Source organism: Methylobacterium amylolyticum, assembly GCF_030700245.1.
Lineage (GTDB): Bacteria > Pseudomonadota > Alphaproteobacteria > Rhizobiales > Beijerinckiaceae > Methylobacterium.
Window position 1 is genome coordinate 1 of sequence record NZ_JAUYZI010000048.1, and the last position, 45,533, is coordinate 45,533.

Here is a 45,533-nt window from a genome sequence, read left to right on the forward strand (position 1 = left end):
ATGGGGTCCGGGCGCGGCTCATTTGGTGCCGCGCCGGGCGCGTACGCCCCTGCCTCCATGCCCGCACCCGAGCCGTCCCGCACCGGACGCGCCGCCCGGGGCGGCGACGACCGAAGTCGCCGACGCGGGCACCGCCCCGCCGCCCGAACCGCCCCGGTCGGTCACCGGGGGGCTCCCTGGGCGGGGCGAAGTCCGGAAGGACCCCGCCCCGCCGGGCAGCGGATGGCTCATCAGAACCACGCATCAGGACAAAAGTCAATGTTTTTGTTTTTTTTCTTCTGAATCCCGGCCATGGAGGGGGACCGGCGCCCTGGGTCGCCCGATCCCGCCATTGACGGTCCCGCCCCCGATGCGGGAGATCCCCGTCACCGTTCGGGGGAGAACGCCCGGTGTCCGACGACCGTCACCCGCCCGCCCGCTTCAACGCGGCCCGGTACTGCCTCGCCGACAACGCGCGGCTGCGCCCCGACAAGACCGCGCTGATCCTGGTCGGCGACGGCACCGTCTCCCGCCTCACCTTCGCGGAGGTCGACCGGGCGGTGCGCGGCATCGCGGCGGGGCTGCTCGGCCTGGGGCTGAAGCCCGGCGACCGGGTGATGATCCGCATGGGCAACGACGCGGACTACGCCCTGCTCCATTTCGGCGCGATGGCCGCGGGCCTCGTCGCCCTGCCCTCCTCGCCGCAACTCACCGAGCCCGAGGCCGCCTTCCTGATGGAGAATTCCGGGGCGGCCGCGGTGGCGATCGGCGGCGGCTGCACCGTGAGCCCGGCGGCGCTCGGCGGACGGCTGCGGCTCGACGCGGACGGAATCGCCGCGCTGAAGGCCGGTCCGCCCCTGCCCGGCTACGCCGACACCGCCGCCGACGACCCGGCGATGCTGATCTACACCTCCGGCACCACCAGCCGGCCGAAGGGCGTGCTGCACGGCCACCGCGCGGCCTACGGGCGGCGGCCGATGGTCGACCACTGGGTCGGGCTGACCGAGACCGACGTGATGCTCCACGCGGGCACGATGAACTGGACCTACACGCTCGGCGTCGGCCTGAGCGACCCGTGGTCGGTCGGGGCCACCACGGTGCTCTACAACGGCCCGCGCGACCCGTCCGTCTGGCCGCGGCTGATGGCCGAGTACGGGGCCACCCTGTTCGCCGCGGTGCCGACCCTCTACCGGCAGATCCTCAAGTACGGCGACCTGCCGGCCCACGATCTCTCCCGCCTGCGCCACGGCTGCACGGCGGGCGAGCCGCTGCCGGTGGACCTCCTCGACGCCTGGACCGCGGCGACGGGCAAGCCGCTCTACGAGGCGCTGGGGATGAGCGAGATCTCCACCTACATCTCCAGCGGCCCGACGATCCCCGTGCGCCCCGGCTCGCCGGGCAAGCCGCAGCCGGGCCGGCGCGTGGCGATCCTGCCGGTCGAGGGCGCGCCGGTGCCGCTGCCGGCCGGCGAGAGCGGGCTGCTCGCCGTCCACCGCTCCGAGCCGGGGCTGATGCTCGGCTACTGGCACCGCCCCGAGGAGGAGGCCGAGGTCTTCCGCGGCGACTGGTTCGTCGGCGGCGACCTCGCCCGCCTCGACGCCGACGGCTACCTCTGGTTCGAGGGCCGCAACAACGACCTGATGAAGGCGATGGGCTACCGGGTCGCGCCGAACGAGGTCGAGGTGGTGCTGGCCACCCACCCCAGCGTGGCCGAGGTCGGGGTGGCCGAGCTGCCGGTGCGGGCCGACGTGTCGGTGATCTGCGGTTTCGTGGTGCTCCAGCCCGGGGCCGCGCCGGACGCCGACGCCCTGCTCGCGTGGTGCGCCGAGCGGCTGGCCGCCTACAAGCGCCCCCGCGAGATCCGCTTCCTCGACGCCCTGCCGCGCACCGCCAACGGCAAGGTCCAGCGCAAGCGGCTCGCGGCCGCCGCGGGCTAAGCGGGCGACGCCCCCGCCACGCGCCGCCTCTCCCCTTTGCGGTCCACCGGGTTCCCGCATCGTGGCCGGGCGCGCCTCTCCCCTCTGCGGGAGAGGATGGCGCCCGAAGGGTGTCGGGTGAGGGGAGCGCCGGTGCAGGATCGGGCCGTGCCCTGCGTGACGGTCGCGCCTCTGCCTGAAGCCGGGCTCCCCTCTCCCGACCCGGCCTCACGCGAAGGGCGCCTTCTTGGCCACCCTCCCCCGCAGAGGGGGGAGGGAGACGCGGCGGTTCGGTCTGCCGTCCGCACCCCTCACGGCCGCAGCGGCGCCAGCGCCTTGGCGGTCTTCGCGGCGCGCACGAGCTGCACGAACTCGCCGCGGTAGCCGTAGGGATCCTCGCCCTTGGCCGCCGCGGCGATGCGGGCCACGTCGTCGAGGTTGAACCCACCGAGGTATTTGCCGCCGCGCAGGATCTCGGCGAAGCCGGCCACCGCGACCGCGAACCGGGCCTCCTGCGGGGCTTCCGCGAAGGCCGCCGCCTCCCCGGCCCGGCCGATCGGCGCCTCGATCAGCCGGCTCCCGGCCTCGTCCGGCAGCTTGTAGCGCACCGCCACGTGGCCGTACTCGGCCGCGTCCCCGGTGCCGGTCCCGGCGGCTTTGGGCTCCGCCTTGCCGTAGCGCAGCCGGCCGAGCACGCTCGGGCCCCCCGTCGGCACGATCTCGTAGAGCGCGGTGACGCTCTGGCCGGAGCCGACCTCGCCCGCGTCCACCGCGTCGTTGGAAAAGTCCTCGCGGGCGAGCGCCCGGGTCTCGTAGCCGATCAGCCGGTACTCGGCGACCGCGGCCGGGTTGAACTCGACCTGGATCTTCACGTCCTTTGCGATCGGGATCAGCGTCGCGGTCGCCTCCTCGACGAGCACCTTGCGGGCCTCGCCGAGCGTGTCGATGTAGGCCGCCGCGCCGTTGCCGTTCTGGGCGAGCGCCTGCATCAGCGCGTCGTTGTAGTTGCCCATGCCGAAGCCGAGCACGGACAGGAAGATCCCCTTGCCGCGCTCGCGCGACACGAAGTCCGTCAGCGCCTCGCGGCCGGCGATGCCGACGTTGAAGTCGCCGTCGGTGGCCAGCACCACGCGGTTGACGCCGTTCGGGTCGAGGCTGCGCTCGGCCAGCGCGTAGGCCTGCCGCAGCCCCTCCCCGCCCGCCGTGCCGCCCCCGGCCTCCAGCCCGTCGATCACGCCGAGGATCCGGCGCGCCTGGTCGGCCGGCGTCGGCTCCAGCGCGATGCCGGCCTGCCCGGCATAGGTGACGATCGCCACCCGGTCGCGCCGGTCGAGCCGGGTCAGCAGCATCGCGAGCGCCTGCTTGACCAGCGGCAGCCGGTTCGGGGACCCCATCGAGCCCGACGTGTCGATCAGGAACACGAGGTTGGCCGCCGGGCGCTCGGCCGGCCGCAGCGCGTAGCCCTGGACGCCGATCCGCACGATCTTGCGGCCCGCCGCCCAGGGGCTCGGCAGGACGGCCGCGTCGATCCGGAACGGCGCCTCGGCGTCGGCCGGGCCCGGATAGGCGTAGGGGAAGTAGTTGATCATCTCCTCGGGCCGCACCGCGTCCTTCGGCGGCAGGACGTTGCGGGCGAGCGCGGCGCGGACGAAGCCGTAGGAGGCGGTGTCCACGTCGATCGAGACGGTCGAGACCGGCTGCTCGGCGACCGCGTGGAAGCCGGACTGGGCCGCGGCGGCGAACCGGTCGCCGCCCGCGGGCTCGGACGCGCTCGGCGCCTCGGCCGCCCGCCTCGCCGGCGCGTCGCCGCCGAAGCCGAGCCCGACCATCGGCGCAGCCCGCGGCGCGGGCGCGGGCGGGGGCGGCACGGCGAGGAGCGCGGCGCGGCTCTCCTGCTGGCCGAGCGAGCGCGCGCGGGCGGGCGCGGCGGCCGCCGCCTCCGCGGACCGCGCGCGCTCGGCCGTCTCCCGGGCCGTCTCCCGGGCCGTCTCCCGGGCCGTCGCGGCCGCGGCCCCGGGCCGGGCCTCGTCCTTCGGCGGCTCGGTCTTCAGCGGCTCGGGCTTGCGCGGCTCGGCCTGCACGATCCGCGGGGCCGGCGTGGGAAGCTCGGCCGCCGGCGGCTCGGACGGCCGGGCGGGGAGCGGGGCCGGCGCCGCGGGCCCGGCGGGCTCGTCCTTCGGGGTCGGGGCGGTGCCGGGCGGGGGGGGCGCGTCGCTCCGGGGACCGGATTCCGGGGCGGGTTCGCGGGCGGCTTCCCAGGCGATCGGAGCGGCGATCAGCGCGACGGCGATCGTCGCGACGGCGAGGCGGGTTCGGGCCATGAAGCGGGTCTCCGGGACGGCGTTGCGCCTCCTCGGACGCGCCGGCTCCGGATTTCCTTGGTGCGACGGGTGGCGCGACGGGCCGTGGCGGCCCTGCGCGGCGTCGAACCGCGCGAGCGCCACCCCGAGCGCGGCCTCCCGGGCGGCGGGGTCCGGGGCCGGCGCGGGCGGCAGGGTCTCGGTCTCAGGCGCCATCGCGGGCCTCGTGCGTCTTCAGGATGCGGCGCGCTTCGTGCAGGCGCCAGGAGACGGTGGATTCGGCGAGCCCGAGGGCGGCGGCGGCCTCCGCGTGGGTCAGGCCCTCGCCGCCGACGAGCACCACCGTCTCGCGCAAGGGGGCGTCGAGCCGGGCGAGCGCCCCGGCGAGCCACGCCCGCCGGTGGAGGTCGCGCCCGTCCGGCCCCGGCGCGAGCCCGACCAGCACGGCGAGCCCGTCCTTCAGGCGTCCCAGGGTGGCGCGGCGGCGGTGGTGATCGCGGCAGGCGTTGATCACGATGCCGGTGAGCCACGTCGCCACCGTCGCCTCGCCGCGGTAGCCGGCGATGCGGGTGACGAGGGCGCAGCACACCTCCTGCGCGATGTCCTCGGCGTCGTGGCGCGAGCCGGTCATCCGCCACGCGACGCGGTGCATCCGGTCGTAGTGGCGGCGCAGCAGCGCCTCGAACGCCGCGCGCTCGCCCGCGGCCGCGCGGCGGGCGAGGTCCGCGTCGCGCTCGGCCTCGGGGGGCGGGCGCGGCGCTTCACGCGGCGGCATGTCCTGGGACGCGGCGAGCAGCATCCTCTGTCCCGGCTCCGGTCACCCCGGGCTCGTCCCGGCGGCGTCGATCCTGTGACGCGCCGGGACGCCGGATCCTTGGACCCGCCGCGATCTTTTTTTCTAACAGGTTCGCGTCGGCACGCCACACGGGACACGACGCGGCGAGCCGAGGGGCGTTTCGGACCCTCGACCTCATCCTGAGGTGCCCGCGAGAGCGGGCCTCGAAGGAGACCTCCAGGGATCGCGCGGCCGGCTGGAGGACTCCTTCGAGGCCCCTTGCCAAGGCAAGGGGCACCTCAGGATGAGGGGGTTGGTAGGATCGGCCGGCGTAAACTCCAATCTGTCGTGGACTGTCGGCACGCCAACGCTTCACCCGCTCAGATCCTTGAAGGATCGCAGGTTCTCGACGCCGAACCGGCGACCGCTTCGGCGAAACCTGCTCGGGCGCGGCGTCAGGCCGCCCAGATCTCCTCGTCGCTCGGCACCGGCCGTGCGATCACGTCGCCGATGCGCGAGACGTTCATCAGGTGCTTGTAGTCGAGGTTCTCGGAGATCGAGTTGCCGCCCCAGGAGCCGCAGCCCAGCGTCGTGGTCGGCGCGAAGCCGTTGGTCAGCGAGCCGCCGGCGGTGAGCGCCGAGGACTGGTTCACCACGAGCCGGCTCACCGGCAGGGCGAGGCCCATCATCCGGATATGCGCCGGATCGCCGGAATGCAGCGCCGCCGAGTGGCCCGCGCCTTCCACCAGCAGGTTCGCCTTGGCCAACTCCACCGCCTCCTCGAAGCTGCGGTAGGGCAGGATCGCCACCACCGGGCAGAGCTTCTCCTTGGCCAGGATGTCGTCGTCGCCGGCCCCGTCGGCGGGCACGAGGATGATCCGCGCACCCTCCGGCACCCGCAGCCCGGCCTTGGCGCCGATCTCCTGGGCGGAGCGCCCGACCACGTCCTTGTTCAGGTGCCCGTCCACGAACACCACCGCGCGGACCCGGTCGACCTCGGCCGGATCGTCGGTGAAGAACACCCGGCCGGTGTCGCGGAAGGCCGCCACCGTGTCGGCGTAGTGCTCCTCGGGGGCGAGCACGAACTGCTCGTGCGAGCAGATGATGCCGTTGTCGAACGACGCGCCCGCGACGATCTTCTCGGCCGCCTCGCGCAGGTCGACGCCGCGGTCGATCACCACCGGCACGTTGCCCGCGCCGACGCCGTAGGACGGCTTGCCCGAGGAATAGGCCGACTTGACCATGGCGCCGCCGCCGGTGGCGACCACCACGTCGACCGCCTTCATCAGCGTCTGCGTCGTCTGCACCGAGCCGCGCCGCACCGCCTGGACGAGATGGTCGGGGCCGCCGTGCTCGCGCACGATGCGCTGGTACTCCTTGGTGAGGTGCCACGTGGCGTCGTCGGCCTTGGGGTGGGGCGCGAAGATGATGGCGTTGCCGGCCTTCAGCGCGAACATCGCGTTGCACATCGGCGTGACGATCGGGTTGGTGACCGGGCAGACCGCGCCGACCACGCCCATCGGCTTGGCGACCAGGGTGAGGCCGTTCTCCGGATCCTCGCCGATGATGCCGCGGGACTTCTTGCCCTTGAGGTTGTGCCAGATGACCCGCGACTTGCCCTTCGCCTTGGCGACCTTGTCCTCGTAGACGCCGAGGGCGGTCTCCTTGTGCGCCATGCCGGCCAGCGCCTCGGCGTTGTCGTAGACGTACTTGGCGAAGTCGCGCACGATCGCATCGACCCGCTCCTGCGGGAAGGTCTCGAACACGGCCTGCGCCTCCCGCGCCCGGGCGACGAGGCGCTGGACCTGATCGGGCGAGGTCGTCGTGGTCTCGGCCACCTCGCCGCCCAGGGCGGCCTCGAGGGTGGGGCTGGGCATGAACTGTCCTCCGCTGCCGCCGCGCGGACGGGGCCGTCCGGCGGGGCTGCGAACGTAGGACGGCGCGCGGCCGATGAGACGGCGCGGAACGCCGGTTCGGCGAGGGTCGGTCGAACCTGTAACCGTGCGCCCCGCGATCCGGCCGGGATCAGAGCAGCGTGCCGCGCAGGATCAGCAGCGCCACGGAAAAGTAGATGACGAGCCCGGTGACATCGACCAGCGTCGCCACGAACGGCGCCGAGGCGGTGGCCGGGTCGAAGCCGATCCGCTGGAGCAGGAACGGCAGCATCGAGCCGGCGAGCGAGCCGAAGGTGACGATGCCGACGAGCGCCGCGCCGACGGTGGCGGCCACCAGCGGCCAGTGCGGGCCGTAATCGTACAGGCCGAGCTTCTGCCACGCCACGATCCGCACCACCGCGATCACCCCGAGGATCGCGCCGAGCACGATGCCGGTGGGCAGCTCGCGCAGGGCCACCCGCCACCAGTCGCGCAGGCGGATCTGGTGGAGCGCCAGCGCCCGGATCAGCAGCGAGGTCGCCTGGGAGCCGGAATTGCCGCCCGAGCTCATGATCAGCGGGATGAACAGGGTCAGGACGATCGCCTTCTCCAACTCGCCCTCGAAGCCCTGCATGGCGGAGGCGGTCAGCATCTCCGACAGGAACAGGGCGCACAGCCAGCCGGCGCGCTTGCGGATCATCGTCAGGAAGCCGATGTCCATGTAGGGCTCGGGCAGGGCCTCCATGCCGCCGAAGCGCTGCACGTCCTGGGTCTGCTTCTCGACCATCGCGTCGATCATGTCGTCGACGGTGACGATGCCGATCAGGTGGCCGACCGCGTCGACCACCGGCAGGGCCAGCAGGTCGTATTTCGAGATCAGGCGCGCCGCCTCCTCGCGGCTGGCGGTGGGCGAGACGGCGAGCGGCGCCCGCCCGGCGGCCACCGACAGCACGTTGGCCCCGGGCTCGCCCGCGATCAGCCGGCGCAGCGTCACCGCCTTGGTCAGCGCCCGGGTGCGCGGGTCGAGCACGAAGATCGCGTAGATCGTCTCCCGGGTCTTCTCCACCCGGCGGACGTGGTCGAGCGTCTGACCCACGGTCCACGTGCCCGGCACGGTGACGAACTCGGTGGTCATCAGCGAGCCGACCGTCTCCTCGCCGTAGGCCGACAGCCGGTCGACCGCGCCGCGGGTCTCGGCGTCGAGCCGGGCGCGCAGGTCGGAGCGGCCGGGCTCCTCGATCTCGCGGAACACGTCGGTGACCCGGTCGGCGGACATCCCCGAGAGGAAGCCCGCCACCCGGTCGCGCGGCAGCATCTCGATGATCTCGGACGCGCATTCGAGCTCGGGCTGGTCGAGCACCTCGATCGCCCGCTCCATCGGCAGCCCGAGCAGGATCGCGGCGGCGACCTCCGGGGCCTCCTCGTTCAGGGCCTCGACGATGTCGGGGGCGCGCTCGTCGGAGAGCCGGGCCGCCAGGGCGGCGGGCTCGACGCGGACGTCGTGGGGGGCGATGTCGTTCATCACGCGCCTCGCGGGTGGAGGCGGCGCGCCGCGGGAATCAGGAGCCGCGGCCGGCCGCCGCGTCCCCCGGGCCCTTCAGCGGCTCAGGCGGGACGGCGCGCGGCCGGACACGGCAGGCACGATCGGTCGGGCACGTCGCTTCGCGTCTCGATGCTGAGAGGGACCGGCGACGCCCGGTGGGACGCCGCCGCGCGGCCGCCTCTGCTCCCGGGAACCGGTTCCGTCAAGCCGTAACCCGCCCGGTCCTTTCGAGGCGCCGGGGACGCGCCCGGACTGTGACCCGCGGGCCGCGCCTCTCCGCAAGGGCTGCCGGATTCACGTATCGCGGCCCCGCGCCCCCCTCTCCCCTCTGCGGGAGAGGGGGGCCCCCGCAGGGGGTCGGGTGAGGGAAGCGACGGTGCCGGAGGTGGCGCGCAGCGGCCACTGCGGTGATCGATCCTGAAGCCGGGCTCCCCTCTCCCGACCCGGCCTCACGGCCGGGCCACCCTCCCCCGCAGAGGGGGGAGGGAGAGGCGCGCGGGCTCGACACGATGTGTGAATAGAGCATCGTCCCGAAAGGTGGTCACCGGCTTTCGGAAAAAATTATGCATGATCAATGGGATAGCGCATCGTCCGGGATCCGATATCCAGGACGATGCGCTAGCGTAGCCCGCGAGGGGGTAGGAATCGCGTGACGATCTGGCGATCCGTCCCGGAGACGACGAAATCCCTCCGATGAACGACGCCCGAGGCGCCTGCGCGGACCGACCCTATGGGAAATATAAGTGTTGTGTCCGCTTGTATCGTGCCCCAGGTATCGGCTATATGATGCGCATCACAACTGAGGAGGATGTCATGGCCTGGACCGCTCCCGTCGTCTCCGAGATCTGCGTCGGCATGGAAGTCACGAGCTACGAGTCGGCCGAGATCGACACCTTCAACTGAGTTTCGTCGGCTCCCGCCGGAGCCGCGCGGGGATCGCCCCCGCATCACCCCCCTGAAACCCGAACCCTGAGGATCACCGTCATGGCCTGGACCGCCCCCGTCGTCTCCGAGATCTGCGTCGGCATGGAAGTCACCAGCTACGAGTCGGCCGAGATCGACACCTTCAACTGAGCCCACGGCTCGGTCGAACGTTTGCGGCGCCGCTTCCCGGAAGCGGCGCCGTTTTCGTATGTCCAGACCCGATCGTGACCTCTCGGCCCGGCCGGCGGCGGCGGGCGGCCCCTTGACGCGGCGGTGCGAATCGGCCCGATAGCGCCCACTGCGGCGCCCCCGGGGCCCGCACCCGCTCCAAGCCAGAGAGACGATGCAGCCGGTCCCGAACGCACCCAGAGCTGCCGCCTCGTCCGAGATCGCGATCCCGCCCTGCCCGATCACCGGCGCCCCGGCGATCCGCTGCATCGAGCGCCTGGACACCACCTTCCTCACCGCCCTGTGGCGCTACTCGGGCCACGTCGATGTCGGCCCGCTGCTGATGCCGGTGGGCACGATCCGCCTGTGGGAATCGCCGACCGGGCTGGCCTTCTTCCACCCGCCGGTCGACGGCGACGAGGCGTTCTACCGGGCGTTCTACAAGCGGATCGACGCGCACGGGAAGCTCGCCGGGCCGGAGACGGTGCGCCTGGAGTTCCAGCAGGCGGCGAAGCACGTGCCGCCGGGGGGGCGGGTGCTCGACGTCGGCTGCGGCCACGGCGGCTTCCGCAACTACCTGCCGGCCGGCGCCACCTACACGGGGCTCGACCCGAACTTCGCCGCCGAGGATCCGACCGGAGCGATCCTGAACGAGACGCTGGAGGCGCACGGCCGGCGCGTCGGGCCGGTCTACGACGTGGCCTGCGTCTTCCAGGTGCTGGAGCACGTCTCCGACCCGCTCGGCTTCGCCAAGGCGCTCGCGGCTTGCGTCAAGCCGGGCGGCATGGTGCTGATCGGGGTGCCGTTCTGGCCCTCGCCGATCACCACCCTGCCGAACTTCGTGCTCAACGCGCCGCCGCACCACCTGACGTGGTGGACCGACAACGCGCTGCGCACGCTCGCCCGCGAGATCGGCTGCACGGCCGAGGCGGTGCACGAGATCGGCATGGACCAGCACGATTCGGTGATCTACTGGATGGTGAAGGCCTCGGCGGTGCGCACGCGCGGCCGCTACTTCCGGTTCAACTGGGGCTGGATCGCCTCGCTCGCCCTCGCCTACGCGGTCGGCTCGCGCCTCGACCGCTGGCTGAAGCTGCCGAAGAAGACACCCGCCAACGCCCTGCTGCTCGCCGCCCGCAAGGCCGCCTGAGGCCCCTCACCCGATGAACAGCCCGGCGATGGCCGCGCTCGTCAGGTTCGACAGGGTGCCGGCCAGGATCGCCCGCAGCCCGTAGCGCGCCACCTCGGCGCGGCGCTCGGGCACGAGGCTCGAGAAGCTCGCGAGCTGGATGGCGATCGAGGCGAAGTTGGCGAAGCCGCACAGGGCGAAGCAGACGATCGCCTGGGAGCGCGGGTCGAGGGTCCCGGCCTTCAAGGTCGGCGACAGGCCGGCGTAGGCCAGGAACTCGTTGAAGGCGAGCTTCTGGCCGATGGCGCCGCCGACCAGCCCCGCCTGCTCCCAGGGCACGCCGAGCAGCCACGCCAGGGGGCTGAGCGCCCAGCCCAGCACCCCCTGGATCGACGCGCCCGGATACCCGACGAGCGAGCCTAGAAATCCAAAAAAACCGTCGGCCAGCGCGATCAGGCCGACGAAGGCGATCAGCATCGCGCCGACCGCGACGGCGACCGCGAGGCCCTTCTGGGTGCCGTCGGCGGCGGCCTCGATGAGGTTGGCGGCGCGCGTCTCGCCGAACGTGACCCGGGTCGAGACGATCCGCGTCGGCTCGGTCGAGGGCACCAGCATCTTGGCGTAGAGCAGGCCGCCGGGGATCGCCATCACGGAGGCGGCGAGCAGGTAGGTCATCGGCACGCCGAGCGCCGCGTAGCCCGCCAGGATCGAGCCGGCGGTGGAGGCGGCCCCGCTCGACATCACCGCGAACAGCTCCGCCCCGGTCAGCAGGGCGAGGAAGGGCCGCAGGGCGACCGCGATCTCGCTCTGGCCGATGGCGATGGTGATCACCGCCGAGAACGACTCGATCGGCGAGGTGCCGACCACCCGCCGCAGCGCCCAGCCGAGGCCGCGGGCGAGCGCCTGCATGACCCCGAGGTGGTAGAGCACCGCGATCAGGGCCGAGACGTAGAGGATCTGCGGCAGCACCCGCAGGGCCAGGATGAAGCCCGAGCCGCCGAACAGCTCGAACATCTTCGGCTCGACGAGGCCCCCGAACAGGAAGGCAGTGCCGCGGTCGCCGTAGGCCAGCACCGCCACCACCGCGTCGGCCGCCGCCGCCAGCGCCGCCCGCCCCGCGGGCACGAACAGCACCAGCGCCCCGAGCCCGACCTGCAACGCCAGCGCGGTGAGCACCACCCGGGGGCGGATCGCCCGCCGGTTCGTCGAGAACAGGACGGCGACCGCGAGCAGGAGGAGCACGCTGAGGCCGGCGTGGAGGAGGCGGTCGGTCATGCGGTGTCCGGTCTTCATCACTGCGTTATCGCCACCCGCGCCGTCATCGCGAGCCGCAGGCGAAGCGACCCAGGGCAGCGCGAGGCCGGCGGACGTGGCGCGCCTGGGTTGCTTCGCTGCCGCTCGCAAAGACGGAGAGCGCCTCCGCGAGCCCTTAAACCGGATACGGCCGATCGAAGCGGGCGCGCTCGCGCATGGAAGCCCCGGGCCACGACCTGTGGCGTCGATGCCGCGCCCGGCGGGCTTTGCAGCCGCGCTTGCGCCGCCTATGCCGTCCGCGGGCGCTCGTCACCCGGGGAGGATCGCTTGGACCGGACTTCGCCTCGGAGACGTCACCGATGAGCCGCACGTTCCGGTTCCAGGGCGCGGTCGGGCTGGTGACGGGCGCGGGCGGCGGCATCGGCGCGGCGCTGGCGCTCGAACTCGCCCGGCGCGGCTGCGCGCTGATGCTGGTCGACCGCGACGCGGACGGGCTCGCCCGGACGGCGCGGGCCGCGGCGCAGGCCGGGGCCGCCGTCGAGACGGCGGTGATCGACCTCGTCGATGCCGCGGCGATCCGGGCGCTGCCGGAGGCGGTGGCGGCGCGGTTCGGCGGGCTCGACCTCCTCGTCAACAACGCGGGCGTCGCGCTGGGCGGGCGGTTCGCCGACACCCATCTCGACGATTTCGAGTGGCTGATGGACGTGAACCTGCGCGCCGTCGTGCGGCTGTGCCACGCCTTTCTGCCGATGCTGACCGCCCGGCCCGCGGCGCAGATCGTCAACGTCTCCAGCGTGTTCGGGCTGATCGGCGTGCCCGAGCAGGTCGCCTACTGCACCAGCAAGTTCGCGGTGCGCGGCTTCTCCGAGGCGCTGCGGCACGAGTATGCCGGCACGGGCCTCGGCGTCAGCGTCGTGCATCCCGGGGGCGTGGCCACCGCCATCGCCCGCAACGCCCGCAACCCGCGGCTGCCGGACGATCCGGTGGCGGCGGAGGCGGCGCGGCTCGCGATCGAGGCCGGGCGGGTCGCGTTCGAGAAGTTCCTGACGCTCGCCCCGGAGCGGGCGGCCGCCGAGATCGCCCGCGGGATCGAGCGGCGGGCGCCGCGGATCCTGATCGGGCGCGACGCGCGCAACATCGCCCTGATCCAGCGGCTGATGCCGGCGGGCTACTGGGGCCTGATCGCCCGCCTGTCGGCCGGGAGAACCTGAATGGCGAGCCTGCGCGCGTATCTCGGCGCCTGGATGGTCCGGCGCAAGGTGAAGGCCCCGCTGGCGCGGGCGCCGGACGTGGCGTCCGTCCGGCGCATCCTCGAAGGCCCGACCTTTCCGGATCCGAAGGGCGTGACCTTCGAGGCGGGCCGCCTCGGCGGCGTGGCGGGCGAGTGGGTGCGGCCCGCCGCCGGCCCGGGTCTGCGGATGCTCTACGTGCACGGCGGCGGCTTCGTCGCCTGCTCGCCGCGCACCCACCGGCCGGTGACGGGGGCGCTCGCCCGGCGCGGCTTCACGGTGTTCGCGCCCGATTACCGCCTCGCCCCCGAGCACCCGTTCCCGGCCGGCCTCGACGACGTGGTCGCCGCCTGGACGGCGCTGGCCGCCGAGGGCCCGGCCTGCCTCGCGGGCGAATCGGCCGGCGGCAACCTCGCGCTGGCGCTGCTGCTCGCCGCCCGCGACCGCGGCCTGCCGCTGCCCTGGGCCGCCTGCCTGTTCTCGCCGGTGACCGACCTCCTCGCCGAGGGCGGCTCGCGGACCGCGAACGCGGCCTGGGACGCGATGTTCACGGACAGGTCGATCGCGGGGATCGCGCCGCTCTACGCGGGCGAGGCCGACCCGGCGACGCCGTACATCTCGCCGGTCAACGGCGACCCGGCCGGCCTGCCGCCGCTGCTGTTCCACGTCGGCGCCCGGGAGGTGCTGCGCGACGACGCGGCGCGGATGGCCGACAAGGCCCGCGCCGCGGGAGTCACGGCGGAGCTGACCGTGTTCCCGGTGGTGGCGCACGCGTGGCAGTTCGCCGACGGCTTCTTGCCGGAGGCACGGGCCTCCCTCGACGCGGCGGCGGCCTTCCTCGCCCGCCACGCGCCGGACGGAGGGCGCGCCTCGTGAGCGGCGCGGACCCGGAAGAAATCCTGGCGGTGCTGATCGTCGGGGCGGGCTTCTCCGGCATCGCCATGGCGATCCGCTGCCGGCAGGCCGGGATCGGGCCGATCCGCGTCATCGAGAAGGGCGCGGGCATCGGCGGCACGTGGCGGGAGAACACCTATCCCGGGGCGGCCTGCGACGTGCCCTCGCACCTCTACTCCCTGTCCTTCGCCCCGAAGACCGACTGGACGCGGCTCTACGCCGGCCAGCCCGAGATCGAGGCCTACCTGCGCGAGACCGCCGAGCGGCACGGCCTGACGCCGCTGATCGGCCTGGAGACGACCCTGCTGGGCGCCGCCTGGGACGAGGCGGCCGGCCTGTGGCGAGCGCAGACCGACCGCGGGACGATCCGGGCCCGGGCGATCGTCTCCGGCACCGGCGGCCTGCACCACCCGGCCTACCCGGACATCCCCGGGCGGGAGAGCTTCGCGGGCCCGAGCTTCCACACGGCGGCCTGGGACCACGGGGCGGACCTCGACGGCAAGCGCGTCGGCGTGATCGGCACCGGGGCGAGCGCCGTGCAGATCGTGCCGGAACTGGCCGCGCGGGCCGGCCACCTCACCCTGTTCCAGCGCACCCCGCCCTGGATCATGCCCAAGAACGACCGCCCGATCCCCGCGGCGGCCAGGGCGCGCTACCGCCGCCTGCCGGTGCTGCGCCGGCTGGAGCGGGCGCGGCTGTTCTGGCTGCACGAGCTGCGTGCCCTGTTCGGCTTCACCAAGGTCTCGAAGCTGACCGACCAGGCCGAGGCGATCGCCCGGCGCCACCTGAAGAAGGCGGTGCCCGACCCGGCGCTGCGGGCGAAGCTGACGCCGCGCTACCGGCTCGGCTGCAAGCGGGTGCTCATCTCGGACGCGTACTACCCGGCGTTGCAGCGCCCGAACGTGACGGTCGAGACCGGGACGATCGCCCGGATCACGCGCGCGGGCGTCGCGACGGCGGACGGGACCGTGCACGCCCTCGACGCGCTGGTCTACGCCACCGGCTTCGACGTGACCGGGGGCTTCCGGCGGGTCGAGATCGTCGGCCGCGGCGGCCTGCGGCTCACGGAGGCCTGGGCGGACGGGATGCAGGCCTACCAGGGGATCACGGTCGCGGGCTTCCCGAACTACTTCATGCTGGTCGGGCCCAACACCGGCCTCGGCCACAACTCGATCACCGCGATGATCGAGATCCAGGTGCGCCACGTGCTCGACTGCCTGCGGGCGCTGGAGCGGGGCGCGCGGACGATCGAGGTGCGGCCCGAGGCGCAGGCCCGGTTCGTGGCCGGCGTGCGCGGGCGGCTCGACGACAGCATCTGGGTCGCGGGCGGCTGCCGGAGCTGGTATCTCGACGCGCAAGGCCGCAACACCACCCTGTGGCCGGACTCGGTGCTCGCCTACCGCCGCAGCGCCCGCCGGGCGCGGCTCGCCGACTACCGGCTGGGGTAAGCGGTCAGGCGGCGCGCGGCGCGCTGGCCGGGAGCGCGGCCAGGATCGCATCGGCCGGCATCGGCCGGCCGAGGTGGTAGCCCTGGAGGAACGGGCAGCCCAGCGCCTGGAGCGCGGCGAGATCCTCGGCGGTCTCCACCCCTTCGGCCACCACCTCCAGCCCGAGCGACCGGCCGAGTCCCAGCACCGCCTGCACCATGCCGCGCTTGTCGTCGGAGCCGCCGAGGCCGGTGACGAGGGCGCGGTCGATCTTGATCCGGCTGGTGCGGAACTGGCGCAGGGACGAGAGCGAGGAGTAGCCCGCCCCGAAATCGTCCAGCGCCACCCGCACCCCCGCGCCGGACAGGGCCGCGAGCCGGTCCCCGACCGCGGCGATGTCGAGGGCGGTCTCCTCGGTGATCTCGATCTCGAAGGCGGCGGCCGGCAGGCCGAGCGCCCGCAGCCGGTCGAGGACGATCTCGTCCACCGGCACCTGCGCCATCTCGCGCGGCGAGACGTTCATCGCCACCCGCACCGCGCCGTGGCCGCGGGCGCGCAGGTCCAGCATCATCGCGCAGGACCGCTCCAGGACGAGCCGCAGCAGCGATTCGGCGAGCCCCATCGTCGCGGCGGCGGCGACGATCTCGTTCGGCGGCACCCAGCCGTGGCGCGGGTGGTGCCAGCGCACCAGCGCCTCCAGGCCCGCCAGCGTCCGCCCGTCGGGGCCGCGGATCGGCTGGAACCAGACCTCCGGCGCCCCCTCGGCCAGCGCCTGCGACAGGTCGCGCTCGCTGTCCCGCCGCATGTCGAGGCGCCCGCGCAGGTCCTCGTCGAACAGGTGGAAGCGGTTCCGCCCGGCGGCCTTGGCGGCGTAGAGCGCCTCGTCGGCGCGGCTGAGCCGCTCGGTCAGGCTCGCCTCCGCGCCCTCCTGGACGCCGATGCTGACGCCGAGGCGGCCCGCGCCGAAGCTCTCGAACGGCCGGGCGATGGCGGCGATCAGCGCCGCGGCGAGATCCGCGGGCGGCGGGCCGGCGGCGGGGTCGTACAGCACCGCGAACTCGTCGCCGCCGAGCCGGGCGACGAGGCAGAGCGCGGGGACGGCCTCGCGCAGGCGCCGGGCCACCTCCGCCAGCACCCGGTCGCCCGCGCCGTGGCCGTAGAGGTCGTTGACCGCCTTGAAGCCGTCGAGGTCGAGCAGCATCAGGCAGGCCGCCCCCGGCCGCGCCTGCGCCCGGTACAGGAACCCGGCCCGGTTCAGCAGCCCGGTCAGGCCGTCATGGGCGGCGCGGTGGGCCATGGCCTCGGCGAGTGCGCTCGCCGAAGCGCGGGCCGCCTCCCGGGAGCGGGCCAGCGCCGTCGCCTCGTTCTTCAGGCGGCTCGCCTCGCGGAACGCCGCCTCGCTCTCGAAGGCGGCGCGGGCGAGCGCGGCGAGGTAGAGCAGCACGGTCGCGGCGAGGCACAGGCGGTCGAAGCCCCCGGCCAGCGCGAGGCAGCCGACCGCCGACAGCAGCGGCGGGGCGATGAAGGCCAGCGGGATCCGGGCGAAGGCGGTGCCGTGCGTGACCGCGCCCGCGGTGATGCCGCAGGTCACGGTGAGGTAGAACAGGGTCTGCGGGGCGGTGTAGCCCGCGCACAGGATCGGCAGGCAGGCCCAGACGAGGCCCGAGAGCAGGGCGGCGAGCCAGGACAGGCGCAGGTGACGGTCGACCGCCGCGGCGGCCGCCGCGGCGGTCTCGGGCGGCGCCCCCACGGCCAGGGCGAGCCCCGGGCAGGGGGCGCGGCACAGGGCGGCGCGCAGGACGTTGGCGGAGAGCGAGGCCGCGAACCACGCCGCCCCGGCCCGGCCGAGGCCGGAATGGGCCGCGACCGCGAGTCCGGTCAGGCCGAGCAGGGCGTTGACCGGCAGGGCGATGAGCACGCTGCGGCGCACCGCCGCGAGCTGGTCGCGCCGGGTCAGCCGCGCGAGCTCGGGCCCGTCGATCTCGGCGGAACCCGCACCGTCCTGATGTGTCATCGCCGCGCCATCCGCCACAGCGCGAACCTGCAAGAGGAATGGCAAACAGAAGGTTTCGCGCGGGCCCCCCGAGTCCGGAAATGACCCCAAGTCCGGAAACGACCCCAAGTCCGGAAATGACCCCGGGCCCGGAAATGCCCCCGACGTGCCGTAGGCCTCCACCGTAGCCCCGCCGGACATCCGATGCCGCTGACCCGCGACCTCCTCGACGTGACCACGATCTACCACGAGCCGGCGGTGGACGCGTTCCCGCGCGGCCGCGAGATCCTGGAGCGCTTCCCCGACGCGGCGCGGATCCCGGTGCCCTCGCACTGGAACATCCCGGAGCTGCACGGCAACGCCGGCTCCGTGGAGGAGTGGGTGCGCATCAAGCGCTCGACCCTGGTGCTCGGCGTGAAGAAGGGCCTGAGCATGCGCCCGAACGGCCGCAGCGCCCACTTCATCGCGCCCTCGACCTCGAACGGCTGCGCGATGGCCTGCGCCTACTGCTACGTGCCGCGGCGCAAGGGCTTCTCCAACCCGATCTCGCTGTTCGTGAACGTCGAGCAGGCCTGCGCGGCGATCGCCCGCCACGCCGGCCGGCAGGGCCCGCTGCCCGAGCCCGACACGATCGACCCGGAGCGCTGGATCTACGACATCGGCGAGAACGGCGACCTCTCGGTCGACGCCGCCGTCTACGGCGGCGTGCGCGACTACGTCGAGCTGTTCCGCGGCCTGCCGAACGCCAAGGCGTCCTTCGCGACCAAGGCGGTCAACCGCGACCTGCTCGACTACGACCCGCAGGGGAAGACCCGCATCCGCTTCTCGCTGATGCCCGCGACGATCGCCCGGGTGGTCGACGTGCGCACCGCGCCGATCTCCGAGCGGATCGCGGCGATCGACGACTTCGTGGCCGCCGGCTACGAGGTCCACGCCAACTTCTCCCCCGTGATCCTCTACGAGGGCTGGGAGGCCGACTGGCGGGACCTGTTCGCGCAGATCGACGGCACGCTGTCGGACGCCGCCAAGCGCCAGCTCAAGTGCGAGGTGATCATGCTGACCCACAACGCGGACCTGCACGCGGTCAACCTCGGCTGGCACCCGAAGGCGGAGGACCTGCTCTGGCGGCCCGACATCCAGGAGGCCAAGGTCTCGCAGGGCGGGGGCGCCAACCTGCGCTACCGCACCGGCTGGAAGGGGAAATGGCTCGCCCGCTTCAAGGCGCTGCTCGCCGAAGCCCTGCCCTACTGCACCGTGCGCTACGCGTTCTGAACCCGCCCGCCCATCCTCGCGTTGGCGCCGCGCGCCACGGGCGCGACGCGGAGGGGGCGATGGCGGGACACGAGGAGTTCTTGCGCGAGGCGGTGCGGATCGCCGAGGCGAACGTCGCCGAGGGCGGCTCGCCCTACGGGGCGGTGATCACCCGGGACGGGGCGGTGGTGGCGCGGGCGGCCAACACCGTCCACCGGACGGAGGATCCGAGCGACCACGCCGAGATGGTCGCCCTGCGCGCCGCGAGCCGGACGCTGGGCCGCGACCTGTCCGGCTGCGTGATGTACGCGAGCGGGCGCCCCTGCCCGATGTGCCACGCGGCGATGCGGCTCGCGGGCTTCCGCGAGGGCTACTTCGCCTATTCCGCCGAGGAGGCGGAGGCGCACGGGGCCGGCAGCGCCGGGATCTACGCGGAGCTGTGCCGCCCGCTGGACGACCAGCCGATGCGCCTCGTCCACCTGCGGCCCGAGGGGTCCTCGCCCTACCCGGCCTGGGAGGCTCGCCGGGCGTCCTGACCGGCCCTACCTGCCCGGGCCAGACATGGGTGTACACGCGGGGATGTACACGCAGGGATTGGGGAACGCACCATGCAGGACGGACGGGGCGGGGCGAGCCGGCGGCAGGTGATGGGCGGGGCGCTCGGCCTCGCGGCGGCGGCGACGGGCGGGACCGCCGCCGCGCAGGGCGCGCCGACGGCGCCGCCGCCCGCGCGCGCCGCCGACGCGCCGATCCTGAAGACCATCCCGCGCACCGGCGAGAGCGTGCCGGCGATCGGACTCGGCACCTACCAGACCTTCGACCTGCTGCCGGGGATGCCCCGCGACCACCTTCAGGAGGTGGTCCGGCAGGCGTGGGAAGGGGGCGCCCGGGTGTTCGACACCTCGCCGCTCTACGGGGCGAGCGAGGTCAACGTCGGGGCGTTCAAGGCGGCGCTCGGCCTCGACCGGGGCATGTTCATCACCAACAAGATCTGGTCGACGGGCGAGTTCCTGGGCGACGACAGCCACGCGCGCCGGAGCATGGAGCAGTCGCAACTGCGCCTGTGGCGGGAGAAGATCGACGCCTTCCAGTGCCACAGCCTCGTCAACGTCGACGTGGTCGTGCCGCTGCTCAAGGCGTGGAAGAAGGAGGGCCGGATCCGCTACGTCGGCGCGACCCACCACGAGCCCGCCTATTTCGGCATCCTCGCCGACTGGGTCGAGAAGGGCGACCTCGACCTCGTGCAGGTCCACTACTCGATCCTGGAGCGGCGGGCCGAGGAGCGGGTGCTGCCCGCGGCGCAGGCCAAGGGCACGGCGGTGCTCGTCAACATGCCGCTGGAGAAGGCGCGGCTGATGAAGCTCGTCGAGGGCCAGCCCCTGCCGGACTTCGCGGCCGAGTTCGGGGCGCGCTCCTGGGCCCAGTTCTTCCTGAAATGGGTGATCGCCCACCCGGCGATCACCTGCGCGATCCCGGCCACCGCAAACCCGGCCCACGCAGCGGACAACATGGGGGCCCTCTACGGGCCGCTGCCGGATGCCGGCATGCGGGAGCGCATGCGCCGCCACGTCGAGGGGCTGCCCGGCTTCGCCGACCTGCCGAAGGTGCCGTGGTACCCCGGCAAGAGCTATCCCGGCCTGATCGCCCGGGCGCGCAACGAGCTGAAGGCCCGGGGCTGAGCCGGGACCCGGGCCCGGGACGCGCCGCGTCAGTGCGTCCAGGGCGCCGTGCGGTTGAACTTGAAATTGTCCGAGTAGGACAGGCCCTTGCGCGGGACCGCCTTGGCCGGCTCCTCGACCCGGTAGGCGATGCCCTCGCGCTGGGCGTAGGCCACCGCCTCCTCGCGGGTGTCGAATTCCAGGCGCACCTGCTGGAGCATGTCGGACGAGCCGACCCAGCCCATCAGCGGATCGGTCTCGCGCGGGCTCGTCTGATCGAATTCCAGCAGCCACATCTTGGTGCGGGCGGTTCCCGACTGCGACGCGTCCTTGGCGGGGCGGAAGATGCGGGCGCTCGGCATCGCGGTCCGTAAGGCTCCTGTCGGGTGGGCCGGTGGTCGATCGGATCGTCAAAAATGGTCGGGGCGATAGGATTCGAACCTACGACCCCCTGGTCCCAAACCAGGTGCGCTACCAGACTGCGCCACACCCCGACTGCCCTCGCGGGCTCCAATTCCCTAGCCGCGTCGTCGTTCCCCCGCAAGGCGACGGGTCGTAGCACGCGCCATTCGGGTTCCGCCGTCCCCGGCGGTCCGGGCCCGACCGAGGCACCGCGCGGAGCGGGTTCGGCGGGACAGGGTCCGGGCGCCGCCGGGATCCGCGAGCTCGAAATCCCCTGGCTCAGGGATCCCTGGGGATGCGAATCGGGCCCGTGCGGGCGGGAGGGACGGCGAGGTAGGCCGGGTTGTTCTCCCCCGGCACGCCGCGGACGCCGCCCGTGCCGGGAGCGTCGCCATTGTCCAGGGGAATGATCTCGGGCGGGCTCCCGGTCGCCTGGGAGGACCGGCTGCCGCCCGCGCCCACCGGTGCCGACGGAACCGGTGCAAAGGGCGAGGTCTGCGCCGCGACGGGCGTAGCGGCGATCAGGCCGCATGCGGCGAGGGCGACGGGTCTCATGCAGCCTCCGGGCGCGGGGAGCGTGTCACGGCCCGACTCAACGGCGGAGACCGCTGCCGGGTTCGCACGGCGGCCGGCGCTTGACCCGCCCCCGCCCCCGACCCACCTCGGCCCGGACACGCACGCAGCGCCCCGAGGCCCCGATGATCGATCTGCACTACTGGCCGACGCCGAACGGCCACAAGGTCACGATGTTCCTGGAAGAGGCCGGCCTGCCCTACGCGATCAAGCCGGTGAACATCGGCAAGGGCGATCAGTTCGACCCCGCCTTCCTCAAGATCGCCCCGAACAACCGCATGCCGGCGATCGTCGACCACGACCCGTCCGGCGGCGGCACGATCTCGGTGTTCGAGTCCGGCGCAATCCTGCTCTACCTCGCCGAGAAGACGGGGCGATTCCTGCCTCAGGAGCTGTGCGGCCGGGTCGAGACCCTGCAATGGCTGTTCTGGCAGATGGGCGGGCTCGGGCCGATGCTCGGGCAGAACCACCACTTCTCGCAATACGCGCCGGAGAAGATCCCCTACGCGATCGACCGCTACGTCAACGAGACCAACCGGCTCTACGGCGTCCTCGACCGGCGGCTCGCCGACCGGGCGTTCGTGGCGGGGCCGGACTACACCATCGCCGACATGGCCGCCTATCCGTGGATCGTGCCGTGGGAGAAGCAGGGCCAGGATCTCGACGCGCACCCGAACCTCAAGCGCTGGTTCGAGGCCATCGCCGAGCGGCCGGCCACGCAGGCCGCCTACGCCCGGGCGCCGGAGGTCAACCCCGACTTCGGCAAGACCATGAGCGAGGATGCCAAGAAGGTGATGTTCGGCCAGAACGCGGCCAACACCCGGCGCTGACGTGGGCGCACCGCCTCCCGCTCCCGCGTCCGCTCCCGCATCCCTGCCCCTGCGGATCATCCACCGGGGCTGGAACACGTTCGGCATCGCCACCCTGACGCAGCCGGACGGCAGCACCGTGCCCCGCGCCCTGGAGGACCACGGCGAGGCGGCCGTGGTGCTGCCCTACGATCCGGAGCGCCGGGTGGCGCTGCTGGTGCGGCAGGCCCGGGTCGGGCCCGCCTTCTGGGGCGAGCCGGCCGAACTCGACGAGGCCCCGGCCGGGGGGCTCGACGGCGACGCTCCCGAGGCGACGGCGCTCCGCGAGGCGCTGGAGGAGGCGGGGCTCCACCTCACCCGGCTGGAGCGCGTGGCGCACGCCTACAGCATGCCGAGCATCTCCTCCGAGCGGCTGTGGCTCTACCTCGCCCCCTACGCGGCGGCCGACCGCGCGGCGGCGGGCGGCGGCCTGCACCACGAGGGCGAGCAGGTCGAAGCGTTCGAGGTGCCGCTCGCCGACCTCGCGGCGGCGGCCCGCGACGGCACCCTGCGCGATCTCAAGACCCTCGTGCTGGTGCAGGCGCTGATGCTCCGGCGGCCCGCGCTGTTCGCCCCGTGATCGCCCCGGACGCGCCCGCGGGGGACGTGCTGGCGGCGATGCTCGCCTTCGCCGAGGAGGCGGGGCGGATCGCCCTCGACCTGCGCGCGGGCGGGCTCGCGGTGGCGCACAAGGGGCCGGACCTCGGGCAGGCGCTCACCGAGGCGGATCTGGCGATCAGCCGCCTGCTGCACGCCCGCTTCGGCCCCGACCTGATCGAGGAGGAGACGGCCGGGAGCCTGAGCCGGGCAGGGGCGGCGGCCCTGCTCGCCCGCGACGCCTGGACCTTCGTCGCCGACCCGATCGACGGCACCAAGTCCTACGCGGGCGGCCTGCCCGGCTGGGGCACGATGCTCGCCGCCTGCCGGAGCGGCCGGGCGGTCGCGAGCGTGATGAGCCTGCCGGGCTGGCACGAGAACCGCACCGCCCTCCCCCGGCGGCAGGGCGCCGAGGAATCGTCCGGCCTGCTGCTCGCCGCCCGCGACGGCCGCGCGTTCTGGGCGCCGACCCGGGGCGGGCGGCGGACCCGCGCCCTCGAACCGCTGCCCGTCCCGGAAGGCGGCACCGGGCATGTCGGCTGGCTCGCGGTGGCGGCGCAGCGCTACACGCTGGACTACACGCGGGGGCTGTTCCCCTGGGGCGAGGGCGGCGCCATCGCCGACGCGGCGCTGCTCGCCACCGGCCGGCTCGACGCGACGCTGAGCAACCACAAGCTCTGGGACGCCGCCCCCGTGCTGCCGGTGCTGGCGGCGCTGGGTTTTTCCCTGTTCCGCTGGCCGGATCTGGGACCGCCCCCGGCGGCGCTGATCGACCTGTTCGACGCAGAGTTCTCGGCGCACGACGCCCTGTGGCTCGTGTGCCGGGACCGGGCGCAGGCGGCGGCGCTGGCGGGGGCGATCCGGAGGGTGCCGGCCCGCGACCGGTGATACGATTTTCGGCTGAAGCGTTCTGGTTGCTCCCGTCCGTCTTTGCGAGCGGAGCGAAGCAACCCAGCGGCGCTACCTCCGGAGAACGCGCGCTGCCCTGGGTCGCTTCGCTGCGCTCGCGAAGACGGCGCGGGCTCGAACGACCGAGCGTTCGCCCGGAAATCGTATGACGCGTCCTACGCCGTCGACGCCGACGATGATTGCAATGCCTCTCCGACGACCATAGGCGACCGGCGCCGCTCCTGCATGCGAAAAGGGGCGGCGCGCCGTTCCCGACGCGCCGCCCCCAGTCTCGAAAAAAATCAGTTCAGCGTCGCGTGCGCGGGTCGGCGCTCGGCCCCCACGGTGACGTCGCCGATCATCAGGCCCATCGGGCCGAGACGGACCGGAACCGCCTCCCCGTCGTGGATCCGGCCCGAGAGCAGCAATTCGGCCATCGGATCCTGGACGTTCTTCTGGATCACCCGCTTCAGCGGCCGCGCCCCGTAGGCCGGGTCGTAGCCCTTGTCGGCGAGCCACGCGCGCGCCTCCTCGTCCACGTCGAGGGCGATCTTGCGCTCGTCGAGGAGCTTCTGGAGCCGCCCGAGCTGGATGTCGACGATCGCGCCCATCTCCTCCCGCTTGAGGCGGTGGAACAGGATGATCTCGTCGACCCGGTTCAGGAACTCCGGCCGGAAGTGGCCCCGCACCACGCCCATCACCTCGTCGCGCACCGCCTCGCTGTCCTGGCCCGCGGGCTGGTTCACGAGGTACTCGGCTCCGAGGTTCGAGGTCATGATCAGGAGCGTGTTGCGGAAGTCGACCGTCCGGCCCTGCCCGTCCGTCAGGCGCCCGTCGTCGAGCACCTGGAGGAGGACGTTGAACACGTCCGGATGCGCCTTCTCGACCTCGTCGAACAGCACGACCTGGTAGGGCCGCCGCCGCACGGCTTCCGTGAGCGCCCCGCCCTCCTCGTAGCCGACGTAGCCCGGAGGCGCGCCGATGAGGCGGGCGACCGCGTGCTTCTCCATGTACTCGGACATGTCGATGCGCACGAGCGCCGTGTCGTCGTCGAACAGGAAGCCGGTGAGCGCCTTGGTCAGCTCGGTCTTGCCGACGCCCGTGGGGCCGAGGAACATGAACGAGCCGATCGGCCGGTTCGGGTCCTGGAGCCCGGCCCGCGCCCGGCGGACCGCGGTCGAGACCGCCTCCACCGCCTCGCGCTGGCCGACGACGCGCCGGCCGAGCGCCGCCTCCATCGCCAAGAGCTTCTCGCGCTCGCCCTCCAGCATCTTGTCGACCGGCACGCCGGTCCAGCGCGAGACCACGCCCGCGACGTGGGCGGGGGTGACCGCCTCCTCCATCATCGCGCCGCGGCCGTTCTCGGCCTGCGCCTCGGTCTCGGCGAGCTGCTTCTCCAGGCCCGGGATCACGCCGTAGGCGAGTTCGCCCGCGCGCTGGTACTGGCCCTGGCGCTGCGCCGCGGCCAGATCGTTGCGCGCCTCGTCGAGCTTCCTCTTCAGCTCGGCGGCGGCGCCGAGCTTGTCCTTCTCGGCCTTCCAGCGGGCGGTGATCGACGCCGACCGCTCCTCGAGGTTGGCCAGCTCACCCTCCAGCCGCACGAGGCGGTCGCGGGAGGCGGAATCGGTCTCCTTCTTCAGCGCCTCGGCCTCGATCTTGAGGCGGACGATCTCGCGGTCGATCGAGTCGAGCTCCTCCGGCTTCGAATCGACCTGCATGCGCAGGCGCGAGCCTGCCTCGTCGACGAGGTCGATCGCCTTGTCGGGCAGGAAGCGGTCGGTGATGTAGCGGTTCGACAGCGTCGCGGCCGCGACGAGCGCCGAGTCCTGGATACGCACGCCGTGGTGCTGCTCGTACTTCTCCTTCAGGCCGCGCAGGATCGACACCGTGTCCTCGACGGTCGGCTCGGACACGAACACCGGCTGGAAGCGGCGGGCGAGCGCGGCGTCCTTCTCCACGTGCTTGCGGTACTCGTCGAGCGTGGTCGCGCCGACGCAGTGCAGCTCGCCGCGGGCGAGCGCGGGCTTGAGCAGGTTCGAGGCGTCCATCGCCCCGTCCGCCTTGCCGGCGCCGACCAGCGTGTGCATCTCGTCGATGAACAGGATGATCTGGCCTTCGGCCGCGGTCACCTCGTTGAGCACCCCCTTCAACCGCTCCTCGAACTCGCCGCGGTACTTCGCGCCGGCGATCAGGGCGCCCATGTCGAGGGCGAGCAGGCTCTTCTCCTTCAGGCTCTCGGGCACGTCGCCGTTGACGATGCGCAGGGCCAGACCCTCGACGATCGCGGTCTTGCCCACGCCCGGCTCGCCGATCAGCACCGGGTTGTTCTTGGTGCGCCGGGACAGGACCTGGATGGTGCGGCGGATCTCCTCGTCGCGGCCGATCACCGGGTCGAGCTTGCCCGAGCGCGCCGCCTCGGTGAGGTCGCGCGCGTACTTCTTCAGGGCGTCGTAGGCGTTCTCGGCCGAGGCGTTGTCGGCGGTGCGGCCCTTGCGCAGCGCGTTGATCGCCGCGTTGAGCGAGGCGGGGGTGACGCCCGCCGCCTGGAGCGCGCGGCCGGCCTCGGAATCCTTCTCCACCGCGAGCGCCAGCAGCAGGCGCTCCACCGTGACGTAGGAATCGCCCGCCTTCTCGGCGGCCTTCTCGGCGGTGTCGAACAGGCGCATCAGCTCGCGCGTCGCCTGCGGCGCGGCGGCGTTGCCGGACACCTTCGGCTGCTTGGCGAGCCACGCCTCGGTCTGCGCCAGCGCCACGCGCGACTGGCCGCCGGCCCGGTCGATCAGGCCCGCGCACAGGCCCTCGGGGTCGTCGAGCAGCACCTTCAGGAGGTGGCCCGGCTGGAGCTGGGGATGGCCCTCGCGCATCGCGAGGTTCTGCGCCGCCTGGACGAAGCCGCGGGCGCGCTCGGTGTATTTTTCGAAGTTCATGCGTCGCCTCTCCCGTACGGTCGCGCCGCCCGACATGGCGCGGCGCCCCCGAAACGTCGCCCCCCGGCTGCGCGCCGCGGGAGCCCCGGCGCGGTCTCGCCGCCGGTGCTCACGATGTGGTGTTGCATTTGCGCACCACAAGGGGAGCGTGGCCGCTTGCGCGCGGCCGCGGAATAGGGTCACGCTCCGCGCATGGCCGCCTCCGAAACCATCCGCCTCGCCGCCCTCTACCGCTACCCGGTCAAGGGCCTCAGCCCCGAGCCGCTGGAGCGGGCCGTGCTGGAGACGAGCGGCTACTTCCCCGGCGACCGGCTCTACGCGATCGAGAACGGCCCGTCCGGCTTCGACGCGACGGCGCCGCGCCACCAGCCGAAGACCAAGTACCTGATGCTGATGCGCGACGAGGCGCTCGCCCGCCTGCGCACCCGCTACGACGACGCCAGCGCGACCCTGACCGTGGAGGGCGCCGGCGAACCGCTCGCCGCGCGGCTCGACACGGCCGAGGGCCGCGCCGCGCTGGAGGACCTGATCCGGCGGTTCGTGCCGGAGGCGCTGCGCGGCGAGCCGCGGGTGCTGGCGGCGCCGGCGGAGCGCTACCGCTTCACCGACTCGGCCACCGGCTACGTCTCGATCATCAACCGGGCGAGCGTGCAGGCGGTGGAGGCGTATCTCGGCGTGCCCGTCGATCCGCTGCGCTTCCGCGGCAACCTGCTGGTCGAGGGGCTGGCGCCGTTCGCCGAGCTGGAGATGGTCGGCCGCGTGCTGGAGGCCCCGAGCGGGCTGCGGCTCAAGATCACCAAGCGGACGGTGCGCTGCGCCGCCACCAACGTCGACCCGGACAGCGGCGTGCGCGACCTCGACATCCCCTGGACGCTGGACGCCCGGCTCGGCCACCGTGATCTCGGCGTCTACGCCGAGGTGATCGCCGGCGGGGCGCTGGCGGTCGGCGATTTTTTAGAACGGGTGGGCTGACGAACGGGTCGGCTGACGAACACGTGGGCTGACCGGGGACCCAGGAGCCACGGAACACGACAGCCTCCCGGGACGATCGCCCGACCCGCTCAGGGCTCCGAACTCGGATGAACGCGACACAGCCGCAGCGTGTTTGTCGCCGGTTCTGACACACACTCCGTCATCCCGGGGCGCCGGAGGCGAGCCCGGGATCCAGAAACGCCGACCACTGCCATGCTCGGCACGCCCTGTGGTTCTGGATTCCGGGCTCCGCTGCGCGGCCCCGGAATGACGCTGGTGATGGATCGCAGCCGAGGTGGCCCGGCGTTAACCCGAGTTCGGAGCCCTGCCGACCCGCTCCCGAATCTTGCGTTTTGCCGGTCGATCTCCGAAAACCCCGCCGGGCCGAGCTTGCCCCGGGAGACGGCTGGGCGACGCGCCCGGCGGCTTCCGACGATTCGGGACGAGGGATCCGATGCTCGATTACGCGCAGGCGCGGCGGATGATGGTCGACTGCCAGTTGCGGACCTTCGACGTGAACGACAACGCGGTGCTCGACGCGTTCGACAGCGTGCCGCGCGAGGATTTCGTCCCCCGGGGCCGCGAGGCCTTCGCCTACATCGACCAGCCGCTGAAGCTCGGCGGGGCCGAGGGCGACGTCCGGACCACGGCCGCGCCGATGGTGCTGGCGCGGATGATCCAGGCCCTCAAGCTCCGGCCCGGCGCCGCCGCCCTCGATGTCGGCACGGGCTACGGCTATGCCGCCGCGGTGATGGCGCGGCTCGGCGCCACGGTCACCGCCCTGGAATCGGTCCCGGCGCTGGCCGAGGCGGCCCGCGAGCGCCTCGGTGCCGGGGGGAGCGTCGTCGAGGGGCCGCTGGCCGCCGGCGCTCCGGACGGCGCGCCCTACGACGCGATCCTCGTCAACGGCCGCGTCGAGGTCCGGCCGCAGGCCCTGCTGGAGCAGCTCAAGGACGACGGCCGCCTCGTCTGCATCCTCGGCCCCGACCGCGGCGCGAAGGCGACGCTGTTCGTCCGGGCGGGCGACGCCTACGGCGCGCGCCCCCTGTTCGACGCTGCGATGCCGGGCCTGTCCGCATTCGCCGCCGAGACGGGGTTCACCTTCTGAGGACCTTCCGGGCGTCTATCCGCCGCGGAATTTAGTCTTTCCGCGGGAATGGGCCGGGCCTCGACCGCGGGGCCGCGGCGAATGCTGCTCTCGATCCGGGAACGAGGGCGGATTTAGATCGCGCCTGCGCCGCGGCATTGTTAGATCGCGGCCGCGGGGAGGTGTCGCCTTTATGCGCCACCCCCGGCGATTCGAGTCGTCAACGGTTTCCACCCCGTGCCGAACACCTGAGATACGGCTAAGGTCTGCCCAGGGCGGGCTTGGATCGAATGGGCACGTGCGACCGCACGACCGCCGCTTTCGCGGCGGACATCCGCATCGTCGAGTGACCGCAAGGGCTGACAAACGTGAGTGCACGTGAACCTGCGAGCCTTACCGCGCTGCGGCTGACCGGCCTCGCCGCCAGCCTGGCCGCGGTCGTCGCAGCCGCGCCGGTCGGGGCCGAGACCCTGGAGAGCGCGCTGGCGCGGGCCTACCGCGGCAACCCGGCGCTGAACGCGAGCCGCGCCGGCGTCCGCGCCACCGACGAGAGCGTGGCCATCGCGCAGTCGGGCTACCGGCCGACCGTGAACGTCGAGGCCGATATCGGCAGCTCGTACTTCGAGGGCCGGGCGGGCAACGTCAAAGGCCGGGACCTGCTCGGCTTCGCGCGGACCCAGGCTCTGCTGACCGCGGGGTCCGGCACGATCGGAACGGTGGGCGCGTCCGGCGGCGGCGGAGGAACCGCGGGCGGCGGGTCCACGGGCGGTTCGAGCGGCGGCGTCGCGTCGTCGACCGGCAACGTGAGCGACAGCGTCAGCCCCACCTTCCGGCAGACCACGACCCCGGGCGGGGCCGGCATCACCGTCAACCAGACCCTGTTCAACGGCTTTCAGACCGACAACAACGTCCGCCGGGCCGAGTCGACGGTCTACAGCCAGCGCGAGACCCTGCGCTTCACCGAGCTGACGGTGCTGTACAACGCCGTCCAGTCGTACATGAACGTGCTGAGCAACACGGCCACGCTGGAGCTCAACCGCAACAACGTCGAGGTGCTGGAGGAGCAGCTCCGCCAGACCCGCGACCGCTTCAACGTCGGCGAGGTGACGCGCACCGACGTCGCCCAGGCCGAGGCGCGGCTCGCCGGCGCCCGCTCGCAGGTCAGCGCCGCCGAATCGGCCCTGCGCACCGCGATCGGCATCTACCGCCAGAACATCGGCGTCGAGCCGCGCTCGCTCGCCCCCGGGCGCCCGCTCGACCGCTACGTGCCGGCCAGCCTCGACGCGGCCATCGCCATCGGCCTGCGCGAGCACCCGCAGATCGTCTCCGCCCAGCACGCGCTCGACGCGGCCGAGGCGCAGGTGAAGGTGCTGGAGGGCCAGCTCGCCCCGCAGGTCAGCCTCCAGGGCTCGGTGCAGCAGCGCTTCGACCAGCAGCTCGCCAACTCGAACGGCGTCACCGCCACCATCCTCGGCCGGGTGACGATCCCGATCTACGAGGGCGGGCAGGTCTACGCGCAGGTGCGCCAGCAGAAGGAGATCGTCGGCCAGAACCGCATCCAGGTCGACCAGATCCGCGACCAGATCCGGGCGCAGATCGTCGACTTCTGGGGGCGGCTGGAGGCGGCCAAGGCCCAGGTGATCGCCGCCCAGGCGCAGGTGCAGGCCAACGAGGTGGCGCTGAACGGCGTGCGCGAGGAGGCCCGCGTCGGCCAGCGCACCACGCTGGACGTGCTTAACGCCCAGCAGGAACTGCTGAACTCCCGCGTGAACCTGATCGTCGCCCAGCGCGACCGGGTGATCTTCTCCTACGGCGTGGTCCAGGCGATCGGCCAGCTCACCGCCCGCTTCACCGCGCTGCCGGTCGAGCACTACAGTGCCAAGGTGCACTACGATCAGGTCAAGGATCTGTGGTTCGGCCTGCGCACGCCGGACGGGCGCTGAGCGCCCGGACGGGGCGTGGACCGGGCTGGTTTTCCCGCTGGACTGTGGTGCGGGCGCGCTTGCCGCGCCGTGTGGGCGTGAAATACTGAGGTTCGACCCGCCGCGGGTCGCCTCCGCCTTCTCTGCCCGAGTGCGCGTCCGTCATGAATGCAGCGAGCCCCAAAGTTCAGGACAAGGCTGCGGAGAGGGCGAACGAGCCCTCGATGGAGGAGATCCTGGCCTCGATCCGGCGGATCATCGCCGACGATCAGGCCGCCAAGCCCGCCGAAGCCGCCGCGCGCCCGCCGGCCGAGCCCGACGACGTCCTCGACCTCGCCGAGGTGGCCGAGCCGGTGGTCCGCCGCCCCGAGCCGCCCGCCCCGGCGCCCCTCGACCTCGACCCGATCGATTTCGACACCGATCTGGCGGTGGACTTCGCCGAGCCGGAGCCCGAGCCCGAGCCGGAGCCGCTGCTGCCCGAGCCCCCGCCCGCCGCCGCGCAGCCGAGCCCGCCCCCGCGGGCGCCCGCCCGGCCCGAGCCGGAGCCCGAGCCGCTGGTCTCGCCGGCCACCGACGCCAGCGTCGGCAACGCCTTCAACCTGCTGGCCCACACCGTGCTGACGCAGAACGCCCGCACGCTGGAGGATCTGGTCAAGGACATGCTGCGGCCGATGCTGAAGGCGTGGCTCGACGACAACCTGCCGGTCGTGGTCGAGCGCCTCGTGCGCGCGGAGATCGAGCGCGTGTCGCGGGGCCGGTAAGGCGCCGCCCCGTGTTGACGGGGGCAGCCTGACGGTCGAAAGCGGGTGCAGATCCCCTGTACACGCGTCAGCCGGCCTGCCTCCGTCATGATGGACAAAACCTTCGATCCCGCCTCCGTCGAGGCGCGCATCCGCGCGGCCTGGGAAGATGCGGGCGCCTTCCGCGCCGGCCGGCCCGAGCGCGCGGGCGCCGCCCCCTACACCATCGTGATCCCGCCGCCGAACGTGACGGGCTCGCTGCACATGGGCCACGCCCTCAACAACACGTTGCAGGACGTGCTCTGCCGCTTCGAGCGGATGCGCGGGCGCGACGTGCTGTGGCAGCCCGGCACCGACCACGCCGGCATCGCCACGCAGATGGTGGTCGAGCGCCGGATGATGGAGCGGCAGGAGCCCGGCCGCCGGGAGATCGGCCGCGCGGCCTTCGTCGAGAAGGTCTGGGCGTGGAAGGCGGAATCGGGCGGGGCGATCGTCGAGCAGTTGAAGCGGCTCGGCGCCTCCTGCGACTGGTCGCGCGAGCGCTTCACCATGGACGAGGGCCTGAGCCGCGCGGTGCTCAAGACCTTCGTCACGCTCCACGAGCAGGGGCTGATCTACCGCGACAAGCGCCTCGTGAACTGGGACCCGAAGTTCCAGACCGCGATCTCCGACCTCGAAGTCGTGCAGGTCGAGACCAAGGGCCATCTCTGGCACTTCGACTATCCCGTCGTGGACGAGGCCGGCGCCGAGACCGGCGCGGTCATCACGGTCGCCACCACCCGGCCGGAGACGATGCTCGGCGACACCGCCGTCGCGGTCCACCCGGAGGACGCGCGCTACACGGATCTCGTCGGCTGCCACGTCCGCCTGCCGCTGGTTGGCCGCCTGATCCCGATCGTGGCCGACGCCTACTCCGATCCCGAGAAGGGCACCGGCGCCGTCAAGATCACCCCCGCCCACGACTTCAACGACTTCGAGGTCGGCCGGCGGCACGGGCTGGCGGCGATCAACGTGCTCGACGCGGAAGCGGCGATGCTGCTCGACGGCAACGCCGATTTCCTCGCCGACGCGGCGCCGGAGCCCGAGGCGCTGGCGCTGCACGGGCTCGACCGGGCGGCGGCGCGCAAGGCCGTCGTGGCGTTGATGGAGGCGCGCGGGCGCCTGCGCCTCGTCGAGCCGAACGCCCACGCGGTGCCGCACGGCGACCGCTCGGGCGTCGTGATCGAGCCCTACCTGACCGACCAGTGGTACGTGAACGCCAAGCCGCTCGCCGAACGCGCCATGCAGGCGGTGCGCGACGGCCAGACCCGGTTCGTCCCGGAGAACTACGAAAAGATCTTCTTCCAGTGGCTGACCAACATCGAGCCCTGGTGCATCTCGCGCCAGCTCTGGTGGGGCCACCAGATCCCGGTCTGGTACGACGCCGACGGGGGGATCTACGTGGCCGAGAGCGAGGCGGAAGCGCTCGCCGAGGCCGAGGCGCGGCAGGGCCGGCCGGTGGCGCTGACCCGCGACCCGGACGTCCTCGACACGTGGTTCTCCTCCGCCCTGTGGCCGTTCTCGACGCTCGGCTGGCCCGACGCGACGCCGGAGCTGGCCCGCCACTACCCGACCGATACGCTGGTGACCGGCAAGGACATCCTGTTCTTCTGGGTCGCCCGCATGATGATGATGGGTCTCCAGCTCACGGACCGGACGCCGTTCGACACGGTCTACCTGCACACGCTGGTGCGCGACGCGTCCGGCGCGAAGATGTCGAAGTCGAAGGGCAACGTCGTCGATCCCCTCGACCTGATCGATCAGGTCGGCGCCGACGCCCTGCGCTTCACCCTGTGCGCGCTGGCCGTCCAGGGGCGGGACATCAAGCTGTCCACCGACCGGGTGCAGGGCTACCGCAACTTCGCAACCAAGCTCTGGAACGCGGCCCGCTTCGCCGAGCTGAACGGCTGCCGCCTCGATCCGGCCTTCGACCCCGCCGCTGTGACGGGAGCCATCAACCGCTGGGCGCTGACCGAGGCCGCCCGCGCGGTGTCCGAGGTCGAGGGCGCGCTCGCGGCCTACCGGTTCAACGACGCGGCGGCGGCGGCCTACCGCTTCACCTGGAACACGTTCTGCGACTGGTATCTCGAACTCGCCAAGCCCGTCCTCCAGGGCGAGGGCGTCGACTCGGCGGCCCGCGCCGAGACGCAGGCGACGGTCGCGTTCCTGATCGATCAGGTCGCCAAGCTGCTGCACCCGTTCATGCCGTTCCTCACCGAGGAGCTGTGGGCGATCAAGGGCGCGGGCGTGGCCGACCGCGGCCTGCTGGCGCTCGCCCCCTGGCCCGACCTGTCGCGCTACGCCGATGCCGGCGCGGAGGCCGAGGTCGGGTTCGTGGTCGATCTCGTCAGCGAGATCCGCTCGGCCCGCTCCGAGACCGGCGTGCCGGCCGCCGCCCACGTGCCCCTGGTGCTGGTCGGCGCGGACGCGGCCGTGCGCGCCCGGGTCGAGGCGTGGCGCGACACGCTCACCCGCCTCGCCCGGCTCTCCGAGATCGCGTTCGCGGACGCGCCGCCGAAGAAGGCGGTCCAGCTCCTCGTGCGCGGCTCCGTCGCCGCCCTGCCCCTGGAGGGCATCGTCGACCTCGCCGCCGAGGTGGCGCGGCTGCGCAAGGAGCAGGCGAAGGCGCAGGGCGAGATCCGGAAGATCGACGGCAAGCTCGGCAACGCCGACTTCGTCTCCCGCGCCCCCGAGGAGATCATCGAGGAGACCCGCGAGCGCCGCGAGGCCGAGGCGGCGCGGCTCGCCAAGATCGAGGAGGCGCTGGCGCGGCTGAGCGACGATTGAGGGCGATCGTCGGAGGTGATCCGGGCATCGGGGATCGCGACCGGCGCATCTCGATCGGCATCGAATGATGCGCTATATGATGTCTCCAGACGGAGGCCGCGATGCGCACGACGATCAACCTCGATGACGAGCTGCTCGCGAAGGCGCAGCGCTACACCGGGATCACCGAGAAATCCGAACTCGTCCGGGAAGCGCTGCGCGCCCTCGTCCAGCGCGAGGCGTCGCGGCGCATGGCGCTGCTCGGCGGAACCTATCCGGGGGCGGAGGCGGGGTCTCGGCGTCGCTCGGAGCCGTGATCATCGTCGATACCAACGTGTGGATCGACCACCTGCGCGCGTCCGAGCCGCTCTTGGTCGATCTCATGCGAGAGATGCTGCAACGCGTCCACCCCTATGTCGTGGGTGAACTGATGTTGGGTAATGTTTCTCAGCATCTCGACTTCATGGCGACACTCGAGGAAATGCCCCAGGCCGACGTCGCCGAACATCGGGAAGTCCTGGATCTCATCGTGACGCACCAGATCTACGGCCTCGGTATCGGCTACGTCGATGCCCATCTGCTGGCATCCGCCAAGCTCATGCCGGGTTCGCGGATCTGGACGCGCGACAAGCGCTTGGCGTCGATCTGCGATCAATTCGGCGTGTCCTTCCAGCCCCTGCACTGACCGCGTCCCGCCGTCCGAACCCCCTGGATCGCACCTGACGAAACCGTAATCCACCCGCCACGCCCGGGTCAGGGGCCGCCCCGTAGAACGATGGCATCGACCGCCGCGAGCGGCGTCGTCCCGATCGTCCCGAAGAGGCTGAGACCCCCATGACCGAGACCCGCTACTCCCGCCGCGCGCTCGCCTCTGTGGCCGCCGCCGCGCTGATCGCGGGCGGCGCCGTCGGCAGCGGCTACATGCCCTCCACGACGCCCGCCTACGCGCAGGCCCTGCCCAAGACCCCGATCGAGGCGCCCGAGCACCCGCCCGGCTCGTTCGCAGGCATCGTCAACAAGGTGAAGCCGGGCGTCGTCTCGGTGAAGGTGAAGCTCGACGGGACGGCGAGCGGCGACGACGAGTCCGGCCCGAGCGGCAACAACCTCCAGAACGTGCCGCCGCAACTGCGCGAATTCTTCCGCCGCTTCGGCGAGGGCGGTCCCGGCAACGGCCCCGGCAACGGCCCCGGAATGCCGCAGCAGCGGCAGGGCCAGCGCGGCGCGGTGGGCTCCGGCTTCATCATCTCCGCCGACGGCTACGTGGTGACCAACAACCACGTCGTCGACCACGCCAAGACCGTCCAGGTGACCCTCGACGACGGCCGCACCCTCGACGCCAAGGTGATCGGCAAGGATTCGAAGACCGACGTGGCGCTGCTGAAGATCAAGGAGGCCGGCAACTTCCCCTACGTGCAGTTCGGCAAGGCCGCGCCGCAGGTCGGCGACTGGGTGGTGGCGATCGGCAACCCGTTCGGTCTCGGCGGGACGGTCACCGCCGGCATCGTCTCGGCCCGCGGCCGCGACATCGGCGCCGGGCCCTACGACGATTTCCTCCAGATCGACGCGCCGATCAACAAGGGCAACTCGGGCGGCCCGACCTTCAACGTCAACGGCGAGGTGGTCGGCATGAACACCGCCATCGCCTCGCCCTCGGGCGGCAGCGTCGGCCTCGCCTTCGCGATCCCCGCGGACACGGTGCAGACGGTCGTCGACCAGCTCCGCACCGACGGCAAGGTCGCCCGCGGCTACCTCGGCGTGCAGATCCAGCCGGTGACGCAGGACATCGCCGAGGGGCTGGGCCTCGATAAGGCCAAGGGCGCCCTGGTGGATCACGCCGAGAGCGGCACCCCCGCGGCCAAGGCCGGCCTCAAGGCGGGCGACGTGATCGAGAAGGTCAACGGCGACGCGGTGAGCAGCGCCCGCGAGCTGTCCCGGAAGATCGCCGGCCTGAAGCCGGGCACGAAGATCGACCTGACCTACCTGCGCGGCGGCAAGACCGACACGGCCACCGTCACCCTCGGCGCGCTGCCCGGCGACGGCAAGGTCGCGAGCCGCGGCGACGCGGGCAGCGACGGCCAGCCCCGCCTCGGGCTGGGGCTCGCCCCGGCCGCCGAGGTCGGTCTCTCCGACCAAGGCGTGGCGGTGGTGCAGGTCGATCCCGAAGGGCCGGCCGCGGCCAAGGGCATCGAGCAGGGCGACCTGATCCTCGATGTCGGCGGCCAGTCGGTGTCGAGCCCCTCCGACGTCGCGGCGCAGATCCGCTCCGCCGAGTCGAACGGCCGCAAGGCGGTGCTGATGCGGGTGAAGAGCGCCAAGGGCCAGACCCGCTTCGTGGCGATCTCGCTCACCGGGAACGCCGGCTGATCCGGGTCGGGCGCGGGCTCGTCCGACCCGCGCCCCACTCTGCTGACTTCGACTGGCGCCGGCCCCGTGGCCGGCGCCAGTCTCGTTCAGGAGGCGGCCTCGTTCAGGAGGCGGCGGGCTCGGGCCGCGGCACGCCGAGTCCGGCGCCCAGCAGGGCCCGGCAGCGGCCGAGCACGGCGAAGGCCGCGGCGGAATCGCGGCCGAGGCGGACGAGGTCGCCGACCCGGGCGCGGCCGGTGGCGAGCGCCCAGAGGACGCCGCGGATGTCGGGCTCGCCGTCCGGCGTCAGGGCCTCGGCGGCGAACGGCGGCAGCGCCCGGTCCGCCGGGTCGCAGATCACGCGGAGCGCCGCGAAGGGCAGCCCGTGCCGGCCTGCGAAGGCGGCGGCGACGTGCGATTCCATGTCGACCGCCGCGGCCTGGGTGCCGGCCCGGAGGGCGACCTTGTCCGCCACAGCCAGCACCGCCGCGTCGACGCCCGCGAGGTCGGCGGAGACCACCCGGTTCGGCAGGTCCCCGAGCAGGCCGAGGAGCGCCGCTGCGGCGTCGAGGTCGGCCGGGCGGCGCCCGTCCCCGGTGACGACGCCGGTGCCGACCACCACGTCGCCGGGCCGCAGCGCCGGATCGAGCCCCCCGGCGATGCCGAAGCTGACCACCGCCCGGCAGCCGGGCGGCACCCGCGCGTCGAGGAGCGCGCGCAGCCGGACCGGGCTCCCGCCCGCGCCGACCGCCTCCACGCCCGGGCCCGCGGCGAGCCGGCGCTCGCGGGCGAGCCCGGTGACGGCGAGGACGGGGGCTGCGGGATCGATCATCGCGCGCTGGTGGACCAGTCCGGCCAGGGCCGCAAGGCGCGGCCGGGGCGCGGGGCCCGCGCGGGACGGATCGGGGTCGCTCGAAGGCACGGATCGGTCAGCGCGGCAGGCCGGCACGGCGGCGGGGCCGGCACCCTACCAGCGCACCGGCCCCGCGTCCGCCGATTACATCCCGAACGCGACCTGCCGGGTGTTGCTCCGCTTGAGGTTGCGGTAGCGGGCCAGCGCCCAGAGCGGGAAGAACTTCGGGTAGCCGTGGTAGCGCAGGTAGAACACCCGCGGGAATCCGGTCGCCGTGTAGCGCTCCTCGCTCCAGAGGCCGTCCGCCTCCTGGGTGCGGGTGAGGAAGTTCACGCCCCGCGTCACCGCCGGGTCCTCGCAATCGCCCGCCGCCATCAGCGCCAGCAGCGCCCAGGCGGTCTGCGAGGCGGTGGAGGAGCCGGGCTCGAAGGCCGGGTCGATCTTGTAGGACGAGGCGTCCTCGCCCCAGCCGCCGTCCGGGTTCTGGATCCGGATCAGCCACGCGGCGGCCTTGCGCACGCGCGGGTCGGCGGGATCGATGCCGGCGGCGTTCAGGGCGTTCAGCACCGACCACGTGCCGTAGATGAAGTTCATGCCCCAGCGGCCGTACCACGAGCCGTCCTCCTCCTGGTCGTTCAGGAGGTAGTTCACGCCGCGGTCGAGGGCGCGGGAGGTCTCGCGGGTCTCGCCGAGCTGGGCGAGCATGCCCACCACCCGGGCGGTCACGTCCGCGGTCGGCGGGTCGAGCAGCGCCCCGTGGTCCGAGAACGGGATGTGGTTGAGGTACATGTGGTTGTTGTCGGCGTCGAAGGCGGCCCAGCCGCCGTCGGCCGATTGCAGCCCCTCGACCCACTCGCGGGCCCGGGCGATCGAGGCCTTGTAGTCGGGCATGCCGGCGACCAGCCCGTGCTGGCGCATCGCCCGGTCCATCGCCATCACCACCACGGCGGTGTCGTCGAGGTCGGGGTAGTGGGCGTTGCCGTACTGGAACGCCCAGCCGCCGGGCCGCACGTCGGGCTTGGCCGCCGCCCAGTCGCCCTTGATGTCGAGCACCTGCCGGGGCTTCAGCCAGTCGAGGCCGGCGCGGGCCTGCGCCTCGGCGTCGCCGCCGCCGGCTTCGAGCAGCGCGTGGCTCGCGAGCGCGGTGTCCCAGACCGGCGAGACGCAGGGCTGCACGTAGGCCTCGTCGGCCTTGACGACCACGAGCTTCTCGATGGCGTCGCGGGCGATGCGCACCTGCGGGTGGTCGGGCCCGTAGCCCATCACCTCGTACATCAGGACCGAGTTGACCATGGCGGGGAAGATCGCCCCCAGCCCATCCTCGCCGTTCAGGCGCTCGCTCACCCAGGCGCGGGCCATCTCCATGGCGCGCTTGCGGCGCTTCTTCGGAAAGTGGTTCTCGGTGCGCTGGAGGATGCGGTCGATGAAGCCGAAGATCGGCGTCCACGGCCACGTGGCGTGCGGGCTGCCCGGCCAGGAGCGGACCGAGGCCGGCGGGGTGACGAACAGCTCCTGCACGCCGATGCCGCGCGGGTTGCGCGCCCGCGGCTTCGTCGCCTGGAGGACGAACAGCGGCACCATCACGCAGCGCGCCCAGTAGCTCACCTTGTCGAGGTGGAACGGGAACCACCGCGGCAGGAACATGATCTCCACCGGCATCACCGGCACCGCGCTCCACGGCACCTCGCCGTAGAGGGCCAGCATGAAGCGGGTGAACACGTTGGCGTTGGCCGCGCCGCCGCGGGACAGGATCGCCTCCCGGGCGCGCCGCATGTACGGCGCCTCGATGTCCTCGCCGCTCATCTTCAGGGCGAAGTACGCCTTGACCGTGCAGCTCATGTCGAACGGCCCCTCGTGGACGAGGGACCAGCCGCCGTGCCGGCCTTGCGTGCGGCGCAGGTAGTTGCCGATCTTCCGCTCCAGCCCCTCGGCCGGCTCGGTGCCGCGGAACTGGTGGTAGAGGATGTACTCGGACGGGATGGTGGCGTCCGCCTCCAGCTCGAAGCAGATGTGGCCGTCCGCGTGCGCCAGGGCGGTCAGCCCCCGGGTCGCCTGCGCCACGCTCCGCTCGACGGCATCGAGGGTGATCCCCTGCGTCTTCGGGCGCTGAAGCGCCTCGACCTTGCTCACGGCCTCTCTCATCGTCCTCGTGCCCTGGGACCGTTGCGATACGGTCGGCATGCCTCAAGCTGCGCTTTGCGCGCGTGTTCCCGCGCACGTCAGAGCGCGCGCGGCCGTCTTGCCCGAACGGATCGCTCCCTCGATCGTCGACGGCAGCCCGGTGGCGGTCCAATCCCCCGCCAGAACCAGGTTCGCGACGGCGGTTTCGGCCCCCGAGCGTCGCGCGGCCTCGGCCGGCGTCGCGGCGAAGGTCGCCCGCTTCTCCTTGACGATCTGCCAGCTAGGCAGTTCCGGTGCAAGATTGCCCAACTGGGCGATTTCCCCCCAAATCTGGCGGGCGAGGTCTTCGCGGGGGGTGTCGAGAAGCCTGTCGGCGCCGCTGATCGTCACCGAATAGCGGTCCGGATAGGCGAAAAGCCACTCCGTGAGCCCGTTCACCACGCCGAGAAGAAGCGGCGCGCCGGGGGGCGGCGCCAGGGCGAAATGGGCGTTCACGATGGACCGGAATTCGCGCGGCGCGCGGACTTCCGGCAACACCTCGGCGGTCACCCAGGGCGGCAGGGCGAGCACGACCGAATCACCCGCGCTCAGGCTCTCGACGCCGTCGGAGAAGGTCAGGGCCGCGACGCGGCCCCCGGCCCGGTCGAGCCCGCGCAGGCGGCGGCCGACCCGGATCGCGCAGTCGCGCCCGGCGAGGTAGCGCAGGGCCGGGTCGACGAAGGCGTAGGACAGGCCCTGCACCGCCACGAGCGGCCGGCAGGCCTGCCCGCCGGCGCCGAGCGTCTCGCGCAGGATCCGGGCGGCGAGCCCGACGTCGCTGTCGCGCGGCTCGGTGTTGAGGGCCGCGAGCAGCACCGGGTGCCAGAGGCGGTCGTAGAGCAGGCCCTCGCAGGCCATGCTGGCGCCGATCGTGCCGCCCGCCCCCTCCCCCTTGCCGGCGGCGGCGCGCAGGATGCCGAGCGGCGCGAGGTAGTCGCGGGCGCGGGTGCCGGGGACGCGGCGGCCCGGGCTCAGCACCCACCAGGGCAGCCGGCCGGCATTGGGGCGCAGGCGCCAGCGCTGGCCGCTCGTCAGGTCGGCGAAGTCGAAGGCCGCCTCGTCGGGGCCGACGAGCGCGTCGTCCGGGGCGCCGACCGTCTTCAGGAAGCCCAGCGCGTCGGCGTTGCCCGACAGCAGCAGGTGGTTGCCGTTGTCGATGGTCAGGCCGAGGGTCGAATCGAAGTAGGAGCGGCAGCGCCCGCCCGCCTGCTTGGCGGCCTCGTGCAGGACGACGCGCTGCCCGGCCTCGGCGAGCGAGACGGCCGCGGAGAGCCCGGCGAGGCCGGCGCCGACGACGTGGACGGTGCCCATCAGATCACGCCGTGCCGCAGGGCCACGCCGATCAGGGCGAGCTTGCCGGGCTTCACCCGCGCCCGGGGTGCGGCCCAGCCGCGCCGCACCACCGCCTTGAGGTAGAGATGGTAGGCCCCCGCCATCAGCCGCGCCGCCTTGGTGGGCCGGCGCGGGTTGCGGCGGATGATCTCCCAGGTGGCGCGGTAGTGCGCCTCCGCCTCGCGGGCGAGGCCCGCGCAGACCTCGCCGATCCGCGGGTGGGCGATCGCCTGCGCGGGCGTCGGATCGGTCAGCCCGATCGCCCGAAGCTTCTCCCGCGGCAGGTAGAGGCGGCCGCGCTCGGCATCCTCGTCGATGTCGCGCAGGATGTTGGTGAGCTGGAGCGCCCGCCCCTGGTGCCACGCGAGCCGGATCCCATCCGCCTCGGGCATCCCGAAGATGCGCACCGACAGCCGCCCGACCGCGCTGGCGACCCGGTCGCAGTAGAGGTCGAGGGTGGCTTCGTCCGGCGCGACGATGTCCTCGACCGCGTCCATCGCCATGCCGTCGATGACCGCCTGGAAGTCCTCGCGCTTCAGGCCGAAATCCCGCACCGGGCCGACGAGGTCGCGGGTCCGGGCCACGGGGCGGCCCTGGTAGAGGGCGTCGATGTCGGCGCGCCAGCGGTCGAGCTCGGCCTGCCGCACGGGGCGCGTGCCGCCGTCGTCGGCCACGTCGTCGACCGCGCGGCAGAAGGCGTAGACGGCGTACATCGCCTCGCGCCGCGGCTTCGGCAGCAGGCGCATGGCGGTGTAGAACGAGGAGCCGGCGGCCGGCAGCGCCGGGGCGGCCTCCTCCTGCGGGGCGGGGCTGGCGACGGCGGTCACGGGCGCGCTCCCTGCGCGGCGGCGCGCACGATCCGGCCGCGGAACGGCCGGCGCGCCAGGGTCGCGGCGACGCCGCCGAGCGCGGTCAGCGCGAAGGCCGCCTTGCCGTGGTGGACCTTCTCCGAGAGCGGGTCGCGCGTGGTCAGGCCTTTCGCCAGGACCACCGCGAGGCGGTGGATCGCGGCGATCTCCAGGGACAGGCGGGTGTCGTCGATCAGGTCGGGCAGCGCGGCGCCCGCGTCGAGCAGGCCGAGGCAGCGCTCGGCGAGGTCCGCGATCACCGCGCGGAGCTGCGGCGACGCCCGCTCCGCGCCGAGCATGGCGACGGTGGCCCCGTGCCGGTCCAGCGCGTCCTGCGGGATGTAGACCCGGTCGAGGCCGCGGAAATCCTTGCCGCAATCCTGGAGGTGGTTGATCACCTGGAGCGCCGCGCAGATCGCGTCGGACGGCCCCCACACCCGGGCCGGGTCCTCGCCGTGCACGTCGAGCACGAAGCGCCCGACCGGCATCGCCGAGTAGCGGCAATAGTGGATCAGGTCGTCCCAGTCCGTGTAGCGGCTCTTGCGCGCGTCCATGCGGAACGCGTCGAGCAGTTCCAGCGCGTGGCGGGGCGGCAGGCCGCGGGCGGCGAGCTCCGCCTTCAAGGGCGCGGCCTCGGGATCGGCGGGGCCCGCGCCGGTCAGCGCGTCGGCCAGCCGGTCGAGCAGCTCGATCTTGCGCTCGGGCGACAGGTCGGCGTGGTCGGCCACGTCGTCGCCCGCGCGCACGTAATTGTAGAACGCCAGGATCGCGCCGCGGTGGCGCGGGTGGATCAGGTGCGAGGCGACCGGGAAGTTCTCGTCGCGGTGGCCCTTGCCGGAGCGCGTGGCGGTGGCGCTGTCGAGCCCGGTCATGTCAGGTATCCCGCCCCGCGGAACCACGCGATCGCGTCGGACAGCCCCTCGCGATAGGGCCGCGCGGTGTAGCCCAGCTCCGCCCGGGCCTTCCGGTCCGAGAAGAACATCCGGTAGCGCGACATGCGGATGCCGTCGACGGTGGCGAAGGGCTGGCGGCCGGTGACCCGGGCGGCGAGCTGCGCGAACACCGCCACCGGGTAGACCGCGGCGCGCGGCAGCCGCACGGTCGGCGGCTTGCGGCCGACCATCCCGGCGATGTCGGCGAGCATCTGCGACAGGAACACGTCCTCGCCGCCGAGGATGTAGCGCTCGCCGACCCGCCCCTTTCGCAGGGCGAGCAGGTGGCCGGCCGCCACGTCGTCCACGTGGGCCAGATTCAGGCCGGTATCGACGAAGGCCGGCATCTTGCCCAGCGCCGCCTCCTGGATGATCCGGCCGGTCGGCGTCGGCTTCACGTCGCGCGGCCCGATCGGGGTCGAGGGATTGACGATCACCGCGGGTAGGCCGTCGCGGGCCACCATCTCCTCGACCACGCGCTCGGCCACGACCTTGCTGCGCTTGTAGGCGCCGATGGCCGTCTCAGGCGTCAGCGGCATGGTCTCGTCGGAGGGCGTCACGCCGTCGGCGGGCGGGCGGATCGTGGCGACGCTCGACGTGTAGACGACCCGCTCGACGCCCGCGTCGAGGGCGGCGCGCATCATCAGCCGGGTGCCGTCGCGGTTGGTGCGGACGATCTCCTCCCTATCCGGCGCCCACAGCCGGTAATCGGCCGCCGCGTGGATCAGGTAGCGCCGGCCGCGCATCGCCGCCGCCACGGCGGCGGGGTCGCGCATGTCGCCCTCGGCGATCTCGACATCCGTCCAGGTCAGGTTCCGGCGCGGGCTCGACGCGCGCACGAGGATCCGCACGGGGAAGCCCGCGCGGCGGAACACGTCGACCAGGGCCGAACCGAGGAAGCCGCTCGCGCCGGTGATCAGCACGGGGCCGGCCTCGGAGGGGCCGGGGAGGATCGCCTCTGCCATCGTCCTTCAGGGTCGCAGGGAGCGTGCGGCGGGCGGATGACTCCGCCGCGCCGGGCTTCTAGTCCGCGAATCACCGGCGCGGCAAGGCGCGCCGGCGGATGGCAGGGTCAGGCGAGACGCAGGCGCGAGCGGCCTTCCTTGGCGACCGGCAGGGCGTCGGCGACGGCCTTCTCGATGCTGGCGGCGTCGAGACCGGCCTGGGCGTACATCTTCTCCGGGCTGTCCTGGTCCTGGTACAGGTCCGGCAGCGTCAGCGTCCGCACCCGCACACGCCCCGCGTCCAGCGCGCCCCGCTCGGCCAGGAGGTGCAGAACCTGCGCCCCGAACCCGCCCCGCGAGCCCTCCTCCACCGTGATCAGCACCTCGTGGCGCCCCGCCAGATCCAGGATCAGCGCCTCGTCCAGGGGCTTGGCGAACCGCGCGTCCGCCACCGTCACCGGCACGCCCCGCTCCGCCAGGCTGTCGGCCGCCTTCAGCGCCTCCGCCAGCCGCGTGCCGAGCGACAGCAGCGCCACCCGCGGGTTCGCGTCCGCGCGCACGATCCGCCCCTTGCCGATCGGCAGAACCTCGCCCCGCTCCGGAAGCTCGACCCCCACCCCCTCGCCGCGCGGGTAGCGCAGCGCGCTCGGGCCCGCGTCGTGCGCGTGCTGGGTCGCCACCATGTGCACCAGCTCGGCCTCGTCGGCGGCCGCCATCACCGTCATGTTCGGCAGGCAGCACAGGTAGGCCAGGTCGAACGCGCCCGCGTGCGTCGCCCCGTCCGCGCCCACCAGTCCCGCCCGGTCCAGGCAGAACCGTACAGCTAAGTTCTGCAACGCCACGTCGTGCACGACCTGGTCGTAGGCCCGCTGCAGGAACGTCGAGTAGATCGCCACGAACGGCTTGTACCCCTCGGTCGCGAGCCCCCCCGCGAACGTCACCGCGTGCTGCTCGGCGATGCCCACATCGAAGGTCCTGTCCGGGTGCGCCTTGCCGAACAGGTCGATGCCGGTGCCCCCGGGCATCGCCGCGGTGATCGCCACCACCTTCTCGTCGGCGTCCGCGGCCTTGATCAGGCTCTCGCCGAACACCCGGGTGTAGGCCGGCGCGTTCGGCTTGGCCTTGGCCTGCACGCCTGAGACCACGTCGAACTTCACCACCCCGTGGTAGCGGTCGGCCGAGGCTTCCGCGGGGGCGTAGCCCTTGCCCTTGCGGGTGACCACGTGCAGCAGGATCGGGCCCTGCTCGGTGTCGCGCACGTTCTTGAGCACCGGCAGCAGGTGGTCGAGGTTGTGCCCGTCGACGGGGCCGACGTAGTGGAAGCCCATCTCCTCGAACATCGTGCCCCCGCCCACCACCAGCGAGCGGGCGTACTCCTCGGCGGCGGCCGCGCGCTGGTAGAGCGCCCGCGGCAGCAGCTTGCCGAGCTGCTTGGCGGTCTCGCGCAAGCTCCGGTAGGTGTCGCCGGAGGCGAGCCGGGCGAGGTAGGCCGACATGGCGCCCACAGGGGGGGCAATCGACATGTCGTTGTCGTTGAGGATGACGATCAGGCGCGAGTGCAGGGCGCCGGCGTTGTTCATGGCCTCGTAGGCCATGCCCGCCGACATCGAGCCGTCGCCGATCACCGCGATGCTGTTGCGGCGCTTGCGCGCCGGCAGGCCGTTCTGCCTGGCGGCGGCGGCGTCGAGGTCGCGGCCCACCGCCATGCCCAGCGCGGCGGAGATGGAGGTGGAGGAGTGTGCGGCGCCGAACGGGTCGTAGACGCTCTCGGAGCGCTTGGTGAAGCCGGACAGGCCGCCGCCCTGGCGGAGCGTGCGGATGCGGTCGCGGCGTCCGGTGAGGATCTTGTGGGGGTAGCACTGGTGGCCGACGTCCCAGACGATCCGGTCGTCGGGGGTGTCGAACACGTGGTGCAGCGCCACCGTCAGCTCGACCACGCCGAGCCCCGAGCCGAGATGGCCGCCGGTGATCGAGACCGCGTCGATCATCTCGGCGCGCACCGCGTCCGCCACCGCCTGGAGCTCGCTCTCCGGCAGACGCCGCAGA

Annotated in this window: 37 protein-coding genes and 1 tRNA gene; 21 read left to right on the plus strand and 17 right to left on the minus strand. The window is 73.1% G+C overall.

Features of this window, described 5'->3' with window-relative positions; translation table 11 throughout:
* The first annotated feature begins 389 nt into the window (after window positions 1-389).
* Complete coding sequence (locus Q8W71_RS25645) at window positions 390-1,916, plus strand: acyl-CoA synthetase (RefSeq protein WP_305528249.1); 1,527 nt, start codon at window positions 390-392, stop codon at window positions 1,914-1,916.
* A 290-nt stretch (window positions 1,917-2,206) separates the two neighbouring features.
* Here the strand turns inward: Q8W71_RS25645 and Q8W71_RS25650 are convergent, their stop codons facing one another.
* The 4 genes from Q8W71_RS25650 to mgtE all read right to left on the minus strand — a co-directional run bounded on the left by Q8W71_RS25650 (window position 2,207) and on the right by mgtE (window position 8,366).
* On the minus strand, window positions 2,207-4,411 hold the full coding sequence (locus Q8W71_RS25650) for a vWA domain-containing protein (RefSeq protein ID WP_305528250.1): 2,205 nt from the start codon (window positions 4,409-4,411) through the stop codon (window positions 2,207-2,209).
* The gene (locus Q8W71_RS25655) at window positions 4,401-4,994 is read right to left on the minus strand and encodes an RNA polymerase sigma factor (protein WP_305528251.1); all 594 of its coding nucleotides are present in this window, start codon (window positions 4,992-4,994) and stop codon (window positions 4,401-4,403) included. The genes Q8W71_RS25650 and Q8W71_RS25655 overlap by 11 nt, the downstream gene beginning before the upstream one ends.
* A 431-nt stretch (window positions 4,995-5,425) precedes the next feature.
* Window positions 5,426-6,847 carry an aldehyde dehydrogenase family protein gene (locus Q8W71_RS25660; RefSeq protein WP_305528252.1) on the minus strand — a complete coding sequence of 474 codons (1,422 nt, stop codon included), beginning with the start codon at window positions 6,845-6,847 and terminating at the stop codon, window positions 5,426-5,428.
* 148 nt (window positions 6,848-6,995) lie between these two features.
* Window positions 6,996-8,366, minus strand: coding sequence for a magnesium transporter (gene mgtE, locus Q8W71_RS25665; RefSeq protein ID WP_305528253.1), 1,371 nt, complete (start codon window positions 8,364-8,366; stop codon window positions 6,996-6,998).
* Between the two features lie 834 nt (window positions 8,367-9,200).
* Between mgtE and pqqA (Q8W71_RS25670) the strand changes: the two genes are divergently transcribed.
* The 3 genes from pqqA (Q8W71_RS25670) to Q8W71_RS25680 all read left to right on the plus strand — a co-directional run bounded on the left by pqqA (Q8W71_RS25670) (window position 9,201) and on the right by Q8W71_RS25680 (window position 10,629).
* Entirely contained in the window at window positions 9,201-9,290 is a 90-nt protein-coding gene (gene pqqA / locus Q8W71_RS25670; RefSeq protein ID WP_305528254.1) for a pyrroloquinoline quinone precursor peptide PqqA, read from the plus strand.
* A gap of 81 nt (window positions 9,291-9,371) precedes the next feature.
* The gene (pqqA, locus tag Q8W71_RS25675; RefSeq protein WP_305528254.1) at window positions 9,372-9,461 is read left to right on the plus strand and encodes a pyrroloquinoline quinone precursor peptide PqqA; all 90 of its coding nucleotides are present in this window, start codon (window positions 9,372-9,374) and stop codon (window positions 9,459-9,461) included.
* Window positions 9,462-9,654: 193 nt separating this feature from the next.
* Window positions 9,655-10,629 carry a class I SAM-dependent methyltransferase gene (locus tag Q8W71_RS25680; RefSeq protein ID WP_305528255.1) on the plus strand — a complete coding sequence of 325 codons (975 nt, stop codon included), beginning with the start codon at window positions 9,655-9,657 and terminating at the stop codon, window positions 10,627-10,629.
* 6 nt (window positions 10,630-10,635) lie between these two features.
* On the opposite strand, the gene Q8W71_RS25685 is transcribed toward Q8W71_RS25680, so the two are convergent.
* Entirely contained in the window at window positions 10,636-11,883 is a 1,248-nt protein-coding gene (locus Q8W71_RS25685; RefSeq protein ID WP_305528256.1) for a NupC/NupG family nucleoside CNT transporter, read from the minus strand.
* Window positions 11,884-12,221: 338 nt separating this feature from the next.
* On the opposite strand from Q8W71_RS25685, the gene Q8W71_RS25690 reads away from it, so the two are divergent.
* From Q8W71_RS25690 to Q8W71_RS25700, 3 genes are read left to right on the plus strand one after another with little or no spacing between them, the layout of a single operon-like run.
* Entirely contained in the window at window positions 12,222-13,073 is an 852-nt protein-coding gene (locus Q8W71_RS25690; protein WP_305528257.1) for an SDR family NAD(P)-dependent oxidoreductase, read from the plus strand.
* Window positions 13,074-13,967 (plus strand): alpha/beta hydrolase, encoded by an 894-nt coding sequence (locus Q8W71_RS25695; protein WP_305528258.1) that lies wholly within the window; start codon window positions 13,074-13,076, stop codon window positions 13,965-13,967.
* Window positions 13,964-15,433 carry a flavin-containing monooxygenase gene (locus tag Q8W71_RS25700; RefSeq protein WP_305528259.1) on the plus strand — a complete coding sequence of 490 codons (1,470 nt, stop codon included), beginning with the start codon at window positions 13,964-13,966 and terminating at the stop codon, window positions 15,431-15,433. The genes Q8W71_RS25695 and Q8W71_RS25700 overlap by 4 nt, the downstream gene beginning before the upstream one ends.
* A gap of 4 nt (window positions 15,434-15,437) precedes the next feature.
* Here Q8W71_RS25700 and Q8W71_RS25705 read toward each other — a convergent pair whose 3' ends face one another.
* The gene (locus Q8W71_RS25705; RefSeq protein WP_305528260.1) at window positions 15,438-17,426 is read right to left on the minus strand and encodes a putative bifunctional diguanylate cyclase/phosphodiesterase; all 1,989 of its coding nucleotides are present in this window, start codon (window positions 17,424-17,426) and stop codon (window positions 15,438-15,440) included.
* A 183-nt stretch (window positions 17,427-17,609) separates the two neighbouring features.
* Here Q8W71_RS25705 and Q8W71_RS25710 point away from each other — a divergent pair, with 183 nt between their 5' ends.
* The 3 genes from Q8W71_RS25710 (at window position 17,610) to Q8W71_RS25720 (ending at window position 20,335) form a co-directional block, all read left to right on the plus strand.
* Window positions 17,610-18,677 (plus strand): spore photoproduct lyase family protein, encoded by a 1,068-nt coding sequence (locus tag Q8W71_RS25710; protein WP_305528261.1) that lies wholly within the window; start codon window positions 17,610-17,612, stop codon window positions 18,675-18,677.
* A gap of 59 nt (window positions 18,678-18,736) precedes the next feature.
* Complete coding sequence (locus Q8W71_RS25715) at window positions 18,737-19,192, plus strand: nucleoside deaminase (RefSeq protein ID WP_305528262.1); 456 nt, start codon at window positions 18,737-18,739, stop codon at window positions 19,190-19,192.
* A 72-nt stretch (window positions 19,193-19,264) separates the two neighbouring features.
* Entirely contained in the window at window positions 19,265-20,335 is a 1,071-nt protein-coding gene (locus Q8W71_RS25720; RefSeq protein WP_305528263.1) for an aldo/keto reductase, read from the plus strand.
* Window positions 20,336-20,364: 29 nt separating this feature from the next.
* Here the strand turns inward: Q8W71_RS25720 and Q8W71_RS25725 are convergent, their stop codons facing one another.
* From Q8W71_RS25725 to Q8W71_RS25735, 3 genes are all read right to left on the minus strand, one after another.
* Window positions 20,365-20,676: an ETC complex I subunit gene (locus Q8W71_RS25725; protein ID WP_305528264.1), complete on the minus strand. Its 312-nt coding sequence runs from the start codon at window positions 20,674-20,676 to the stop codon at window positions 20,365-20,367.
* A 55-nt stretch (window positions 20,677-20,731) separates the two neighbouring features.
* Window positions 20,732-20,808 (minus strand) — tRNA-Pro (locus Q8W71_RS25730).
* Window positions 20,809-20,995: 187 nt separating this feature from the next.
* The gene (locus tag Q8W71_RS25735) at window positions 20,996-21,271 is read right to left on the minus strand and encodes a hypothetical protein (protein ID WP_305528265.1); all 276 of its coding nucleotides are present in this window, start codon (window positions 21,269-21,271) and stop codon (window positions 20,996-20,998) included.
* A gap of 143 nt (window positions 21,272-21,414) precedes the next feature.
* Here Q8W71_RS25735 and Q8W71_RS25740 point away from each other — a divergent pair, with 143 nt between their 5' ends.
* The 3 genes from Q8W71_RS25740 to Q8W71_RS25750 are packed head-to-tail and all read left to right on the plus strand — an operon-like array spanning window position 21,415 to window position 23,622.
* Window positions 21,415-22,119: a glutathione binding-like protein gene (locus Q8W71_RS25740; RefSeq protein WP_305528266.1), complete on the plus strand. Its 705-nt coding sequence runs from the start codon at window positions 21,415-21,417 to the stop codon at window positions 22,117-22,119.
* 1 nt (window position 22,120) lies between these two features.
* Window positions 22,121-22,717, plus strand: coding sequence for an NUDIX domain-containing protein (locus tag Q8W71_RS25745; protein ID WP_305528267.1), 597 nt, complete (start codon window positions 22,121-22,123; stop codon window positions 22,715-22,717).
* Window positions 22,714-23,622: an inositol monophosphatase family protein gene (locus Q8W71_RS25750; protein WP_305528268.1), complete on the plus strand. Its 909-nt coding sequence runs from the start codon at window positions 22,714-22,716 to the stop codon at window positions 23,620-23,622. Before Q8W71_RS25745 ends, Q8W71_RS25750 begins: the two co-directional genes overlap by 4 nt.
* A 302-nt stretch (window positions 23,623-23,924) precedes the next feature.
* Here the strand turns inward: Q8W71_RS25750 and clpB are convergent, their stop codons facing one another.
* Window positions 23,925-26,549 (minus strand): ATP-dependent chaperone ClpB, encoded by a 2,625-nt coding sequence (gene clpB, locus Q8W71_RS25755; RefSeq protein WP_305528269.1) that lies wholly within the window; start codon window positions 26,547-26,549, stop codon window positions 23,925-23,927.
* A 192-nt stretch (window positions 26,550-26,741) separates the two neighbouring features.
* Here clpB and Q8W71_RS25760 point away from each other — a divergent pair, with 192 nt between their 5' ends.
* The 8 genes from Q8W71_RS25760 to Q8W71_RS25795 all read left to right on the plus strand — a co-directional run bounded on the left by Q8W71_RS25760 (window position 26,742) and on the right by Q8W71_RS25795 (window position 36,439).
* Entirely contained in the window at window positions 26,742-27,521 is a 780-nt protein-coding gene (locus tag Q8W71_RS25760; protein WP_305528270.1) for an MOSC domain-containing protein, read from the plus strand.
* A 454-nt stretch (window positions 27,522-27,975) separates the two neighbouring features.
* Window positions 27,976-28,629: a protein-L-isoaspartate O-methyltransferase family protein gene (locus Q8W71_RS25765; RefSeq protein WP_305528271.1), complete on the plus strand. Its 654-nt coding sequence runs from the start codon at window positions 27,976-27,978 to the stop codon at window positions 28,627-28,629.
* Between the two features lie 347 nt (window positions 28,630-28,976).
* Complete coding sequence (locus Q8W71_RS25770) at window positions 28,977-30,551, plus strand: TolC family outer membrane protein (protein WP_305528272.1); 1,575 nt, start codon at window positions 28,977-28,979, stop codon at window positions 30,549-30,551.
* A 203-nt stretch (window positions 30,552-30,754) separates the two neighbouring features.
* Complete coding sequence (locus tag Q8W71_RS25775) at window positions 30,755-31,291, plus strand: PopZ family protein (RefSeq protein ID WP_305528273.1); 537 nt, start codon at window positions 30,755-30,757, stop codon at window positions 31,289-31,291.
* An 87-nt stretch (window positions 31,292-31,378) separates the two neighbouring features.
* A complete protein-coding gene (locus tag Q8W71_RS25780) occupies window positions 31,379-34,096 on the plus strand; it encodes a valine--tRNA ligase (protein WP_305528274.1) in 2,718 nt (905 codons plus the stop codon).
* Window positions 34,097-34,197: 101 nt separating this feature from the next.
* Window positions 34,198-34,392, plus strand: a complete 195-nt coding sequence (locus Q8W71_RS25785; RefSeq protein WP_305528275.1) for a type II toxin-antitoxin system VapB family antitoxin — start codon at window positions 34,198-34,200, stop codon at window positions 34,390-34,392.
* Window positions 34,389-34,760: a type II toxin-antitoxin system VapC family toxin gene (locus tag Q8W71_RS25790; protein WP_305528276.1), complete on the plus strand. Its 372-nt coding sequence runs from the start codon at window positions 34,389-34,391 to the stop codon at window positions 34,758-34,760. The genes Q8W71_RS25785 and Q8W71_RS25790 overlap by 4 nt, the downstream gene beginning before the upstream one ends.
* A 149-nt stretch (window positions 34,761-34,909) precedes the next feature.
* On the plus strand, window positions 34,910-36,439 hold the full coding sequence (locus Q8W71_RS25795) for a Do family serine endopeptidase (RefSeq protein WP_305528277.1): 1,530 nt from the start codon (window positions 34,910-34,912) through the stop codon (window positions 36,437-36,439).
* A gap of 103 nt (window positions 36,440-36,542) precedes the next feature.
* Here Q8W71_RS25795 and Q8W71_RS25800 read toward each other — a convergent pair whose 3' ends face one another.
* The 7 genes from Q8W71_RS25800 to dxs all read right to left on the minus strand — a co-directional run bounded on the left by Q8W71_RS25800 (window position 36,543) and on the right by dxs (window position 45,532).
* Window positions 36,543-37,250: a phosphorylase family protein gene (locus Q8W71_RS25800; RefSeq protein WP_305528284.1), complete on the minus strand. Its 708-nt coding sequence runs from the start codon at window positions 37,248-37,250 to the stop codon at window positions 36,543-36,545.
* A gap of 165 nt (window positions 37,251-37,415) precedes the next feature.
* The gene (gene shc, locus Q8W71_RS25805) at window positions 37,416-39,413 is read right to left on the minus strand and encodes a squalene--hopene cyclase (RefSeq protein ID WP_305528278.1); all 1,998 of its coding nucleotides are present in this window, start codon (window positions 39,411-39,413) and stop codon (window positions 37,416-37,418) included.
* Between the two features lie 42 nt (window positions 39,414-39,455).
* Window positions 39,456-40,742 carry a hydroxysqualene dehydroxylase HpnE gene (hpnE, locus tag Q8W71_RS25810; RefSeq protein WP_305528279.1) on the minus strand — a complete coding sequence of 429 codons (1,287 nt, stop codon included), beginning with the start codon at window positions 40,740-40,742 and terminating at the stop codon, window positions 39,456-39,458.
* Entirely contained in the window at window positions 40,742-41,590 is an 849-nt protein-coding gene (hpnD, locus tag Q8W71_RS25815; RefSeq protein ID WP_305528280.1) for a presqualene diphosphate synthase HpnD, read from the minus strand. The genes hpnE and hpnD overlap by 1 nt, the downstream gene beginning before the upstream one ends.
* The gene (gene hpnC / locus Q8W71_RS25820) at window positions 41,587-42,483 is read right to left on the minus strand and encodes a squalene synthase HpnC (RefSeq protein ID WP_305528281.1); all 897 of its coding nucleotides are present in this window, start codon (window positions 42,481-42,483) and stop codon (window positions 41,587-41,589) included. Before hpnC ends, hpnD begins: the two co-directional genes overlap by 4 nt.
* On the minus strand, window positions 42,480-43,508 hold the full coding sequence (hpnA, locus tag Q8W71_RS25825) for a hopanoid-associated sugar epimerase (protein ID WP_305528282.1): 1,029 nt from the start codon (window positions 43,506-43,508) through the stop codon (window positions 42,480-42,482). The genes hpnC and hpnA overlap by 4 nt, the downstream gene beginning before the upstream one ends.
* A gap of 107 nt (window positions 43,509-43,615) precedes the next feature.
* Window positions 43,616-45,532, minus strand: coding sequence for a 1-deoxy-D-xylulose-5-phosphate synthase (gene dxs, locus Q8W71_RS25830; protein WP_305528283.1), 1,917 nt, complete (start codon window positions 45,530-45,532; stop codon window positions 43,616-43,618).
* Window position 45,533: the final 1 nt, after the last annotated feature.

What these genes read in the sequence shown, in the direction of transcription:
- Q8W71_RS25775 (WP_305528273.1), top strand. Translation starts at nt 30,755, where the DNA reads ATGGAGGAGATCCTGGCCTCGATCCGGCGGATCATCGCCGACGATCAG.
- clpB (WP_305528269.1), bottom strand. Translation starts at nt 26,549, where the DNA reads ATGAACTTCGAAAAATACACCGAGCGCGCCCGCGGCTTCGTCCAGGCG.
- hpnA (WP_305528282.1), bottom strand. Translation starts at nt 43,508, where the DNA reads ATGGCAGAGGCGATCCTCCCCGGCCCCTCCGAGGCCGGCCCCGTGCTG.
- Q8W71_RS25685 (WP_305528256.1), bottom strand. Translation starts at nt 11,883, where the DNA reads ATGACCGACCGCCTCCTCCACGCCGGCCTCAGCGTGCTCCTCCTGCTC.
- pqqA (WP_305528254.1), top strand. Translation starts at nt 9,201, where the DNA reads ATGGCCTGGACCGCTCCCGTCGTCTCCGAGATCTGCGTCGGCATGGAA.
- Q8W71_RS25795 (WP_305528277.1), top strand. Translation starts at nt 34,910, where the DNA reads ATGACCGAGACCCGCTACTCCCGCCGCGCGCTCGCCTCTGTGGCCGCC.
- Q8W71_RS25710 (WP_305528261.1), top strand. Translation starts at nt 17,610, where the DNA reads ATGCCGCTGACCCGCGACCTCCTCGACGTGACCACGATCTACCACGAG.
- Q8W71_RS25800 (WP_305528284.1), bottom strand. Translation starts at nt 37,250, where the DNA reads ATGATCGATCCCGCAGCCCCCGTCCTCGCCGTCACCGGGCTCGCCCGC.
- Q8W71_RS25765 (WP_305528271.1), top strand. Translation starts at nt 27,976, where the DNA reads ATGCTCGATTACGCGCAGGCGCGGCGGATGATGGTCGACTGCCAGTTG.
- Q8W71_RS25780 (WP_305528274.1), top strand. Translation starts at nt 31,379, where the DNA reads ATGATGGACAAAACCTTCGATCCCGCCTCCGTCGAGGCGCGCATCCGC.
- shc (WP_305528278.1), bottom strand. Translation starts at nt 39,413, where the DNA reads ATGAGAGAGGCCGTGAGCAAGGTCGAGGCGCTTCAGCGCCCGAAGACG.
- Q8W71_RS25725 (WP_305528264.1), bottom strand. Translation starts at nt 20,676, where the DNA reads ATGCCGAGCGCCCGCATCTTCCGCCCCGCCAAGGACGCGTCGCAGTCG.
- Q8W71_RS25650 (WP_305528250.1), bottom strand. Translation starts at nt 4,411, where the DNA reads ATGGCGCCTGAGACCGAGACCCTGCCGCCCGCGCCGGCCCCGGACCCC.
- Q8W71_RS25690 (WP_305528257.1), top strand. Translation starts at nt 12,222, where the DNA reads ATGAGCCGCACGTTCCGGTTCCAGGGCGCGGTCGGGCTGGTGACGGGC.
- Q8W71_RS25695 (WP_305528258.1), top strand. Translation starts at nt 13,074, where the DNA reads ATGGCGAGCCTGCGCGCGTATCTCGGCGCCTGGATGGTCCGGCGCAAG.
- hpnE (WP_305528279.1), bottom strand. Translation starts at nt 40,742, where the DNA reads ATGGGCACCGTCCACGTCGTCGGCGCCGGCCTCGCCGGGCTCTCCGCG.
- Q8W71_RS25705 (WP_305528260.1), bottom strand. Translation starts at nt 17,426, where the DNA reads ATGACACATCAGGACGGTGCGGGTTCCGCCGAGATCGACGGGCCCGAG.
- mgtE (WP_305528253.1), bottom strand. Translation starts at nt 8,366, where the DNA reads ATGAACGACATCGCCCCCCACGACGTCCGCGTCGAGCCCGCCGCCCTG.
- hpnC (WP_305528281.1), bottom strand. Translation starts at nt 42,483, where the DNA reads ATGACCGGGCTCGACAGCGCCACCGCCACGCGCTCCGGCAAGGGCCAC.
- Q8W71_RS25660 (WP_305528252.1), bottom strand. Translation starts at nt 6,847, where the DNA reads ATGCCCAGCCCCACCCTCGAGGCCGCCCTGGGCGGCGAGGTGGCCGAG.
- Q8W71_RS25740 (WP_305528266.1), top strand. Translation starts at nt 21,415, where the DNA reads ATGATCGATCTGCACTACTGGCCGACGCCGAACGGCCACAAGGTCACG.
- Q8W71_RS25720 (WP_305528263.1), top strand. Translation starts at nt 19,265, where the DNA reads ATGCAGGACGGACGGGGCGGGGCGAGCCGGCGGCAGGTGATGGGCGGG.
- Q8W71_RS25735 (WP_305528265.1), bottom strand. Translation starts at nt 21,271, where the DNA reads ATGAGACCCGTCGCCCTCGCCGCATGCGGCCTGATCGCCGCTACGCCC.
- Q8W71_RS25760 (WP_305528270.1), top strand. Translation starts at nt 26,742, where the DNA reads ATGGCCGCCTCCGAAACCATCCGCCTCGCCGCCCTCTACCGCTACCCG.
- Q8W71_RS25785 (WP_305528275.1), top strand. Translation starts at nt 34,198, where the DNA reads ATGCGCACGACGATCAACCTCGATGACGAGCTGCTCGCGAAGGCGCAG.
- Q8W71_RS25680 (WP_305528255.1), top strand. Translation starts at nt 9,655, where the DNA reads ATGCAGCCGGTCCCGAACGCACCCAGAGCTGCCGCCTCGTCCGAGATC.
- Q8W71_RS25655 (WP_305528251.1), bottom strand. Translation starts at nt 4,994, where the DNA reads ATGCTGCTCGCCGCGTCCCAGGACATGCCGCCGCGTGAAGCGCCGCGC.
- pqqA (WP_305528254.1), top strand. Translation starts at nt 9,372, where the DNA reads ATGGCCTGGACCGCCCCCGTCGTCTCCGAGATCTGCGTCGGCATGGAA.
- Q8W71_RS25715 (WP_305528262.1), top strand. Translation starts at nt 18,737, where the DNA reads ATGGCGGGACACGAGGAGTTCTTGCGCGAGGCGGTGCGGATCGCCGAG.